Source organism: Legionella gresilensis, from assembly GCF_900639865.1.
Classification (GTDB): domain Bacteria; phylum Pseudomonadota; class Gammaproteobacteria; order Legionellales; family Legionellaceae; genus Legionella_C; species Legionella_C gresilensis.
The window spans coordinates 1-57,671 of record NZ_CAAAHX010000003.1 but is presented as its reverse complement, the minus strand read 5'-3'; the positions used below and the strand labels follow the sequence as shown (position 1 = coordinate 57,671).

Genomic DNA, 57,671 nt, shown 5'->3' with positions numbered 1-57,671 from the left:
CTCAAGCTAAAATTATTTTAACTGTTTCGCCTGTGCCATTGATAGCAACTATGGAAAATAAACATGTCCTTGTAGCAAATACCTATTCTAAGTCTACATTAAGAGTCGCTGCTCATGAAGTTGAAAAGGAAAATAAGCATATAGATTATTTTCCTTCATATGAAATTATTACAGGAAATTTTAATAAAGGTGCTTATTATTATGATGATTTGAGAACTGTCAGGCCACATGGTGTTCAGCATGTAATGAATATATTTACAAAACATTATATTAATATGCAAGACATCCAGGAAAACAATGGATCTCGATTTCAATCTAGTCAATCAGCTAAAGAGGAACAGGATATAGATGTAGTATGTGACGAAGAACTAATGATGAAATAGGTTATTTAATTAATAATTTGTAAAGGGACTGCTCATGTTTTTTTCATCAAAATTAATGTCAAAATTTTATCCCGGGCCCGTAAAAAGATTTTTTTTAATGAAATATTTTGTTAAGAAAAATTTGGCTACAAAAGAATATGATTTTATCCAAGCTATGGATGTATTTTCTTTAGATGCAGCAGTTTCATTTAAAAACCAAATTCAAAAACCATTAATAGTCGATATCAATGAATTACCTGATTTAAATGGACGTCCTGCTACAGCGAAACTCCATTCTTTCTTTAAGAATCTGTTAAATCGAAAAATAAAAAGTCTAGTAGGAAAAGTAGATAGTTACATTACCACTTGTACCTCATTATCAGAATTTACTAAATCATTTTTAGGATGCGATGCAAGTGAAATCAAAAATGCTAATTCGATTTGGCAGAAAAAAAGTAATCGTAATCGAATTCAGGAAGATTTAAAATTTTCCAATGATGCTTTTATCCTCATTTTTCCGGCAACAGCTGCGCCTAATTATGGGGTTGAAGATTCAATACATGCTCTTAAAAAATTACCTGGCTATATTAAGCTAATTTTTATTGGCCGCTTTAACACGCCTGAATATAAGAAAAAAATACAAGCACTTGTTAAGAAAGAAAACTTATCAAGACGGGTCTTCTTTAAGGGACCATATTATGGAAATGAATATTTTGAGTACTTAAGTTCTGGGCATTTAGGTTTGGCTCCACTTTCTTTTCATATAAAAAATCACAACTACATACTTCCCTCCCGTTTATTAGATATGATTACAACTGAAATACCAATGATATCAACAAATATAAAAGAATTTTATAAATTAAATAGCACAGCTGCGATTGGAATTGGACTGGATTATTTAAATTCATTTCAAATTGCAAAAGCAATAAAAAATTATATTGCTTTAACTGAGTATGAAAAAAAGTCAATCAAAACAAATATTTTAAAATTAAAAGAGTTATTAATCAAAGATAAAGAACAAGAAAAATATTTAAAGATTATAAATAAAATGGTTGATCTAAAATATAAAAAGATAGCATTTATTTGTAATATAGGAATTGTTAATAATAAAAGATTAATTACTTTTTGTAAGACATTAGAAGAGCAAGGCGCTAGCATTGATGTCTATTGTATAGAGCCGCCTCGACAGGAATTAAAAGAAGAATTAGCTAACACTAACTTTATTTGTTTGAATAATCAGAACAAGTTTCTTTTCTTATCTTTTTTAAGTTGCCTTACTTTTTTGATAAAAGATTTTTCTTCTTTCTTTGGTAGTTTTCTTTTTAAACATTTCAAAAATATAATTCAATATTATAAAAAATTTATTCCTAAAACTTTTGTCAATGCCAAAAAGCAGCTTTTAATAACAAGAAAATTTGCTAGAAAAATTAAAAAAATAAAGGATTATAATCCTGACATAATTCTCTTACACGATACTTTAGCTTCCAAGGCTGGCATTGAATTATATAAGAAAAACCCAAGTGCTCAACTCGTTATGGATGTAACAGAAATACCTGACCTTAAAGAGAGGGGAAATCTTGCTTTACGAAATCTTCCTCAACCTATTAACAAAAAGTTTATTAATTGGGAAAAAAAATTTATTCAAAAAAGTAAATTAATTTTTACTCTTAACTCGAGCTTTAAAATTTTTATGGAAAATCGATATCAGCGTGATGATATCGAAATAGTTAAAAATGTAAGAATTCATACATCAAATAAAAGAAAATCGCTTAATTTAACGTTAAATTTATCTTCCAGTGATATTGTGGTTGTCTTTGCTGGTTCTTCATCAGTTATAACTTGTGCTTTACCAACTATTTCAGCTTTTAAAAGGTTGCCTAGTAATGTGCACTTGCTGTTTTTAGGTGAGGCAACTAATAAAATTTTTCAGCAAAAAATGTTAGCTCATGTTAAAAAACTAAACTTAGTTAATCGTGTCCATTTTCATGCGCCGATATATGGTAGAGATTATTTAGAAACCCTTGCTGCATGTGATATAGGTTTAGTCCTATTTAAGACAGATACCTTGCAGACAAAATTAGTTTTGCCAAATCGCTACTTAGATTTCGTAGCAGTTGGGTTACCTGTAATAAGCAGTGATATCATAGATGTTAAAGATTATATTATTAAATACAATACGGGAGAGTATCTTAAAACGATTACTCCAGACACTATAGCGACTGGCATAAGAAATATTATTCAACAATTTAAAATTGAGGGTAATGGGGAGAGATGTAGTGAGTTTAAGATTAGAGCTGAAGCTTTGAAAAATCACGTGTCCGAGCAAAATGATTTTGAAGTTTTTGCAACTAAAATTAGACAACTTGTTGAACATATTAATTCTCCTAAGGTTGCCTTTTTAGCAAGGCAAAGGTTATCTAGCAATACTCGTATTGCTAGGCAGTGCTTGGCTTTGAAAGAGGGAGGTTTTGATGTTAAATTGTACGGCATTAATGAAGGTCCATCGATAGAACTCTTAAAACAAATGGGGAATATAAAGGTTGAAGTATTTGATATAGCTTGATTATGACTTTAAAATTTTTCTCTTTAAAATTTTTTATTTTACAAATAAAATTTATTTATTTTCTAATAAAGAATAGAAAATCAGCACATTTCTGGTTATCACATTCAAATTTTTCTCATTTTCCTACTTTGTTAGCATCAGGGTTTCGATTAAATAGGATAATATTAGATACAGTAGAATTGCCCGATCCTAAACACAGAACATGTACAAGGATAAGAAGTTATAATTTTTTAATTCGCTATTTTTATCGTTATACTGATCGATGGATAGGTAAGCGTTGTTATAAAGTAATTACTACAAGTCACTCAATGAAACAGATCCTTGAGAAACATTACGGTAGGACTGTAGATTTTATTACCAATTTTGATAGAGATTATTTAATTCCTAATACTATTAAAGAGCCTTTTTCTATAGCTATTCCAGGATCAATTTCAGCCCCTACAGGTTTAAATTTTATTGCTAGCGTTATCCCTTATGTTCCTGATAAATGGACAATTAAATTTATTGGCCAGAACAAGCATGAAATAAATGCGATTAAGAAGAGGATAGGTCATAAGAATAATGTTAAATTTTATCAGAAAACAACCAGAGAAAAATATTTAAATATTCTTAGTACTTGTACTGTAGGTTGGATATTATTTGATGTTTCTATAAAAAACTGCCTTCATTGTTTACCTAATCGGTATTTAGACATGAAAAAATTTGATTTACATGTGATTCATACTGGTAATTTAGGTATTTTACATTATCAATTAAAAAATGATTTTTTGACTCCCTATAATAATCGAAATAAGTTACTTGAAATAACAAGTAAAATTTTTCATAGTCAAATTAAGGTTAATCCTTTTTACAATGATTCTGAAGACTGGGATATTTATTTTAACAATAATCTGAGCAGAGGCCAAAAAATTAATATAGTAAGTTTTACTAATATTGAAGAAAAGTACAGAATTGAAAAAGTTTTGTTTGGGCTAACTAAGAATGAGAATAAGTATTGTGTTTTTTACAAAAATAACAATAGCTTTCTTATATATCAAACTTAGCATATAAAGAAGAATTTTATAAATTTAAAATTACTAACTTTCTATTTGTTTTTGCAAATGTGTGTTAAATATATCTTTCCGATTTCCCTGCTCCAAGTTATTAACCATTTTTGAAATCATTTTACTTCCAGTCTTTTTAAACGTAAAAGGAAATAAAGCATGGCAAAAACAGGCTATTGAGCCTAATAACATGTTAAAAGAAAATTTAAGAGCAAAAAACATATGCTGAAAATAAGATTCACCAACTTCATTAGGGTGCTTGGTAAAAATATTCAACTTTCCTCCCTAAATTTAACAATCATCCTTGATAAGAACAGTCAATACTATAGCGGACAAAAATTAAATGTAAAGTAATTTTTATAAGTAGTTGAGATAATATATTGTAAGATTAATATGAATATATTTTACTGAAACTTGGCTCCCAAATGTGTTTCAATTCTTGCAGAGGATGCTGAAATCTTTTAGTATGTGCTTTGATAAATAAGAATTAGTTTTACAAGCAATATTTTATTGGAATATTTATTAATTATGGATTAATCTTTGAAAAAATTTCGACGAATTATTAAGCGTGGGACCGACTTAATACCTCTTGAAATAAAGTCCTTACAGCAACATAAAACCTTCTTGGCTTTTAAATCGCACCCTATAAGTGAACAGGTTTCAATATTTGTTAGAAATCGAAAGCTGTTTTCTTTTTTAGTTTTATTTCCTTGGCTGATTGCTGCCTTTTATATTCTTCTTATTCAAACACCAGTTTACGAAAGCAGCGCTAAGATTTTAGTTGAGCGTGATGATCAGCATGATTCTGTTAATAGTGTTATGGGTATGTGGGGCGGAGGGAGTGCAGCTTCTTCTGAAATTTATTTAACACGCGAATATATTATTTCACGTGAAATTTTATCGCATATTGAACAAAGATTTGGAATACGTGATCATTATCAATCTAAAAAAAATGATTTTCTTTCACGATTAGATAAAAAAGCCACGCAAAGTGAATTCTTAAAATATTATCGTAATAAGGTTACTGCAGTAGTTGAACCCGAAACGTATGAAATTATTATTACTGCTGCTGCTTTTACGCCAGAAGCAGCTAAAAAAATTGTGACTGAAATTATTCGCGATACGAAGCAATTTGTTAATAAAGTTTCAAACACATTAGCTAAAAAACAATATGCTTTTGCGAAAATGAAACTAGGGCTTGCTAAGGATAAGTTATTCCAAGCAGGGAAGGATGTCATGGAGTGGCAAAATCAAAATGGTTTGTTTGATCCTAAAGAAACTGCGCAGGTTGTTTCAGCCGTGATGGCAAAACTTAAAGGAACATTGGTTGAAAAACAAACTGAATTGATTACGTATTCTTCTTTCATGCAACCCAATTCAAATAAAGTAGTTACTTTAACTGAAGAAATTAAAGCATTAAAAGAGCAAATTGAGCAACAAACAAACTTACTATTAGGTAATAAAGAGAAAAATGGTAAGTTAAATAAAATCATGACTGATTTTGAGTGGGTTCAACTACAACTTAAATTTGCACAAGCAGAGTATCAAGCAGCACAACAAGCTTTTGATGCAGCTGCCATTAACCTTGCTAAAAATCAAAATTTATTAATTGAAATTGAGAAGCCTAATTTACCGGATGAACCAAGTAAACCATTGCCTTTTTATGATCTAGTCAATTTATTATTTTTTCTTTTAATCATTTTTGTTTTAACAAAGATGGCTGTCATCATTGTTAAGGAGCATAGGGATTGAAGAAGTTAGTATTTGCAATATTGTTTCTACCCTTGTCAGTCTTTGCAGTAGAACAAAATTCTACCAGTCGCTCTCAAGACACAATATCTTCCTCAATGGAACAATTACAAAAAACTTCTATCGATCAAGCTAAAAACACAGCCACCTTATCATCAAATGTTATAAACTCAAATAATATAGGCGATAAAAACAATGATCCTCTCGATGATGAAGAAGCAAATATTCATTTAAAAAGTACTAAGCACATGGGCGCTGTATTAAACCAGAAGCTTCCTGTATTTGGACGTAACCTATTTGGTCAACAATGTGAGCGGCTACATCAAGCGCGATTTTTTAATCCTGAATATCGGATCACTGTTGGTGATGAAGTAAATATCCAATTATGGGGTGCTTATCAATTATCACAGAAATTAACAGTGGATAGTCAGGGTAATATTTTTATTCCTGAAGTGGGTCCAGTGAAAGTCGAAGGGATTGAAAACCAAAAATTAAATGATGTCATTCAAAAAAATATAAAAAAGAGTTTTAAAAAAGGTGTTAACCTTTATGCAGATTTAGTCACGGCTCAACCAGTGCAGGTATATGTCGCAGGTTTTGTTAATTCACCAGGCCTTTATGATGGTCTGTCATCTGATTCAGTTATTTATTTTTTATGCGCCGCTGGTGGAATTAACTTAAGTGAAGGTAGCTTTCGGGATATTGCAGTCATACGTGATGGTCAACCCCTTAGACAAGTTGATTTGTATGATTTTCTTTTAAAAGGCAATGTTAATTCTTTTCAATTACATCAAGGCGATACTATTTTAGTGCGAGCACAAAAATATATAGTCTCAGTAGCAGGCGATGTTAAAAGCCCTTATCAATTTGAACTTGTAAAACAAGAAGCACCGCTTTCTACTTTGATGCGTTTAGCTAATGTTGAACCCACTGCTACGTATGTGCGTATTCAACGTAACCAAGGGATGGAACCAACATTTTTGTATGAACAAATTCATGCTTCTAAACCAGTAATCATTAAAGCAGGTGATAGAATTACCTTTATCGCGGATAAAGAAGTTGAGCAGACCTTAATTACAGTAAAAGGGCAGGTCAAAGGACCACATCAGTATGTGGTCGACCAAGGCACTACTTTAGGCCAATTCTTAAAAACATTGCCTCTTGCTCCTAATGCAAATATCGATAACATTCAATTATTTCGTGAGTCAGTAGCTAAGCAACAAAAGGAAGCTCTAAGTGCGAATCTCACACGCTTACAACGTCAGACAATGACAAGCGAAACTTTAACGGGTGATGACGCAAAACTTCAAGCAGCGCGTTCTGAACTGATTAACAAATTTGTTCAAGAAGCTAAACAAGTAGAAACAAAAGGCCAAGTTGTTCTAGGTTCCAAGGACCAATGGGATAATATCTTGTTACAAAATAATGATGTTATTAATATTCCTATCAACTCTTCTGTTGTTACCATAAGTGGTGATGTAGTCAATTCTATTTCACTCTCAGTCAACCCTAACTATCGACTCATCGACTATATTAAAGCTGCAGGCGGTTTCCAAAAAACTGCTAATCAATCTAAATTTCTTTTAATCAGGCAAAATGGTCAAGTACACCTAATAAAAAATTCTTGGCAATCTGGAAAAGCTGGGCTACAAGGTGGTGATCAACTTATTATTTTACCAAAACAAACAGAAAGCGGCGTTAAGCTAACTGGTATGATGTCATCCATGCTTTATCAATTGGCTGTTGCTGCCAAAGTCGCAGTAAATATTTAAATTTAATAAAACTTGTCGAGTCTAACTCATATTGTTGCGTAGATAAGTTTAAAAAGTTAACTATTACCAAAATGATTTTATGTCAACTCTAGGTATTCTTTGACATCCAACGTATTCTTTGACATCCAACGTATTTTTTGTCATCCCCGCGTAGGCGGGGAGCTATCTATCAATTGGCATTTAGGTTACTTTAATAAAAGTATCCACTTGCACATGAAAGATAGTCACTATCCATAATGTCAGCTTAAAATAGAAACAGTATTTTTATGTGTTTTCTTGTAATTATTAAAAAATATCTATTATGACTTGATGATTCGAGGGTAAACAATCAGAATAAATAAATGGTTTCTCTCTTTAAATATTATGCGGCTAATAAAAATTTATAAAATCTGCATCGGATTACTTTTTTCCAATCTACTATATGCTCAAACCTCCCTGTCTAACGAAATAGATAACTTAATTGATAAAACCCTCCCTCTGGCCACCGTTGGTGCTTATATTAAAGATTTAAAAACGGGTGAAATTGTTTATCAGCGTAATGCCAATAAAATGTTTTATCCAGCTAGTAATATAAAATTATTATCAGCAGCAGCTGCATTATATAAACTAGGCCCAAATTATCGCTATAAAACTCAGTTAGGAAAAGCTAATAAAGATATTTTTATTATTTTTAGTGGCTCCCCCTCATTAACTGCAGAGAAATTACAAGATTTGCTTTTACAATTACCTAAACTTGGTATTAATAAGATAGAGGGTAATTTTATTATTGATGCCTCATCTTTTAAACCGCCGTTTTATGCCCCTGGAACATCTTATGATGACTTAGGTTGGTATTATGCAGCGCCTGGTAGCGCGATTATGATTAATGAAAATGCAGTTGCTTACGATGTAAATTCATCTAAACTTAATCAAGCGCCCGAAATTACTACCAAAGCGATTTTTAATCCTTTAATAATTATTAATGATGTAACAACAGTTAGTAAAGCCGAAGAAAAAGAACATTGCTCACTAAATATTCAACGTTTAAAAGATAACTCAATTCGTCTTTATGGTTGCATTGCCCAAGCAGAGCAACCGAGGCGTATGCTTTTCTCTATTCCTGATCCAGAATTATTTGCTAGCGATATTATTAAGCAAACTCTTACAAAAAATGGAATTGAATTAAAAGGGAAAATTATTTCTGGTAAAGCGCCATCTAGCGTACAAATTATTGCCCAAGTTGAATCTGAAGATTTGGCTAAATTATTAGAACATATGCTAGAAGAATCTGATAATCTTTATGCAGATAGCATTACTAAATTATTAGCTGTTACCTTAACGGGCGAGGGTACTTATAAACAAGGCGCGTATAGTATAAAAACCATTCTTACAGAAAACACGCATTTAGATATGAAACAGGTAGAATTAGCGGATGGAATAGGAACGCGATATAACCTTATCACTCCTGAGCAACTCGTTGTTTTACTTAATGATTTGTATCATGATGAAAAATTTGGGCCACAATTTTTAGCTATTTTACCTAAAATGGGTCGTTCAGGGACATTAAGAGATCGGATGAAAAAAACATCACTTGCTGGAAAAGTTGCTGCAAAAACAGGTTCAATGCATGATGTATCGTCGTTATCAGGTTACTTAGCTGCGCCTAATGGAAAGGAATATATTTTTTCAATTATTAGTAATGGCATTAATACTAATATTTTCAAAGCTAAAGAATTAGAAGAAAAAATTCTATTAGCTGTTGCAAATGAAAATGATATAAAAAAAGAACAACCAAGTAACGATTAAATTTTTATTCCTAAAATAAGGAGATGGGATGAAGCTTTATTATACTCAAGGTGCTTGTTCATTGGTTGAGCGTATTATTATTAATGAGCTTGGCCTTAAAGTACAATATGAATCTGTTGATTTAAAAACAAAAGAAACAGAAGCAGGTAAAAATTATTTAACAATTAATTCTAAAGGCGCAGTCCCTGCGTTAGAACTAGATAATGGTGAAATTCTTACGGAGAATGCTGTACTTCTTCAATATCTCGCCGATGAAGCCAAGGCAATCGCAATACTACCAGGCATAGGTGATATCAAGCGCTATCGAGTTTTAGAGTGGGTTAATTATATCACAACAGAAGTACATAAAAGTTTTGGCGCTTTATTTAATCCTAAATTATCAGAACAAGTAAAAAACGAAATATTTATTCCTATCATAAAATCAAAATTATCATTTATAAATCAGCATATGCAGCAGCCCTATCTGATGGGTAGTCAATTTACTATCGCTGACGCTTACCTTTTTGTTATGTTACTTTGGGCAAAAAAATTTCAATTAAATTTAAGTGAGTGGCCTTACTTAGAGCATTTTGCCAAAGAGCTTAGTCAGCGTGACTCAGTTAAAAAATCATTGCAAGAAGAGGGCATAGCGTTTTTATAAATAGTTTCAATATATATTTAACAATTAAATATTAGTAAATTAAAGGTATAGCATCATCCACTAAGCTTTATATTGTCTTGTCTAAAACTTAGTGGGTGACACCATACCATTATTTCTAAAACTAAGTTAGGGATTTAACCTGATGATATTTGATTATTTATCTGCTCTTAATGAAAGTCATGATTTAATTTATATTTTTCTAAGGACAATCCTGTTGTTCCTTTTTTCTGTTATTTTATTTCGTTTTGGTAACCATCGCTATAATTTAAATACGGCGATGGATACCTTATTAATTATTACTTTAGGAAGTTTGATAGGCCGAGGTGTTAATGGACCTGCTACATTAGTATCTACTTTAGTAGCGACAATTACATTAGTAATATTACACAAATTACTGGCGAAATTGACATTTTGTTTTCCGCAAATAGAAAGTGTGTTTAAAGGGAAGCCACATTTATTAATTAAAAATGGTAAAGTATGTGAGGGTAATTTAGCTCGTTATAATATAACTCATAGTGATTTAGAAGGCGCAATAAGAGAAGATCTTAATACCGACGATATTAAATGTGTAAAGTATGGGTTTTTAGAAAGGAGTGGTAAAATTACTTTCATAAAGTATGAAAATAGAAACTGACTTGATTTATTTGATATACTCTACTGTTCTTGTCTAAAATGTTATCATCACTGATTTTTAAATACAGAGAAACTAATCCATCTTTATAGCGCTGCTAAATTTAATAAAAATCAAGGAACTTAGGAAGTAAGAAGGAGTGACTATAACTTATAATTTAATAATTATTATATTGATAAACTTATGAAAATCGTTATTAAAATTGGAACGCAAAGTATATTAAATAGTGATGGAAGCCCTATAGAGCCCGTGTTACTAAAGGTTGTCAATCAAGTTACGCAATTATTAAAGGCCAAACATCACGTTATTTTAGTTAGCTCAGGAGCCGTTGGATCCGGCCGAAAAATTTCCAATAATTTTTTGCAAAAACAGTATAATAATACCGTAGGTGAAAAACAGCTTCTTGCTTCAATTGGCCAGCCTGAATTAATTAATATTTATTCTTCTTTATTCAAGAACGAAAATATTTTAGTTTCTCAGCTCCTATTAACAAAACAAGATTTTCAAACCCGCCAACATTACTTAAATATTGCCCGCTTATTATTTGAGTTATCTAAACATCAAAATATTATTCCTATTATTAATGAAAATGATTCCGTAGCAATTGAAGAATTAATGTTTACCGATAATGATGAATTGGCTGGTCTTATTGCCGCTCAAGTTAATGCTGATTATTTGATAATTTTAACTAATGTTGATGGCGTCTTTACTGGGGATCCTAAGCATCCTGATTCAAAGTTAATTAACTTTATTGATCCTAATCAAGGATGGCCTGCTGTTTCAACATCTAAATCTTCTTTAGGAAGAGGGGGAATGTTATCAAAATTAAATACTGCTCGTAAAATGGCAAGTTTAGGAATTACAACAACGATTGCTAATATAAATAGTGACTTAGTTATTAACCGGATAATTAATAAAGAATCGCTAGGAACGACTATCTTAGCTAAGAAGAAAACATCTAATATAAAAAGGTGGATTGCATTGCATAATAAGAAGCAACTACCTTCTATTACTATTAATGATAACTTGCTCTCTTTACTTAAAGAGAATAAAAAAATCATCAGTATTCTACCTGTAGGTATCGTAAGCTTTTCAGGTGAGTGGAAAAAAGGTGATTTAGTTGATATCTTAAATTTAAGAAATGAAAGAGTTGGTATGGGCCTTGCCCGCTATGATGATAATCGCTTAAAAGAATATCTAGGTGAGAAAAATAAACCTGCTATTATTCATTACGACTACTTACATATTTTATAGTGAAATAAATTATTATGAATCCTGAAATTACTAGTCAATTAGATGCGGTTAAAACAGCTTTCTACGAGCTTGCAAATTTAGATTCTTCTATAAGGGTAGACGTTCTAAATAGATTAGCGGTACTCGTTAGGGATTCAAGTCAGGAATTGATAAATGAAAATGAGAAAGATCTCTTACGCATGGATAAAACTGATCCTAAATATGATCGGTTATTGTTAAATGAGGAAAGAATTCAATCTATCGCATGTGATATCGAAGCGGTTGCTAAATTAGCAAGTCCATTAGGAAAATTAATTGCAGAAAATAAAAGGCCTAATGGTCTACTTATTAAAAAAATAACCGTACCTATTGGTGTAATTGCTGTAATTTATGAGTCCCGACCTAATGTTACTCTAGATGTTTTTAGCTTATGTTTTAAAACAGGAAATGCTTGTATATTAAAAGGCGGAAAAGAGTCATTTTATTCTAATCAGTATTTAATTACCTTAATTAAAATTGTTTTAAACGAATATAATTTAAATTCTAATATTGTTTATCTTTTCCCGCCTGAGCGTGAATTAACTAGCGATTTGCTAAAAGCGAGTAACTATATAGATTTATGTATTCCAAGAGGCAGCCAAGAATTAATTAATTTTGTAAGACAGCATGCTCAAGTGCCAGTAATCGAAACCGGAGCAGGTATAGTGCATACCTATTTTGATAAAAGCGGTGATTTAAAAAAAGGGCAGGCTATTATTGATAATGCCAAAACGCGCAGAGTAAGTGTTTGTAATGCCTTAGATACCCTCCTTGTTCATCAAGAACGGCTAAATGATTTGCCTTTTTTACTAAAACTATTGGCTGAGAAACAAGTAGAGATTTATGCTGATGATCAGAGTTATCAGACTTTAAATACCGTTTATCCAGAACATCTTTTATTTCAAGCTAAAGAAGAAAACTTTGGCCAGGAATATTTAGATTATAAACTGTCTATTAAAACGGTAAGTTCACTCCAAGATGCTATTACCCATATTCAAAAATACACTTCTCATCACAGCGAAGCAATAATCACTGAGGATCAAAAAGCGCAACAACAATTTTTAACTGATATTGATGCTGCTGTTGTTTATGTAAATACTTCGACAGCTTTCACGGATGGCGGACAGTTTGGTTTGGGAGCAGAAATAGGCATTAGTACTCAGAAAATTCATGCTCGAGGACCAATGGGTTTGGAAGCGCTTACAAGCTATAAATGGCTTGTTTATGGCGATGGCCAAATACGAAAATAGAATTATTAACTCCCAGATAAAATGAAAAATCAATAGTAAATTTAGCACATTACCAATTTTGGTTAAAATATAACTTAAATATAAAATAAATTATTAACAATTAAATTATTTATGACCAACTCATTAAAACTAATTTTGTTCTGGTGCCGTTACTTGCTCATCTTCCTCAGGACTATATTTTCGTTTCACAGATGTTTTAGAGTTAGAAAATAATCCACCTGGATTTATTAAAACTTGGGCCACTCTTTTTAAAGAAGGTTCTACTTTTTCCTGTTTTTCCTCGTTACGTTCATAATCTCCTTCCGGTGCGTCTGCGACTGGAGTCTGAGGAATGGAATCAAGAATGGAAGCATCTGAAAATAAGCGTTTTGAGCCTAAAATTTTCGCAAACAATGTTAAATCAGTATCCTTTTTTGATTCAAGAGCTACTGCACGGCTTTGAGTTTCCGAAGCAGGTATTGTTGCCAGAGTTTGACTAGGTTCTCTATGTTGAGCAGCACGATTATCTTCAGGAAAATTTATATCTGAAAATGATCGCTTTGAGCCAGCCCCTTTTGGAAATGCCCCTAAATCTTCAGTTGTTGCAGAAGCAACAGGCTCTGCTAAAGCAGTATTTTCTATTTCGCCACCTGCAAAAACTTCAGGGGCTTGAGGCACTCCTTCATTTTCATTATCTTGTGATTCAGGAAAGATCATTTTTTTTTCTAAAAATTTATCATATTGTGGATTGAATCTCATACAAGCTCTAGGGATATAGCAATCTACCTGAGGACTTGTTTCACTTCTAAAATCATCAGTTTTAGTACCACGTGTATCGAAAATAAAGTCCTTTAATTTTGTATTGAGTAATGAAGCAAGCGAGCTAATTTCTATGCTTATTTTAAATTCGCCACTAAAATAATAATATGGTTTGCCATCTTTTATATCTATATTTAATTTAATATTATAAAGATTGCATATATCTTCAATCTTAAAAGTGTCTATAGCAACCTCGTAAACTTTAGGGTGCAAACTATCGTCAGTGCCAAAATACCTTCTTTTCATAAATATTAACTGAATTGGAACTAGATCTTCATGAGATGTCATTTTTCCTCGAAAAACTATATAAACATAAAACCTTCCTTTTTCATCGGTATCGGATGATTTGCGTAAAAAATCAACCTTCTGATTAGGGTTGTCAAGTTCGCTTGCGGCTATAACAATGCCTTCTTTATTTAAAATCAAATAAGCGAAGGGATTTTTATTCTGTAGCTTCCAAGCCAAAGTGTTGCTATTTAAACAAGCATTTTTACTACGTGAAGGAGTAGTAACAGAGGGAGAAGATTCTGACTTAGACAACATAATTTAACTATTTAAATGCGTTAAAGTTAATTTATCTTATCAACAATATCTTAACTTAATATTAAGATTTATTAAGTAACTGTTATTTTTATGAAAAAAAAATAAATTATTTAAAAAATTATTTATAAATCAAATAATAACTTTTGCTACCATCAAATAAAAAATGCAAATTAACATGAAAAAAGCCGGAAAGCCCAAGAAAAACCAAATGTCAAAAAGCTTGTAATACTGAGAGGGTAGGTCATTATTTGTTTTTATACAGTAGGCAAGTATGTTACGAAGTTTAATTTGAATCCCAACCACGGGTAACCAAAAAAAACCAATTAAAACATATAAGAGATAGCTCATTAAAAGCCAAGGAGCATTCCAGGGATAGCCTAGTAACCAAATTAGCCAAATACCTGTTAATGGCTGTATAATGACAGCAGGGGTTGTAAAAATAAAATCTGCTAAAACAGTATTGCGTATTGCATAATACTTTTCATATAAATTATTGGTAAATTTTGAGCGAAACATAAAAAATGCGATGCCCATCCCTGTGCCAAATAGCACAGTTGAGCTAATAATATGTAAGGTTTTAACAAAAAGATAAGTATTCATGTAAAAAAATAATTTTATGCCATAAAATCCTAACAGAATTTACACTATTATGCTTTAAATTTATGAGGGTAGGGCATTATGACTATATCTTTTAAGGATTTTGAAAACGTTGATTTACGTGCTGGAACGATTGTTAAAGCAGACTTATTTCCACGAGCTAAAAAGCCTGCCTATAAAGTATGGGTTGATTTTGGACCAACCTTAGGAATTTTACAAACATCTGCACAAATTACTATTCACTATACACCTGAAAGCCTCATAGGTCGAAAAGTAATCGGCTGTGTAAATCTCGGTGAAAAAAATATCGCAGGTTTCACCTCACAATTTTTATTAGTGGGTTTTGCTGATGAACAAGGTGCAATATGTTTAGCCACAACAGAACCTAATGTTCCTAATGGCAAAAAGCTCCATTAATAAGACAGATTAAAAAAGAAGGTTGCCAACACCTGGCGGAAGTTATAAAAATTTATATATTAAATTTAGCACATTACCAATATTTTTATGTTATCTATAACAAATTCAAAAACAAACTATATAAAGACAACGTCTAAAAAAAGTAAATCAGATATAAATAGCTGTAGTAGAATGGCGTAAGACGTGTTCTGTAAAAAAAGAAACCTGTTTATTGTAATTGCTTAACAAGCGCCGCAAAATCATACTGGCGCAACATTTTCAATTAACTGATTTATAATGATATTAATATACCTTTCTTTAAGCTTGGCAGAAGGCATTTTATATTGAGTGCGACTATTATTGGGGCGGAAAGATAATCCAAAGATAATGACAAGTCTAGTGTTATTAAGCTATTTGTCTTTTTCATAGTAAAACTATAAATTTAGCTCTATATAGGGAAATACGAAGAATCTCATATTCCTAAATTAAGGAGCGATTAAAATTGGGCCATAAGCTAAAAAACTTAATGCTTGAAATGAATATGGACAAGTTTTTACTGCAACCTTTAGGTAGCGTATTAGCCTTAGTATTTGGTTTAATTTTTTTAACCTCTATTCTTTACATGGCGGGCTTTATCAACGCGACAGGTATTTCACTTGAAATATTACCTATTTCCTTTGCAGATATAATAGGTGCGGTAATTAAATTTACACCAGATATAGTTGGCGATTTTATGCCCGTTATAATGGGCTATTTCTTTTTTGAAGTCATTTTTGCAAGGCGTCAAGAAAAAAAACTACATTTTAATTTCCGTAAAGAATTTTGGTTTTTTACTCTATCTTTCTTTATAGTAGGTATTGGCTTTGTAGCATATTACTTTACTGCTAGTCGTTCTTTATTATTAATGTTTCTTTACTATGCTTTGTTTGGCCTAATTGTATTTTTATGGGTATATGTTTCACGGAATAAAAATTTGGCAGATAAATTTGGCAGTATCATTATTCATGTGCTTTTCTTAATTACATTTTCTGTAATTTATTATATTCAGGGATTTACAGAAGGACTGGATGCCAATTTTTATGAGAAAAACCCAATATCTATATATACAAATAAAACATGGCAACCGGCATATTTCATTTATCAGTTAAATAGAGGGCTTATTCTAAGGATAGATAATAAAGTAGAGTTTATTAATTATAAATTAATAGAAAAAATTAGATATAATTAACATTTTATCAATAATCCATTAAATTTGTATTTTTATCCTCAGTTTCCGGAAATTGATCGAAGCAATGATAAACTAGTTTTGAAAAGGAAGGTCCTGTAGAAATTAAACAAGTCATAATTTCTTCTCTAGGTATTTCACTGTCGCCATATTTCTTTTCTAATTCTTCAAGTCTATCAATATTTTGTTTCGCTACAACCTGTCGTAATCCAGAGTTATTGTAATTAATTGATTGGGTTAAAAAACGGGTGGCACAGTATTCTTTGATAGCTTGCTTTAGAGCATTTATTAGCGCTCTTGAACTATTTTTTTCATTTTTTTTATTTTCACTTGTTGTTCTTGCATTAAACATCATTAACCTATTTAATTAATATTTAAATTTTATAGTCTATTATGGAAGGCAAAAATAATACTTTAAGGCATAAAATTAATCAATGATTTTGCACTTTCATATTTATGAAATTTGTATGAGAATACCTAATTTATTATTAATGATTTTAATTTAAAATTGGCTTATATTGCTAAAGTTTAAGGAATGAAATCTTGATTATGCCGGCTTTTTATATCTTTTCCACCATACCATGAAGGTGAATCGCTTGCTGGAAAAGTTTCTATTAGAGTTTCGTCTATAATCTCTTCCTCTGATTTTTTGGAGTTTAAATCATTTTTCTTTGATTGCTGATTGTCTTTGTTTTTCAGGTGATTCATAAGTATCCCTCAACTAAAATGTTTTATTTTCCTATGTACTTATTATATCATCCTTTTAAAGAAGCCTTGATTTTGTACTCTTTCAGCAAAGCTTTAATGTCTGATTTATAACAACCTGCAAGCTAGCACCTAACTGTATGAAGGAGCGAATTAATCTAACTATTGTAGGCTTTTTTTTCTATCAAGGCCTAAGGTCTCTCTTTATTGCTTCTAAATGGAATCCAAACTCATCCTCTTATAGAAAGTATATGATATGTTGGGTTGCTACATTCATAAAAGGAGTTTTTTATAATGCAAAGGATTGTTCTATTATTTATTGGTTTAACCATTCCTTTCAGGATCTTTGCTTGGTGGGAAATGGGGCATATGTTAGTAGCAAACATTGCTTATCAACATTTAAGTATAAAAGCAAAAGAAGATATTAAAAAATTGTTACCTATTATGGAACAAGAAAATAATCCTTACTATCAGTATAATTATGATGCTAAATATCCTAATAGAAGCATAATGAAAATAGCTGTTTGGCCAGACCATTTATTTTCTAAGCCAAACTTTCTATTTACCATGTTTAATTGGCATTTTAAAGATGAGCCTATCAGCATAGATGGAACACTGCCTGAAAAAAAATATAAACAAAATGTAGTATGGGCAATTGAACAATTGACTGAGAATTTAAGCCATCCCGATGGTAATCCAAGTATTAAGGCTAGATCGTTAGCAATGCTAATCCATTTTGTCGGCGATATACATCAACCACTTCATAATTCAAGTTTATATTCTAAACAATTTCCTCAGGGTGATGCTGGTGGGAATAAATACCTAATCTCTTTTAAAGAAAAAAATGGAGATATTTTAAATAATCTTCATAAACTTTGGGATAGTGGTATGACTTTATTTGTAGGTTATGGATTCCCCTATAATTCGAAAGATCTGATTGATGCAGAACTAATCACTACCATTATTATGAACAATCAACCACTCAATAATTTTAATCGTAAAGATTTTATGTTTGATCCGGAAAAGTGGCATAAAGAAGGCTATGAAATAGCAAAAAATATATATGATATTGATTTTGCAGGAGAGCCTGATCCAGGTTACTTGGCTAGAAATGCATCGATAATTGAAAAACAATTAGCTTTAGCAGGATATAGGTTAGCTTTTCTATTAAATAAAGCTTTTTCTGATCCTCAAATGCCTTTTGTAGATACGGCAATGGATGTAGCTTTATAGGCCACGGTTATTGTTAGCATAAATAATAAATAGTTTTAATCTTTTGGTTTGTCTTCCATTTGAAAAGTATAATTTGCAAGCAATATTTTCTTTATAAAGTCACCATAATGAACTGGCTCAAAATGTGCAGGATTTTTTGGCGAGACACATTTGGGTAGCGGAGAAACCTGAGTGTCCAAACTGCAATTATAAAACAATGGTACAGAAAAGCGTTGTTTATTGCTTGTGTTAATGACTCTATGTTTTGTTGCTTTCAACTTTCCATTAGACCAAATCGTCATATGGTAGGTATCATTGATTTTATCTCTTTAGCAAATACTATCCATACCATTATTATAGAATTTATATTTCAGATAATAGTTTGGATTTTAAACAAAATAAAATTCATGAATAATCAATAGCTTTTCTACAAAGCCTAGCACTGAAAAATTCAGATTAGCGCTATTTTCAGGCAAAAAAGTTAAATCGGCTTCTTGCTAGGTATGTTTATCTATATTCTACCTTAAAAGACTTTATTTTATGCAATTGCGATGGCTAGTTAATTTTCTCTTAATTTTATTTTTGTATTATATGCCTAAGTCTAAGACAAATTGTTTAATATGCGCAAAATTTTTGAAAGCTCATCTAAGCGACAGATTAATGAGATAAAAAAATATATGAGTGCTTTAGAAGCTCAAGAAAGAAAGCAGCTAATTACTGATACAGGAAATATGATTAGGGGCAGGATCCTTGTCACTAGCGATGATGAGATTGAGAGCGCATTTAAATCGCTATGTGAGCATTATACATCAGACCCACAAGAAGTAGAGCGTATTCTAAAAAACCTTAGCAATTGCCAAGATAAAACAGAAAAAATTAAATGTATTGCTACTTTTTTTGCTGAACAAGTCTCGATTCCTTCAGAAGAGTTTATTGCACATGTAAAAAAATTTCTAGAAATTATAAAAAATGACTTTGAGTTAAATGCCTTCTTGGCAAATCCACAAGAATATATTAACAATCATAGAAATAGTTCAGCTTATGATTTACAAATTCTTCAATTTGTAATTAATGATCCGAAATTTAATAGCTTGCCTACTATAAATCGTAAAATACCTGCTAATAGTTTTATTTCCACCTTTTTAACTAGTTATATGTATCAATTAAATCTGTCAGAGTATGGTTCTACAGATGCGATAAGGTTTCCCGAGTGTATTAATGAGGGTTGGGAGGAACAAGTAATTGCTAAAGCAAAAAGGAACTACACTGGCCCACAAACTATAGGCACAGGCGCTCTTCCTAGTTATACACCTAGGAATATTGAAGAAACTGCAAAACATGTTATGAAAATGAAAATGGGTGATTGTCATAGCTTTGCACAATTAGTTGCTGATCATCTTTTAAAACTCATTGAAGCAAAGCGATTGCCCCCCTTAGATATAAAAATGGTTAGTCATGATAATGGTTTAGGTGCTCATACTTTTCTTTTGGTAGGTCATCATTCGGATAACTTAGAAGACTTAAATAATTGTTTGATCATTGATGCTTGGGCTGTCGTTATGGGGCATCAATCCACTTATGGTATTTATACTAAAGAAAATTATCCCTTTCCAAGCATGTTAACAAAGCTGGTGTGCTGCTATGATAGTAACGCATTAACTATCTCATCTCAGACATCCCAATCAACACGTGCTTCATCAGTCCAACCAGTCCAGCAAGAAATTAAAACTACGGTTATATCTGGGAATTTCTTCACTAAAAGCTTATCGCCGCCCACAAAAAAACAATTAACGCCTAAGCAGCAAGCTGTAATAGATTTTTTAAATACACTTAATAAGCATGCAGTTAATGTCGTTAAAAAAGATCTCATCAAAGATCTTATTAAGGCTGTTGAAGATAAAAAAATTAAGCCTGAAAAAGTACTTAATCTGGCTGTTTCAGCTTTTTATGCAAAGTTAATTGAAAAAATTAGGGATAAGGATAAGTATGTATGGAAGCAAATTAGTTTCATCGATGATGCCTTAGTAGAGGTATTTAATAAACCTTTTATTAAAGAGATGTGGCAAAATTATATGGATGAAAATAATATAAAAGATACAGTAGGCCCAGATATTAGTATAACTGCCATTAACGCGATAGTTCATTGCTTAAATAAAAATGAAGAACATGAGTTTATTAGCCAATCAATATTAAATAGTAATAAGATGTATTTTGTAGGTAACTAATTTATAATTTTGCATTTTTATTTGTCTAAATTATATGCCTGTTTCAGAAAATCAGCTTAGTATTTTTGAAAAGCTACCCATAGAAATTTTATTTCAAATTTTTGCTAATTTACCCTTAACTGAAGTTATTCAATTTAAGCGTTTCAATAAGTATTTAATGCACCTTGTTAATAGTTATTTAGCCGATGAAATGAAAGTAAAGCAAATTGCTTGCGGGTATAATTTTAGTCTTATTTTATTAGAAAGTGGCCGTATGTTTGCTATGGGCGCCAATAATTATGGCCAATTAGGTTTATTAGGTGAAGAAAAAAGGTTAGCGCCCACGGAAATAATAGGAATAGAGCCCATTGCTCATTTAAGTGTAGGATTTACACATGCAATTATGCTTAGTAAAAAGAAAAGAATTTGGATAATGGGCAATAATGCAGAGCAGCAATTATCTTTTAAGAAGGATGCTTTAAAAAAAATCCAATTAGAGTGCGCGTCTACGCCAATTGACGTTAAAGCTATCATAGCCTGTGATTTTACGACAGCGTATACTGATAATAATGGGATTTATCAGTTGGGTAACGCTAATTTAAAGCCTTATACTATTAATGGCAGCTTAAAGCTGTTACCAGAATGGTTACCAATACCAGCAGACCTCAATATTATTGACATAGCAGCTGGTAAAGAGCACGCCTTGCTATTAACTGCAGAAGGTAGTGTTTACGGTATAGGGTCTAATAGACATGGGTTACTGGGTTTAGGCTATACCATTTCTGATAGTAAAAATTGGACTCTATTGCCAATTAAACGGGCTATTAAAATTAAAGCTACTGATTTAGCGAGCTTTATTTTGCTGAGTAACCAAGACTTGATGGTTGCTGGCATTAATTCAGCAAGACAGCTAGAAGATACAGATATCGCTTATTTTAATTTTTTTAAAAAAATAGCTGCAGGAATAATTAATTTTGATGCGCATGAATTCCATACAATTTATGTTGATTCGTCGCAAAAGTTATATGCTCTGGGCCATAACGACCAAGGACAGCTAGGTATAGGGCCTGCTGATTGTTCTAAAGAATTATTGCAAATAGATAAACCTAAATCTTCCCCATCTAAGCTTAAAAGTGAGAACTCACCTCTAAGATTAATCTCATTGTTACAATCGACCTACCCTTTTTTTAAACCCGGAAAGGGCATTGAAATTAAAGACGCTTTAGCTCGGCCAACTAAGTTCGCAAGAGAAGATTCATTAACTGATAATAGTAATGTAGAAAATAGAAGTAATGGGCCATAAATATACCATTATTACCTAAAAGAAAAATATACATTAGCAAAAATCTACTATATATTAGCCGCTTATTTTAAAGCAATGGATTAAATATTGTGGCTTGGAATTTACAACGTAAAGCCTTTTTAGATCAATTAGAAACTCGACTCAATGAGCCCCTGGTAGTTAATAATAAAGCATTAAGGAATAAATTTTTTGATAATTATATGGTTATCAAAGGACGAAAATTTTTACAAGGACTTGAAGGGTTAAGAAATATTTTAGATAAAAAAAGCCATAGCGTATTAACATATCTTTTACTAGCTGCCACTCGATGCATTGAAGATCCCAACGATGACAATATTGCTACTTTAAAAGGTCAATATCATCTTTTACAGCAATTATTAAATGACAATAAAAAATATAACAAGACAATAGTTGCTACAAATTTATTTTTTAATTCTATTTTTACGGTTTCTGGTTTTGTCGCCAGCGTGGCTGGTTTTATATTTATGAATGAGGCGATAGCAAGCCTTGCTGGGATAACAGCGGGTGCTATGTTTTTATCCACAGGACCTTGGGGATTATTCGCTCTAGGTCTTGGTTTAGCAATCTTAGGTACGGCAATGGCTGTGATTGCAGCTACAGAGGTTATTGAAGATGGTCGTTTTCTAAAAGATAAGCAAGCTAAAAATATAGGAGAATTTGTCAGCTTTTTAGATAATCCAAATACCACGCTTGAAGAAGAAATGCCTGAACTTAATCACTTAAGTTTAGGTGGCAGTTAATGAGGTTAAGATACGTCGTGGCCCTTTAAAAGTTGCTCGACCGTGCATTGTTAGAATATTATCCAGTACCATCATATCTCCTTTTTTCCAGGGAATGGCGATAGTACAATTTTTTAAAGTATCCATGATATGGTAAATGTCTTTACGAGGTATTTTTTCTCCATTTGCAAAGGCAACTTCATGTAAGCGCGTTAAGCGACGAAAATAAAAAAGCTTGGTTGCTAAAAATCCCCACAGTCCTAATAATTTTGGATTAAAGTCGTATAAATGCGCTTGATTAAACCAAACTGTTTCTTGGGTAATTGGGTGTTGCATAAGAGGAGGCATTGATTGCTTCATTTCTAGCCAGTTATTTTTTAGCCAACGTATTTGGATATTGTGCTTTTGACAAAATTTTTCTACGTCAATAAAACTGGTTGTTTCAAACACCTCAGACCACGATTTGTGCGAACGCGCTATTTGATTAATAAAATCCATTATTTTACTTTGATAATAATAGTGAGCTACATAGGTAATCTTCTTTTCATTGAAGCGCGCAACGAGTTCAGGATTAAGTTGTCTATAAATTTCTCTCGCATCACCAATAATGGTCTCACCACCATTAACGGGCTCAGTTTCACAAAAAAAGTAAATATGTTTAGGATAGGTTGGCAGATAGGAAAGCTCCTGATGGAGTGGAATAAAAATATTAGCAGGTGCCTCAGTAGAGGTATAAATACCATCCATAATTTTACTTCTTGGACTATCACCACCTATATAATTAGCAAACTTACCTAAATTCATTTCTTTAATTAATTTTACAAATTTTTTAGGCTCGATTAATGGAAAGCCTCGAAAAAGGATAGCGCCCCGTTTTAATAGTAATTCTTCCAAGGTCGGCATAAATGAGGGTAAAGCCGTTAATAACTCATTAAATGTTAAGTTTTTTCTTAACGTGACTAACGTAGGAAATGTGTCACTTATATTAAAAACTTGCATATGATCCTCGTCCCTGAAGAAAAATACATACACCTCTACTATAGATAAATAATTAAAAATTTCCAATAAAACAAACTGGTATACGTTTTTTAGGACTTGCATTACAAATTGAATTAGTTTTAAAGTAATTGCGGTTACCTATTTACTAACAAGGAAGAGATCATGACGTTACGAGCAAGCAGAATTTATGGTTTAATTTTTGTATCAACCCTGTCTATTGCGCATGCGGCAACTAGCCCTCCTACGACTCCCCAGACCGCAAATGCACAAATTATGCAATTAAATACTCAAATTCAGAATCAAATAAAGCAGTTACAAAATCAAAATCAGCAGCAAATTACGACTTTAAATAACCAAATACAACAGCAATTTAAAGATATTCATGCTGCATTTCAAACGCAAATACAACAATTAAATACCCAAACCCAAAATCAAATTAAACAAATTCAAAGTAATTTTCAGCAGCAAATGCAACAATTGCAGAAACAAATTAACCAAATAGGTAAAACGGGCGCCTAAATTCTAATACCGTAGAATACTACGGTATTAAATAAATTCATTTTGCTCTGTTTGTTCTTAAATGGACATAGTTGGCCAATTTATTTATTTCTAATTTTTCCTAAAAAATTCTTAATTATCAATTGGCTTGCTAGTTTTAAATCGATAGGTTTTTAATTTACCCAACTGCGAAGTGATGTAGTATATGAAGAAGATTGTTCTTATTGCGATTAATTTAACTCATAATACAGAATTTGAAAAAAAAAGTTTTCATGATCAATTGCTGGCGTTAGGATTATCTACTATACGTGCTTATAATAAAGCGAAACAATTACATCCTGACGCTTATATCATCGTTGCTTGGCGGGAGTATGGGGTAAGCAATCAGCTTGCAGTCAGTCAAGATAATATCCATGATTTCAAAGAATTATTGTCTATAGTGACCGATAATAGAGATCTTTTAATTATTGCAGGCAGCCTTATTTCGCAAAAACTAGTCATGGTTAACGCGAACCAAGAAAAAATAAGAGCGATTAAAGCGGCTTATGATAAGTATCAATTTATTAAAGAGATAGAATATAAAAATATCAATAGTAATCTGTTTGTAAATTATAAAGCACAATTTAATCAAGCAAGTTTACAAGCTAAATTTTATAATATTAAAAATACATGCTATTTTTTTAAACAAGGTGCAAAGGTTTACCGTCGCTCTAAAATTGCACCTTGTGAAGAAGTCCCTAAAAATAAAATAAGCCCATGGGCCTATACTTTTAAGGAGCAAGAATTTCTTTTCACATTAGATGCACAAAGCGAGATAACCATCGGTATTGAAATATGCTTGGAACATTCAATAGGGGTATTAAAACATTTAATAAAAGATCAAGGCTTAAAAGCCCCCACTATACATATTATTATTGCTGATTCGAATACGATGGTACCTGAGAACACCTGTGGTGATTATACAGTTCGAATTGATTCCGATCCGGATGATGCAATTAATTTTGGTAAAAATTTAGCAGCAAAGAATAATTTCTTTTATGTCTATCAATTTGATCCCTATCAAAGTAACAATCAACTGCTTAAAGTAATTCACCCTGATAATTATGATGCTCCTGCGCCATTAACGGCTACCTTATTAACAAGTGCGTGTAATTAGCTCTACTTTTTAGATATAAATTTATTGTCTTGAATATAGAAGCGAAAAGGTTTGTCTGCCCATTCTTTAGCATAAGCAACGCCAATACGAGGCCTACTAATGATGGTAAATGATGATTCGTCATCGCTTGCCAAGTAAAAATTATCACTTAACAAGTCATGCCCATTTAATAATTTATTAATCTGCATGGCTTGGCAAAGTAAGCCTGGGCCTTGCGTGCGTTCATTAATATTTATAATGGGTTCAAGTGCACGAATTAATACAGCAGATCCATAACCATCCGGGCCAGTTACCACATTCATACAATGATACATGCCATAAATTAAATAAACATAAGCATAACCTGGCGGCCCGTACATAATTTTAGTACGCGTTGTAATGCCTTTAGAGGCGTGTGATGCTAAGTCATGCGGCCCGATATACGCTTCAACTTCAACGATTTTTCCTATTTTTTGCTGCCCATTGATAACATGCACTAAATATTTGCCTAGAAGTTGTTGTGCTACTGTTAATGCGTCATTGGCATAGAAATCCCGATTAAGCTTTTTCATTTTTAATACTAAATATTTGTTGTTCTTCAATGTAGGTTAAGCTCAGTATAACGTTAATTATAAAATTCTTTAAATTTTAAGATAATTTCGAAGTAAAAGAGTCACCTGATATTTAGTATCAATAAGGAAACTCTTTTAAGTGGCTAGTAAGAAAAAGCAGAAGCTACATAATCTTTAGTATCATTATCCAAAACAATCTTAGATTCGTTTAATTTACTATTATTTTTGTTTGAAGCAACAAAAAATGATACTTGTTGCAGTAGAGAGGGGGGCGATGTAGTTAAACCTAAGGTGCGTGCTAAACTAGCTTCAAGACTAGGAGCTATGCGTCTGTTATAGTTATCTAGGAAAATTATCTTTTTAAGATTAGGGAAAGAGGAAGCTAATGCTATACGTTGTTTAGTTGTCATTCTCTCTATTTCTCCCTGACTTAGTATGACTGTTTGTATATAGGGTAAAGAGTTTTTCATCTGGTTTAAGTTTTTTATAGACAAGCAATTTAAATGACTTTTACATAAATTAAGTTCAATTACGCTTTCAGGAAGTGCTTTAAAAGCAATACTTAAATCTAACGTTTTTTTATCCCTGAATTGGTTTTCTCCTAATATTAATTTTTTAACATTAGGAGAAAACGCAGCAAAAACACTTGCTAAGTCATCGACACTTTTATGCCAAAGATTATTTTTTCGCAAATTTATTGTTGTAATGCTTTGGGGAATAGCTGTAATTAACCTTAGTAATTTATCAGTGTGCATTTTGCGAAGCATATTTTCGCTCAAATCTAGACTAGCAACTGAAGAAGGGATTAACTTAAAAGCTGCAATTAAATCATCAATCTTTTTATTATAAAGTTTACTGCCGTTTAATTTTAATTCAGTAGTATCATTAGGAATACTATTAAAAAATTTACTTAAACTGGTTGAATCTGCATCTTTTAACCCCTTTAACTTAAATTTCATTTAAACCTCTTATTTAACTAACTAAACTCAAAAATTGCCGACAAATTTTACATCAAGATTTATAATTATCAATCTATATATTTAATGAGCATTAAATTTGATAAGTAATGCTATAATCGCTAAGTGGTTAGAGATTTTTGCTTTCTTTGAGGGGAAAATGTTATTCTTGTAAGCCAAAATTCTTAGGGAACAATATGAAGAAAAAATATCTGACGTCACATTTTATTAAAGAAAGTGTCCATTTTTTACTACTCGCTTTTTTTCTTTTTGCTGGTCGTTCCGCTATTGCTGATTGGAACCGAATCCCTTCAGGTTCTATGGAACCTACTGTGTATATTGGTGATTTAATCTTGGTAAATAAATTAGCCTATGATTTAAAAATTCCCTTTACAACAACCCATCTTGCGACTTGGTCTGAACCTAAGCGCGGTGATATCGTTGTTTTTTATAAACCACAAGATGGTCAGCGGTTAATAAAACGGGTTATAGGAACGCCCGGGGACACCATTGCAATGAAAAACAACTATCTCATTATTAATGGTAAACTCACGCACTATCAATTGCATAACCAATCCTTGCCATACACTTTGCCAGCCGATGAACAACAACAAGCTATTATTGCTACGGAATATTTGGCTAAAAAAGAACATACTGTTATGGCATTGCCTTCTAAGCATGCTTTACGAACATTTGGTCCTATAAAAGTACCAGAAGGTCAATTTTTGATGTTAGGTGATAATCGGGATTACAGTGCTGATTCACGTTATTTTGGTTTTGTACCGCGTAAGCAAATCGTAGGCAGAGCCGAGCGTGTGCTTTTATCGTGGGATAAAGAAAATTATTATAAACCAAGATTTAAACGTTTTTTTCAGCAATTAATTTAGTGAAAAGTATATTTAAATAAATGATGCCAATTAAATGCTCTGTCTTTATCGCTATTAGTGTAGATGGGTTTATTGCTCGACAAGATGGCGCTATTGATTGGCTCATGAAGGCTAATACGCAAGCTTCAAGCAATGAAGATGGCGGATACCACTCTTTTATTCAGACAGTTGACGCTTTAGTGATGGGTAGGAAGTCCTTTGCAAAAGTATTGACCTTTGATGAATGGCCTTATGGCAATTTGCCTGTCATTGTTTTAAGTAGTAAACCAATTATCATCCCTAATAATCTACAGCATACAGTTTCTAACTCTTCTGAGCGTCCAACTGCTTTAGTGAAACGTTTAGCAAGCCGAGGATTTAAACATTTGTATATTGATGGTGGTAATACTATTCAACGTTTTTTAACTGAAAGTTTAATTAATGAACTTACAATAACCCTAACGCCTGTTCTAATTGGTTCAGGACGCACCTTGTTTGGTTATTTACCAAAAGATGTGCCATTAAAACATATAGAAACAAAGAACTTAAGTGGTGGTTTTGTACAACTAAAATATTGTATTTAATTCCATATGGCGCAATTATGTGGGTGTTTAGCAAGGGAGGCAGATGTTAGTATGTCTATCATTAACAGACTTATTAAAAATTACCGTAAGTCTTCAGAAAATAGGATTCAGTTTATTATTTTTTTAGGATTTGTTATTGTTCCTATCATCGGGATGGCGTTACTTTATATTATAGTAAATATATTTTGGCTGTAATTCTGGTTGAAGGGCTGCATTAAGCGCAAATCTATTTACCTGAGCGAATAGGCTCTAGTTGCCTTCCAAAAAAAGAAAGATAGCGTTATAGGATCAATCAAATTTATTACTTATGTTCACCGCTTCCTATTCTTCCTGTTCTGCTGATAACACTACAACCTGCTTGTGCTGTCGGTAAAATAGTCATTTCAGTAATATCTACATGTAAGGGGCGGGTAAGTGCATAAAGCACGGCATCAGCAATATCATCTGCAATTAAAGGATTAAAATCTTGATAAAATTCTTTTGCGCGTTTTTCATCATTCCAACGAACGATACTAAATTCAGTTTCTACGGCTCCTGGCGCAATTTCAGTTACACGCACGCTCGTTCCTGCTAAATCAAGACGCATTGATTTGGTAATAGCCCTAACAGCATGCTTTGTAGCTGCATAAACATTGCCATTTGTATAAACATCTTGACCGGCAATAGAGCCAATATTGACAATATGGCCTTGATTTCTTTTGACCATATCGGGTAACACATGGCGGCTAATATAAAGTAAACCTTTAAGATTGGTGTCAATCATGGTATCCCATTGACTAGAATCGCCTTTGTAAATGGGATCAGTTGCTAATGCTAAACCAGCATTATTAATCAGAATGTCAATGGGGTGCGATTGTGTAGATAATGATTGATAAAAATTTTCAACTTTATCTTTATTACGAATGTCTAATTCAATAGGTAGGACATGAATAGAATAATCCTTTTGCAATGACGTGGCTAACGATTCTAAGCGGTCTAACCGTCGTGCCGTTAAAATTAAATTAGCCTTTTGTGCAGCTAATATTTTGGCGCAAGCTTCGCCAATTCCACTGGAGGCGCCTGTAATTAAGGCAGTTTTATTTGCTAAAGAAATGGCCATGGTCACTTTAAATTTAAACATCCCACTTAAACAGGGATGATGAAAATTGGAAAAGAATTATAGCTTATCTTTCTTAGCGTGCAAAGAAGGCTAAGTGGTTGCCAGATAACAATTAAATTCATACTATCTTATTTTAATTTTTTTATAGAGCATACTTATGCAATTCAAAAAATCATTATTTTTAAATCTCGCATTATTCTTTCATTTCACTGTGGTGGCTGCCTCTTCATCTGGAATTTTAGTGTTAGAAACTGATTTTGGGTTAAAAGATAGCGCAGTCAGCGCCATAAAGGGGGTTGCCTATTCAGTAGATCAACATTTAATTATTTCAGATATGACCCATGAAATTCCACCTTATAATATTTGGGAAGGTGCTTATCGTTTATATCAAGCAGCACCTTACTGGCCAAGTAAAACTGTTTTTGTCGTCGTTGTTGATCCTGGCGTGGGTAGTAAACGACATTCGATTGTTGCTAAGTTAAATAATGGCCAATATTTTGTGGGCCCTGACAACGGCTTGCTTACTTTAGTCGCGCATAAAATTGGTATTCAATCTGTGCGATTAATTGATGAGTCGGTTAATCGTTTACAAGGCTCTGAAACCTCGCATACTTTCCATGGGCGTGATGTTTATGGTTATACGGGCGCCCGCTTGGCTTCTGGCAAGATTACCTTTGCTGAAGTTGGGCCGCTTTTTACACAACCTTTAGTGACTTTACCTAATCAAGAAGCAACGCTTATTAACGATAAATTGAAAGGTAAAATCATGGTATTTGACCCACAATATGGCAATGTGTGGACTGATATAAATCAACAATTAGCAAAGCAATTTGGTTTAGCCCCGGGCCAAACATATAAAGTAACCATCTGGCATCAACAGCAGAAAAAGTATGAAAGTGAACTTGCTTTTGAAAATACCTTTAGCGCCATGAAAGATAAACAAGAATTACTGTATTTAAATAGCTTAATGGATATTGCCATAGGTATTAATCAAGGTAATTTTGCGAAAAAATATCAGTTAGGAACTGGCCCTGATTGGCAGGTAATCATTGAAAAAGTAAATAGATACGCTTAAAAATTGAGAAAACTTATTCGGAAATTAAACGAGTGAGTTTTAAGCGAGTATAAGCAATTAAAAAACCCATCTTTTGGCTATTTAAATCAGAAATAGAGCCAGGCTCGGTGGTAACAGAGGCGATTTTAGCACCCATATTTTGGGCGAAGGCAAGTCGATAAGCTAAAAGGGCCTTTTGTAACCCTTGGCCCCGATGCGCCGGTAGTGTACTTGTCAGGCCTAAATCACAAATGGATTGATGAATGGCAATTATACCGCCTGCCACTAATTGGTCTTGAAAATAGGCCCCAAAAACAGCCACATTGGCAGTACGAGCATAATGATAAAACTGCTGCCAAGCCTCTTTACAGCCAAATCCTAAAGCAACACAGTGAGCCCAGGTGTGTAATTCGCATTCGCTTACTTGTCTAATTTGATAATCCGAACTAAGGGAAAACGAGGTAATTTTTTCGCTGGCAAGGTTAAGTAGGGAAATGTTATTGACTTCAGTGACAAAATAACCGCATTCGCTTAGTTTTTGTATAATATCATTGCCTACTAAGGGGCTTAATTCAATATCAATGGATAAATGCCCAAGTGTGTGATAAAAATTTTCTATGGCTTCAATCTGCGTTAAAAACTGCTGGTCTTTACATTGAAAGCCCCAACCAACGACCTGCGAAAAGAAAGAAGTTTTACCCGTAAAACAAGCAGCACCAGAGCCTACCTCTAAAAGAGCGCTTCCAGGCACGTGATAAGTGAGATTAATGTGGCTTTGCTTGATGCAATTTTCAATACTATGAGCCAGTTCTTTTGTTATTAACATCTATTTAAATTAAATCAAATATCTATCTTGAAAAAATTTTAACACATTTATTTATAATTCTAGATTTGTTATGGTTAAAAAAAAGTAATGGACCCATTGCAATAATGTTAAAGCAAGTAAGTACTCTCTGTTTAGGTATAACTTTCTTCAGTATTTATAATATAGGTTATGCTGATTCAAATCCTTGTATAGGCAAAAATGCTTTTATTAATATAATCGATAGACCTAACAATGCAGATAGTGCGTGTGTAGTACCCTTTAAACATTTTGATTTGGAATCAGGTTATGATTATCAAAAAATAGCTCCAGGCACAGGCTATTCACATGATTTTCCGCAATCTGAATTACGTATTGGCCTACCTTTGCAAAGTGAAGTTTTTTTTGTTTTGCCTATTTATAATTATCAATTTTCACCCAAAAATTCCGGCTTTTCGAACTCAACACTAGGTCTTAAACATCAAGTGGGTTATAACGATAAATGGATGCTAACTGCTGAAGGGGCCTTTGAATTTCCAGGTGGAAGTAAAGATTTTGGCACTCAAGCACTGGGTGGCTTTGTAAGTGCCATTATTAATTACGCCATTAATGATAAATTCACTTTTACTTTTGTAGTAGGAGGAAGTATTGAAGCTGATCCTATAAATGCGGGCGGGCACCATTATAATAGTTTTAATCCCGATGCTGTTTTATCCTATTCAGTCACTGAGAAATGGTCACTTTATGGTGAAATTTATGGCCAAACTAAAACAGGCGCTAATGAAAATAGTGGATTTAATGCTGATGTTGGGCTGCTTTATTTAGTGCATCCCAATGTTGTGATTGACATAAGTGCGGGCCAAAGATTGAGAGGCTATTTATATAATATTGAACATTATTTTGGCGCTGGTATTTCTTTTTTAGTGTAACTGCTTTATTACTCAACTTTATTTAACAAAGAGGATTACTAATGAGATTACATAATAAGGTAGCCGTTGTCACGGGCGGTAATAAAGGCATTGGCCGCGGGATTGTTGAACATTTTTTAGCAGAAGGTGCAAACGTGGTAGCTTTTGCCCGTGATAAACAAAGTTTATCTGATTTAAAACAAACGCATCCACAAATCCTTACTGTAAGTGGCGATGTAACAAAAGGGCAAGATTTAAAGCGTTTATTCCAAGAAACTGAACAACATTTTGGTAAAATTGATATTTTGGTTGCAAATTCAGGCGTAGGGGAGCGTGTTTCTGTCGCTGACATGAAGGAAGCAGATTTTGATTATATAGTGAATATTAATTATAAAGGTGTTTATTTCACTGTTAATTATGCCCTCCCATATTTAAATGATGGTGCAGCAATCATATTAATTGCTTCTGTTGCTGCTTATATAACGTTACATAATCACAGCATTTATTCCTCTACGAAGGCAGCCATTATTAAATTAGCTAAGAATTTCGCTCGTGACTTAGCAGTGCGCCGTATTCGAGTTAATAGCATTTCACCTGGTATTATTGAGACCCCGATCTTTAGTAAATCCTTAAAAGAAGATCCAGACTATTTAAAAAAGTGGCAATCATTAGTGCCCATCGGGCGTATTGGTAAGCCACTGGATATTGCTTATGCTGCGTGTTTTTTAGCTAGTGATGAAGCTACGTATATTACCGGGACCGACTTGGTTATCGATGGCGGTCTTTTAGCTAATTATCAAGATCCTCTGGTAAACATGATTACCTAGCTCACTGGCATAAGCCTGAGATTAAATATTTAACTTAATGAAAAACTAAGTCCTAAGCCTTGTTTTAATGCATTTTGGTAAACGACTTCGGCAACGCTTAAATCTTGGATAGCAAGACCAACAGATTTAAACACAGTTAGTGAGTCTTGATAATTTTTATTTTTATTTATTAACCATTGACCTATTTCAATGAGGTCTTCTTGTTTTAATTGATGTTGGTTAACAGCTGCAATGATTTCACCTGCTTCCTTTAAAGCTGCTTCCACCTGATCAACAATGACAGTCGCTTCTTGTAAGACATCTGTATTGATTTCTTGCATCAAAGGTGTATGCGAACCAATTGCATTAATATGGACATTGGGTTTTAACATTGATAAATCAATGAGTGGCTCTGTACTGCTGGTAACAGTACAAATTACATCAGCGTCACTAACAGTATCTGCTACGTTAGAATGTACTTGTACTTTATAATCACTAGCAATTTGCTCGGCAAAATGTTCAGCATTACTTATAGAACGTGACCAAACAGATACCTGTTTAATCGGGCATACAGCAGCGATTGCTTCTAATTGCGTATAAGCTTGGGCACCTGAGCCGATAATAGCTAAGTGTGAGGCATCAGGTTTAGCAAAATACTTAGTTGCTAAACCAGAGACTGCGCCTGTACGTAAGGCCGTTAAATAACTGCCATCCATTAAGACCTTGGGCTCACCTGTTATAGCATCAAGCAACATAATAAAGCCGGTAATTGAGGGTTTATGCTTAGTTAAATTTTTGGGAAAAATAGAAACAACTTTAAGTCCTAATGCTTTGTTGTGCGCTAAATAAGCTGGCATTGCTAGAGTTAATGCATCCTCTTCTTCAATATTAATACCCATTCTTAAAGGCAATTTAACTTGTTGACGAGCGAGTTGCATAAAGGCATCTTCAAGAGCATGAATGGCCTCTGGCATCGAAATACATTGTTTAACTTCATTTAAAGACAGTAATTTTAAGCTCATGGATTAAGATTCAGTTGCTATTATCTTAGCTTTCTATTGTGGGTTTTCTTGTAAAAAAATGCAATGCAAATCTCATAAATGCTCAATGTAACTATACTAATAATAAAATAAGCGATTTGTGTAGCTTAAGTTAGGCAACTTACTTAAAGGATTATTTTATGGAAAAATGCATTCAAATTGGTTGCATTATTGGCACGCGTCCTGAAATTATCAAAATGTTTCCTATTATTAAGCGATTACAAGCTTGCTCATGGGCAAAAGTTACTATTATTAATACAGCACAACATCGTTGTCTTTTAGATAATATTTTAACCTCTTTTCAAATTAGACCTGACATTGATTTAGATATCATGACTGCTAATCAATCGTTAGGCACTTTAACAAGTAAGCTTTGTAGTAAGCTTGAGTCACTTATTTTAAAACAAAAATTTGATGTCTTGTTAGCTGCGGGTGATACAACGACTGTTTTTGTTTCAGCACTGACTGCTTTTTATCATAATATTTTTTTTGGTCATATTGAAGCCGGGTTAAGAACGTATAATTCTCGCGAACCTTATCCGGAAGAGATTAATCGTGTTTTAACAGCCCCGCTGGCCACTTGGCATTTTGCACCCACCCAAGAGGAGAAAGATAATTTGATTCGCGAGAATATTTCGCCGGCAAACGTTATCGTGACGGGTAACCCTGTTATTGATACCCTGCATTGGACATTAAAAAATACGGCCCATAATGGTCGTTTTAAACACCTTAACAATATTGTTATAGTGACTGCGCATCGACGTGAGAACTTTGGCCAGCATTTAGAAAATATTTGTGCAGCAATTATTACTTTAGCTAAAAAGTATGATTTGAACTTTATTTTTCCTGTGCATCCAAATCCACAAGTACAAGCCGTAATTAATAATATGTTAGCTAATAATCCCAAAGTGCATTTAATTTCTCCTCTATGTTATGTAGACTTTGTACATTTAATGCAACAATGCATTTTAATCCTGACAGATTCTGGCGGTATTCAAGAAGAAGCGCCTGCCTTAAGCAAGCCTATTTTAGTATTAAGACATCCCACCGAAAGACCTGCCATTATTACGGAAGGCGTTGGATTATTGGTTGGTACTGAAAAAGAGAACATTATAAACACAGTTGAGAATCTCCTTGAAGATAAAAAACTATATGCTTCTCTCGCTAAAGGGATTTCACCCTATGGGGATGGGCATGCAGGTGAGAAGATAGTGAATTATTTACAGGGGGTATTATTGTAAACTAGTCACTTAAATCAATTAATACAAATTGAGTTTTTAAAGGGTTAAATTTTTCTATTATGCTCTCAATAAGCAACTCATTTGTAGGATCAGTAATGCCAATGGTTACTTGCTCTGCTGTTTCATTATAATCAACTAAGTAACTCCCTTTACCTTCTAGCCATTTGCTTAATTTGCTTGAGAATGTTTTAGGTGCAGTAATAATTTTTTCTTTAGACACGAGTTCTAAATTATATTGATTAGCAATAATTTTAAGAAGTTTTTTTTCATCAACAAAATTCAGCCTAGCCAGCACTTTGCCTAATCTTTCGCCAGATTTTTGTTGCTCAAGTATAGCTTGTTTGAGTTGCGCAAAGGAAATAATTTTTTCCTCTACTAGAATGTCTCCCAGCCGACGGCGATACGGAGTAAGAATGTGGCTACCTGGAAAAACATGGTCTGTCTTATCCCAAACCGGCTGTCTGGCAGTAGATTTAGCTGATTTTTTAGGTGCTGTAGCGAGAAAGTACAGTTTATAAGCACGCAGTATAGCATGCAAATTTAAAATATTACCATAAAAAGCCCGGGGAATGGATAACCAAGCAGGTATAAGACTATAGACACGATAAAGGCCGATAAAACGCTGTAGCATTCGCTCGAGCATAAGTAAGGTACTAATAATAACTAAGACCCAAACCCAAGGATAAAGGTTTAATTGCTCTTGCAAAGAAGGATATACCGGATTATTAAATGTTAAGAGGCTATAAACTATCCAAAACAGAAACACCACATATCCAAGTCCGTTAATAAAATGGGTAATAAATGCTTTGCGATCATGGGCAAGCGTAAAACGAACACGCCAAACCTTAGGCCATTTCGTATGAACCCATTCCTGAAACACAATACCTATTATCCAGCGTGCTTTTTGCCGAACCGCTTTTTGATATTCGGTTGGAAATAAGGCACGTGTTGCAATATATTCTTTTTTCCGCTTTAAAACATAATACTTATTAAAGAAACCCTTTTGCTCCCATTTAAGACGCTCGATGGACTGGACAAGAAAAATTTGCTTAAGTCCCTTAATGCGCAGGGTTAATGAAGTGCGATAATCCTCGGTAAGTGAATCAATAGAAAAGGGTCCTTTAGTTATAGGATCTTCAATTGCCAAAAGTGCTTGTTTTGAAAAGGCAGTGCCTACGCCCGCCGAAGGAACATGACCATGTATTGCTTCACGTACGATTAAGTCTTTAGTATGAATTTCTGCAAACTCATCGGCATAGACCCAATGAGTAAAATTCCAATAATTAACTTCCAGCGGAAACATAGGAATCTGGATCATATCTTTGCGAGGAATTAAATAATTATAAAGCTTAAAAGATAAAGGATGTATAACATCTTCTGAATCGTGAAAAACAAAAATATCAAATTCAATGCCTAAGGTTTTTTCAAATTCTTTTATATGATTATAAATGCCATTTAAGTTGGCAGCTTTAGTTGTAGGCCCAGGCTCTGGACCAATAACACATTGTACATTTTTAATATAGCTTTGGACTCGTTGCACTTCAGCAACAGTTTCTGGATCATTCGGGTAGACCCCGACAAATAAATAATAATTGGTATAATCAATGGCATAGCAGTTATTCATTAACATGGTTGCAATAACATTAGCTTCATGCCAGCAGGCTACTAAAACTGCGACATATTTTTCTGGTTGATTAACTAAATCTTCATAAGTTAACGGCTTGTATTTTCTCGTTTTCCATTTACGAATGAAATAGCGTGACCAATAATAAATATCAAAAAATAAGTCATCAATGCCAGAAATTAGAAACAGACAGGCAAAGAAAATAAGAAAATACCACATGACTAAAAAAAGAATGATTAAATAGGTGTCTTCCATTACACTCGCACGTAGTATAAAAGTTGCAACATTTTATTAGTATAGTGCTTTCCGTACGGATTTACAGAGCCACCCGCAGGTAAATAAGTACCATTAATATAATCAAAGCGTATTTCGATGCGAAATCGATTAGATGGAATCAAGCCTATGCCAGGTCCATATTCCACGATATTATTAAAAAATTCACGCCTGGTATCTTGAAAAACGCGTCCTAGCATATATACATTAATAATGCTTGCATGATATTGCAGAATACGAATGCCTTGGCGGGTAATAAATGTACCAATGACGTTATTATCATATCTTGAAAAGTAGGTAATATCACCATAAAGCGTACTATAATAATCAGGACTAATACGAAAGGTATCATAGTAAGCGGGCTTAGTACCAAATTCATTATAATACATCAATCCGCCTCTTAAATCGCCACGCCATCTATTCCGGTCGCGATAAACCAAATCATATGCTTGTCCTGCTTCTACCCAAGCCACCAAAGGGAAATTCTTTAAAGGGTTGATGGAACCACCTATGCCGGTAATACGCACATTATCCTCATAAATTTGTGGCAAATCACCAGCGGTGTTGGATTTATTATCATCCGTTCGCCTAAAGTTAAAGTATACCCTTGAATGCAAATCATTATTAAACTCTAACCCATAGCGAGCGATAATAGGGCGAACGGTTAAGCCAAAGCGGCTTTGGGTAAAGGGAGTGAAAAACAGCTCGCCAAAATAAGGCGGTGGTAGAACTTTAGTTTGTAAACCTGCTAAATTAGTCAATGCATTTTGCGCTTTAAGTTCTAATTCTTTATTGCTACTTAAGGTAGCCAATTTGAAATAGTGATAAGCTTGATATTTATTAGGTGTTTGATCATATAAATAGCCTAATTGCATCGCAATTTCTGGCTCATGCGTTAAGTTATAAACACGGGTGAAATATAAAATAGCATAATTAGATTGTTTAAGTTCAATCGCTAAAAATCCAGCTTCTTTTAATGCTAGCGTATTATTAGGATATTTCTGGGCAATCTTTTGAATGGCAAGCCATGCAAGATTTTTATCACGCTTTTTTAAACTATAAAATTCATCTAATAGTAAAAGGGCCTGGTTTGGGGTCCCTGGTGGTGGAGTAAATTTATTTTGTGGCTGATATGCAGGGTTCTTAGCTTCTGCCATCTTAAATGGATTGTTATTTTCCATCTTTGCTGGGCTTTGCAAAAAGCTTAATGCTTTTAAAGCCGTAGTGCGAATTTTTGTATCTCTAGCTTGCGCGGCGATTAAAAAGTAATATCTAGCTTGATCTTTATTGCCTAAGCGATAATAAAGATATGCAATTTGAAGAGCAATTTGCTCAGAAGATAACTCTTGGTAAGTTACTAAAAAGAAGGAAATTGCCCCTTTAGTATCATTTAATTGCAATTTTAAATACCCCATTTCTTGATTTAAAAGGGGATTGCGAGGCTCTAAAAGGAGTAATACTGTAAGAATTTCTTCGGCAGCCCGGATGTTTTCCCGTTTTAATTTATAAAACCAGTTTAAAAAAATGGTATTGATAAGTGGTTTGCCGGTATTATTAATTTGACTGCCAGGCTTGGCTGTTGTAATAGCATACGTATTATAATTCGGAATAAAAGAAGTCATTTTTTCTAGCACTCGCGATGCTTGAAATTTTATCAGGTGATCTTGATTTTGCTTTACTAACGGCTCTAGATATTGAAAAGCATGTTGCCATTCACCAAGTTCGTAATAAATTTTCCCTAATTGCAAGGGGTATTGCAGATTATGCGGCTCTAATTCATTTAAGTGTTTCATTAATGGTAAGCTAGCTTGTAGTTTTTGCTCTTCTAAATAGAGCTGACTGAGTTCTTTTAAAGCGCGTCTATTTTCTGGGTCTTGCTTTAAAATAATTTTTAATGCCTCCTTGGCAGCTTCTTTGTTAGTTTTACGCAAAGCATAATATTGATTAAATAAAATTTGCGGATCACGCTTTAAATGTTTAATTTGTTTATTTGCTAAGTAAATAAAACTAAATAAAATAAGAAGAAAAATAAAAAGAACAAATAAAATTTTATTTTTAAGCATTCAACTGGCATTACTATTGCTGTTTGGGAAATCGCTTTTGTTCCCGTGTTCTATATTAATGATTTAAAATATAAATTTATACTTTTTTAATAATTAATTTCAGTTCCTTAGTCAGGAGATATATTGAATTTTTTGTGCCTTTGTTAAAGCCTGAGTAACCGCCTGTTGGCAAGCTTTGAAACTTGCGCGTTGAAAATGATGTTTAAGATAGGCGCTTAAATGCGGCCAAGTTGTTTGATTGAGAGGAAAACCAACAGTATCCATATTTAGAAACATACTTACCACACTTACATCGGCAATGGTAAAACTATTATTTACCAAATAAATTTTATTTACCAATTGATTATTTAGAAAAGTTGCCACAGGTGGCAATTGCTTGTTTAGAGCTGTTTCAATGGCATTTAAATCAGTTTGCTTACCATATAAAGGAGCAAAGCACCCTTTGATAATAAATAGGAGCTAAAGCGGTAAATAAAACGGTATCAGCATATTCTTCAAGCCATAATGCTTGTGCATAGGCTTGCGAATCTTTAGGATAAAAGCCTGGTAAGGGGTGTTTTCGTTCTAAATAAGCACAAATAGCTGAGGAATCGGCAAGCATAAACTCACCATCTTGAAGCGCTGGTATTTTCTTTAATGGACTGGCTGTTAAAAAAGCTACATTTACATAATCATATAAAGTGATGGGATCATTAATAAACTGAATTTGCTTTTCCACTAATAAGGCAAAAGGCTTATGTACAAAAACTGAAGCCGGATCACCATATAAAATCATAGGTTAAAGCTTTATAAAAGAAATTAAATCCTATTAAAACATTAACTGAGTTAATAAAAAAGGATAGTTGATTAGAATCTTATAGGTTACCTCCTAAATACAGGTAAGTATGTTAAAGTTGCTGCTTTTCTACCAGTACTTAAGTTAATTAGGCTAGGGAGTTTATGTTTAAAAAAGTTATTTTTTTTCTTCTTAATCTTTCGACTGTCTCTTATGCTATGTCGTTATCTGTACCTATTGAGCACACGTCCGATTATCAGGTAATTTCTTTTTTTAATACTCATAAGACGGTGCAAAAACTTAATCAAGAGAGCCTCCCTCAGCCATACCGCTATTTATTAAGCCAACCTTTGTTAACACCTGCTCTTAAAAAATATTATCAACAAAAACCTATTATTCAAACGTTAATGGCTAATAAAAATATATATGAGCAAACTTACTCGCGCACTATAGTGATGCTTATTAATAAAAATAAGAAATCAAATATTTTAAATAGCAAGGTAACAAAAGTAATTGAATTAGCGTTTATTACTATGAATTTTGCAGCCTTACCTGAACAAATAAAAAACCAGGTTTTGCATACTAACATCCCTTTTGGTCAATTGTTATTAAACTATGACATTAAGATAACTACACAAGGGCGTACTTATTTTGCCATGCAATGTGATGAAGCCTTGTTAGCCTTAACAAATTGTGAAAAAGATAAGAAATTATACGGTCGAACCAATACCATTATCAATATTGCTAATAATCGCTGGCTAGCTCATGTTGTGGAAATTTTAATTTAAATTCTAATATTATTTTTGCGTGGAATTAATTGGTTTAAGGAAGGCGAATGGTGAAAGCTTAAGTGATTGGTAATCAGCTTAAGCTTTCTAGATTAAAAGATGAAATGTTTAGATTAATGTTTTTTAGTATTAATAACTTTTTTAGTTAAAACTTTTTGCTCTATATCGCTTACACAATTAAGTAAAACATTAAGTTCCGCTTGTGAGAATATAACTGGTTTTTTGTTTTGGACTGGCTCAGTTCTTAACATAGGTATATCCAAATAATCTATTAATTCATACTCATTGGGGTTAGTGGGTTTCTTGCTTGTCATGATAATCTCCGATTGGCTTTGTTCCATTATAAACACATATCCTTAAGGCCGTATTAAGTAAATTCTAAATGTATAATATTTGATCACCAATGGTATAATTGCTAATTTAATACTTTCTTTTTCGATTAAAATTAAGGTCTAAATTAAACAAATAAGCAAGTTTTTTATGCTCTAAAAAAATTAAATTAATTTCATAAATTGTTGAATAAATTGGTAAAAATCAATTATAAATTCTAGATAAATAATTAAAAATAAATGCACTATTAAAAAATATTTTAAACAATAAAAAATGTTAACTTTGCCTTAATATTTATATGCTACATTAACCTTAATAAAGTTTAAAATTAATTGGTATTTATTATCATGCAAGAACCAATAGAAAGAGAAAATTTATCATCAACAACCAATACATCTAAAGTAGAGAATTCTATAGCTGCAGCTATGCTCGCTGATTCTACAAGTGAAAAAAGCTTTTCAGAAAATAGTGAAAATTCAGGATCGACAAATTCACAAGCCTCTCCTAGAAATAGTAAAAAAAGAGCAAAAAATGATCCGGAAAAAGAGGGTGGTTTATTAGAGGATAATAACAATAACAACAATAATATCGATATCAATAAAAGACAAAAAAGTCATAAAAATCCGCGTTTTTTAGATAAGGAAGGCATAAATAGGATTAGTTTCATAGTATTAAATAAGAATGGTATTATGGAATACGCAGGGATCTTTAAGTCATCGCGCGACGGTAATTCTTTTTTATTAAAACAAAAAACACCTTATTCCGGTCCTAATGAATTTGCTTATGCTTATGTCGTACTTACAGGAGAGGATGAGAATAAAAAACCTGTGCAAATTATATTCATATTGGGTATTATGGATTATGGAGATAGTAATCACCCAGGCGTTAGAATGTTTGCTCAAAAGGTAGCGAAATATTTGGAAAATGAGCTAAAAATTATTGTTCATAAAAAGGACTATGTTTATACTGGTGAATGTAAGCTAGATCTACCTACTGGAAAAACAGATTTAACTATAGATGATATGAAAACTATGGTAGGAGAAAAATTAACATATCTTCAGTTTAATTTAAAAGGCACTAAATCAAGTTATGGTTATGCAGGCGAAAGTAAGCCTACATTAGTAACGTATATACCCCGAGCATGTATACTTGTAAGCACTGAACATACTACAGCAAAAGGATTAAGGCTTGATACGCCTGAATCATATATAGATATAAACGGTGAAGTTTCTAAACAAGGTGGCAATGGTAAAGAAGAAGAGAAAGAGGAGAATAAACTAACCAGAGAAGAGCTAAGCCTAGAGTCTTCTAAATTAGAAGATTTAGATGGAGAAATTCTACAAGTACGATCACAATCGTTATCTACTGATAGTAAAATTATAGGTGGCATGGAGAAATTAAATCAGGAAAAAATTAGCGGTAATCAATCCTCTTCTGCTGCCTTTGCTAGCCGAGAATGTGCAAGAGAATTATCGTCTATAGGCTCCTCAGCAACACCTGCCTCTCTTAACCAAGCACACGCAAGAGAATTATCGTCTATAAACTCTTCAGCAACACCAGGGTTTGGATTTTTTGGTAAGAGCAAACAAGAAGAAGTTAGTACGATTCCTACTAGCTCTAATACAGAAGGTGAAGTTATTGACCTTCAATAATACTCATGGTTTCCCTTTAAACGGTTTAATACCTCTTTGCTAGAGTGGCATCAAATTAATAAAAGCTTTTTTATTTCCTTGTAGGAATTATTAATTGCTTTTATTGATTTAGGCGCAATAAAAATAGAATCATCACCAGCAATGGTGCCCAAAATTTGAATTTTATCACGATGATAATCTAAAATCCGAGCGACTAACTGCGCAGCACCAGGACTGGTGTTAACAATTATAATCGTTTCATTAGCAACAACATCGATAATTAAATTTGATAATTGACTAGAGGTAGTAGGGGGCGCAGGTTCTCTTGCCAGTCGATAAACGATTTGGCCTAATTCATTTTTTGATTTAATCGCATTAAGTTTGTGAATCAACCGCGAGACTTTCGACTGATTCACATAATGACCCTTTGCTTGCAATGCCGCACAAATATCTTCTTGAGTAGTCACATTGCCTTCCAAAAGCAATTGCCGCAGATCATCAACTAAATTTTGCTCTTGATCCTCTTTACGAGAAACTAAATTTGCCATGGTATTAATCCTTTTTTTAATTCACAAATAATGAATCTTTATTCATTATTATGCCATAAAAATGCATAAATTGTTAAATTATGCTTGTAAAAAATTTTTTAGTCAGTTAATATTCAATAATACTGAATATTTAATCAATATTTTTGTTATTTTTTGGATTTTTATTCATGAGTTCTATAATTAATGTTGCTATTGCTGGTATACAAGGGTATAGCGGTCAAGTTTTAATGCAGTTAGTGAAAATTCATCCCTATTTAAACTTAGTTGCTGCGTTTAGTCGGCAAACACAAGTTGAGCTATATCAGCAATTACCAGTGTTAAAGCGACAAAATATTCCAGTTTATAGTTATGAATTCATCAAGCAGCATCCTGGGAAAATTGATGTCTTATTTTTAGCCACACCTGCTGCAGTGTCTATTGAAATTGCAGACCTATTAATTAACAGCTTAATTAACAGCGAGATTTGTATTATTGATTTAAGTGGCGGCTTTCGCTTATCAGAACAACAGTTTTCAACCTGGTATGGGTTAAAACATAGGGCACCTTCTTTAATTGAAAAAGCCTGTTATGGTTTAACGCCCTGGGTAACATCACAGGCAAGCCATCGATTAATTGCTAATCCAGGTTGTTATGCCACTTGTGCTTTAATAAGCTTACTCCCTTTACTGAAAGCAAATATTCTTAATCAAAGCACACTCATTATTGATGCTAAATCAGGCGTGTCAGGTAGTGGAAAACAAACCAACCCTCATTTAATGTTTTGTGAAATGGCAAATAATTTTCTGCCTTATAAAATAGGAAACCATCAACACATACCTGAAATTAAAAATGCGCTTAAGGCTATCGGTGGAAAAGACGTCACTATTCGATTAACGACATCACTTCTACCTATAGCTAGAGGTATTACAATGAATATCTACGGTCAAGCCCCAGTGGGCTTAACCGATACCGATATAATTCGGTTAATTAGTCAAGCTTATCAAGATGCATACCACGATTATCCTTTCGTTCATTATCAGGCGGTAGGGCAAGAAACAATAGATAACCTGTTTATTTTATCTCTCAATCAGGTTATTGGTACGCCAAACTGTCATATTGGTTTTTTCGTGCAGGATGGCCAAATTACCTTATTTGCATCACTTGATAACTTATTAAAAGGTGCAGCCAGTCAAGCAATAGAAAATTTAAACGCTTTATTTAATTTACCCCTTCATACAGGGCTTTTATCATTACAGGGGGGCCTATGATCCTTGGTTCTGGCATTTTTAGAACTAAATTACCAACCGGTTTTAAAGCAGGAGGAATAAATTGTGGTGTTCGCCTGTATCGACCTGACTTAGGCGTAATCATTTCTAACACGCCTGCTGTGGCAGTCGGTGTTTTTACCCAAAATCATTGTAAAGCAGCCCCTGTAAAGTATTGTGAGCAACATTTACCTGCTAATAATATTAAAGCCATTATTACCAATAGTGGTGAGGCGAATGCTGCTACGGGTGATGATGGTGTTGTTCATAATCTTAGCATGGCGCAAACCCTGGCTAATAATTTAAGTTGTAGTCCCAAACAAATACTGACAGCATCTACAGGGGTCATTGGTAAACCTTTATCTATTGAAAAAATTACCCAAGCTATACCAGCTTTAGTTCAAAAAACCACCGATATTGCTGAGAATTTTGCCACTGCAATTTTAACCACTGATTTAGTGCCTAAAACAGTTTATAAAGACGTGGCACTTTCGCAAGGTACGATACGCATTACTGGCATTTGCAAGGGCTCTGGCATGATTCATCCTAATATGGCTACCATGTTAGGCTATTTATTAACGGATGCTAAACTTGATGTTTCCGAAGCACAATGTTGGTTAAAGCAAGTCTGTGATCAAAGTTTTAATATGATTAGTGTTGATGGTGAAACATCGACCAATGATTGTGTATTTTTAATGGCGAATGGTAATAGCCATGTTTCCCCTGATACTACTCAAGATAAAACGATTTTTTATCAAGCACTATTAGAAGTAGCCATTATTCTGGCAAAAAGTATTGCCCGTGATGGCGAAGGAGCCTCAAAATTAATTGAAGCGAAAGTCAGTGGTGCTGCTACAGAAAGTCAGGCCAAAGCTGTCGCTAAAGCAATTATCACTAGCCCCTTAATTAAAACTGCAATGTATGGTCAATCGCCTAACTGGGGGCGAATTATTGCTCGCATTGGTAATGAAGCGATTACGGAAAACATGCTTAATCAATGTGAAATTGCCATACAAGGGATCACTTTATTTGCACAGGATAAAATAAATACGAATGTTAACTTAATTGCGTTTAAAGAATTACTAGCGAAAGATCAAGTTGTTATTGAGATTAAATTCTTTCAGGGTCAGAACAAAGCAACCGCTTGGGGATGTGATTTAACAGATAAATACGTCAAAATTAATGCGGAGTACGTTTCATGAATTCGTTAAAACATTCCTATATTCGTACTGTAGCCAGCAAACTTATTTTAGTTAAAATAGGTGGCTCTATTCTCCATAATCTTGAGTCAGCTCTTGCCCTAGTTAGCGATATTAAAACAATCCTTGCAAATGGTTATCAAATTGTTTTAGTGCATGGTGGTAGTAAAGCGATTAATGAAGCACTGAAAGTTTATGGTATTGAGTCTAAATTTATTGAAGGACTAAGGGTGACATCAAGCTCGGCCATGAAAATTATAGAGATGGTTTTATGTGGGCAAGTCAATCAGATGTTAGTCAGGATACTCAATAAATTTGGCATAAAAGCAGCTGGCTTATCAGGCGCTGAAAATCACATGCTGCAATGCGATTATTTAGATAATAAATATGGTTTTGTTGGTGAGGTAAAGCAAGTTAATCCCCACGATATTTATCACTTACTGACAAACCAAATTACCCCTGTGATTGCCACTATCGGCATTGATGCTACAGGTAATGCTGTCAATATAAATGGTGATATGGCAGCCTGTCATCTAGCTAGCACCTTAGCTGTTGATCAGTTAATTTACTTAACCGATCAAGACGGTATTTATAATAATGATGGCCAGTTATTAGCAACCCTTTCAGAAAATAATTTGCAAGAATTGGTAAACAACGGCATTGTTAGCAATGGTATGCTCGTAAAAGTCAATGCTATTTTAAAGGCGCTGCAGCATAACTTAGATCAAGTCATGATTGCCAATGGCATGCAGCAACATATTTTAACTAACGCAATTTTACATCAACAAAACCCTGGCACATTATGTTTAAAAAAACAAAAATAAAATGAATTAATTGTCCAGTTTAAGCAGGTAACTGAGGAGAAAATGATGAATGCAACGATTAACAAAATTGTTTTGGCTTATTCTGGTGGCTTAGACACTTCTGTTATGATCCCATGGTTAAAAAATAATTATAAAAATGCCGAAATTATTGCCGTAATTTGCGATTTGGGACAACAAGAAGATTTAGCAGCTATTCAAAAAAAGGCTCTAAAAAGTGGCGCGGCTAAAGCATTAGTTTTAGATGTACAAGAAACGTTTGTTACAGATTACTTATGGCCTTTAATGAAAGCAGGGGCTTTATACGAAGATCAATATATTTTAGGAACCATTTCAAGGCCCTTAATTGCTCAAAAGCTTGTGGAAGTTGCCCTAAAAGAAAACGCCCAAGCAATTGCCCATGGTGCAACAGGAAAAGGCAATGATCAAGTACGCTTTGAATATACGATTAACGCCTTAGCACCACAATTAAAAGTAATTGCACCTTGGCGAACATGGGAAATAAAGTCAAGGCAGCAAGCCATTGAATATGCACAAGCACATGGCATTGAATTAAGTCTGACCCCCAAAGCACCTTATTCGCGTGATCATAACATTTGGTATATTTCTCATGAAGGCGGCGTATTAGAAGATCCAGCGCAAAGTTGCCCTGATGATGTATTATTGATGACAAAGCCTCTTGAGCAAACGCCTGATCAGCCAGAGCAACTTAGTATTGAGTTTAATAACGGTGTGCCCGTGGCTATTAATAATCAACAATTATCGCCTGTTCAACTTTTAAAGTTACTTAATGAAATAGGTGGCAACCATGGTATTGGCGTTGCCGACATTATAGAAAACCGGCTCGTTGGGATGAAAATTCGTGGTGTATATGAAGCACCCGCGGCGGCAGTGCTTTATAAAGCCCATAAAATGCTAGAAAGCTTATGCCTTGATAAAGCAACTTTACATCTTAAGCAATCATTACAAGGCACCTATGCTAATTTAGTTTATGAAGGGCGTTGGTTTTCACAGACGCGCGAAGCACTGGATGCGTTTGTTACGGTGACTCAACAATATATGACCGGCACCGTTACCCTTAAACTGTTTAAAGGCAACATTATACCTTGTGGTATGACCTCCCCCTACAGTCTCCATCATGCTGCCTTTGCCACATTCGAAGAAGACGAAGTTTATAATCAACAAGACGCAGCAGGTTTTATTAACTTATTTTCTTTATCTGCAAAAGTCTTTGGTATGGTACATGGAGGAAAAAATGAGTAATAAAACTTGGGGCGGTCGATTTAAAAAAACCCTACATCCGCTAACCGTTCAATTTAATGCATCCTTAGCGTTTGATCATGTGCTTTATACTTATGATATTTTAGGCAGCCAAGCACATGCGAAAATGCTAGGCAAACAAAAGATTATCCCGCAAAGTGACGCTGATACGATTTGCTATGCGCTTGATGAGATCTTACAAGAGCTTAGTGCAGGTCAACATGAATTAGATGTTCAATTTGAAGATATACATATGTTTATCGAGCATCTATTAATTAAAAAAATTGGAGATATTGGTAAAAAATTACATACCGGTCGCAGCCGCAATGATCAAGTAGCTCTCGACTTACGCCTCTATACTCGCGAAGCTGCCGAAAAAGTTATTAATTTGCTGCAACAAGTTACTACCGTTTTAAGCGAGTTACGTGATAAACACGCTAAGGATAAAATGCCTGGCTATACCCATCTTCAGCAAGCGCAACCGGTTTTTTTAGGCTGGTATATGGCTGCTTATAAAAACATGTTTGAACGTGATATTGGCCGCTTCATTGATTTAAAAGAACGCATGAACTTTTCTCCCTTAGGTGCGGGTGCTTTAGCAGGCAGTAGTTTGCCCTTAGATAGGCAGTGGGTTGCGCAAGAATTAGGTTTTAAAGGCGTGATTGAAAATACGTTGGATGCAGTGAGTGATAGAGATTTTATCATGGAGTTTTGTAGCGCTGCTGCCATTACTATGGTGCATTTATCGAGGATGTGTGAAGATTTTATTCTTTGGGCAACCACTGAGTTTAATTTTATTATCTTAGATGATGCGTTTGCTACTGGCTCTTCGCTGATGCCTAATAAGAAAAATCCAGATATTTTAGAATTAATACGTGGTAAAACTGGCCGTGTTTTCGGGCATTTAATGGGTATTTTAACAGTGATGAAAGCACAACCTTTAGCTTACAATAAAGATATGCAAGAAGATAAAGAAGGCTTATTTGATACTGTTATAACTTTAACATCTTGTTTGAATATTCTGGCCCCTTTTTTAGAAAGCTTAACCTTTAATACTTCTAAGATGAAAAACCAAACGGAGCATGGTTATTTAGATGCAACTGCACTTCTAGAGACATTAGTGAAAAAAGGTATACCTTTTAGAGATGCGCATCATCAAGTAGGCGCTTTGGTTGCTAAAGCTATTGAAAAAAATTGCTCGTTACAAGAGATTCTAGAGGAGAGCAGCAATGGCATTTCTTAATTTAGCTAATAATATTTATTCTAAAAGGTCTGCAACACACGCTGCTAATGTGAAGCACCTTTTAACGGGTAAAGAGTTATCCGCGGCTGATATAGAAAATATATTGTGCTTAGCAGAGAACATTAAAAGAAACCCAAGCAATTATCAAAATGCACTAGAAAAGAAAGCATTAGCCATGATTTTTGAAAAACCTTCTTTTAGGACGCGCTTAAGTTTTAATTTAGCCATAGAAACATTAGGAGGAATAGCTGTTGAAAGTATTAGTAACACGCGAAAAACAGAAGAACCTAAAGATTTTATACGTGTATTAAATGGTTACTGCGATTTTGTCATGGTAAGAACGCATGCAGACGAGCAACTGCAAGAGATGGCGCAATATGCAACTATCCCTATCATTAATGGATTAACGGCTTTATATCATCCTTGTCAAATACTGGCTGACTTACTAACTTTAAAAGAACATTTTGGTAAGCTTAATGAATTAACATTAACTTACATTGGAGATGGCAATAACATTTTGCATAGCTTACTTATTATGGCTCCACGTGTTGGAATAACTCTTCATTATTGTTGCCCTAAAGGACATGACCCTGATGCAACAATTTTGTCGGAAAGTAAAAAATTATTCCCTGGCCAAATTCATTGTTTTACAACACCTACCTTGGCTGTGCAAAATGTACATGCTATTTACACTGATGTGTGGGTCAGCATGGGCTTTGAAGGGCAAAAATCTCAAAGTGCTTTTGATAATTTTCAAGTTAATGAAGCATTAATGAGTCAGGCTAAACCTGGAGCTGTCTTTATGCACTGTATGCCTATGGAGCGGGGCAAGGAAGTGTCTACAACGCTACCGGATAGCCCGCAATCTATAATTTTTAGACAAAGTGAAAATCGTCTCCATATCCAAAAAGCTATTTTATTGTTTTTAGACTCCCTTTGCTGATTAATAGTTTTTTAAATGTTATGAAGTTTAAAGTTTTAAGTATACATGTGATGGGTTAAGCAGTATTATTTTAAGTAAATAGTCTCCAAAACTTCTCTTTCCATGCAAGCTACTATTCTTTATGATATTTAACTTTATTAATTGGTAAAGGTAATATGAATCTGGCAGTTCTTATATTTAAAAATCGCAGGATGTTAATCAATCTGATTAAATCAGATTTTAAAGATCGCTATTTAGGACATCATTTAGGTATAATTTGGGCTTTTATTCAGCCCTTAGTTATGGTAGCTGTTTATTGGTTTGTGTTTACACATGGTTTTCGAATTAGCGCTGTATCTAATGCTCCTTTTTTATTGTGGTTATTAGCAGGATTGGTACCTTGGTTTTTACTTAATGAAGCTATTATCAGTTCAAGCAATGCAATCGTATCGCAATCTTTTTTTGTAAAAAAAATATTGTTTGAAGTTAAATTACTGCCTATTGTAAAGGTCGGTTCTGCATTGTTAGTAAATCTAATTTTTTTATCTTTTCTAATCTGTGTATGTATTGCTTATGGCTTTTATCCCAATTTTTGGTGGTTACAACTGATTTATTACATGGCATGCATTATAGCTATAAGCTTAAGCCTTGGACTTCTTATTTCAGCAATTATGCCGTTTTGGTCTGATGTTGGTCAAATTCTGACAGTTGTTATGCAGGTTTTATTTTGGGCAACGCCTATTATGTGGAATAAAGAGATGCTAGGTGATAATTATTGGTATTTTATTAAACTCAACCCATTTGCCTATATCATAGAAGGCTATCGTACAACGATAATTAATCACTTACCATTTTGGCATAACTATGATCAAATGATTTATTTTTGGCTCTTCGTTTTAGTAAGCGCTTATTTAGGAAATATAGCCTTTAATAAATTACGACCACATTTTGCTGATGTTTTATAAGAGATAGAGATGGTTAATGATATAGCGATTAAAGTTGAAAATTTATCTAAGGCTTATAAATTATATAATGCTCCCTTAGATCGCATGAAAGAAGCGTTACACCCTCTTAAAAAGAGATATCATCGCGAATTTTATGCCTTAAATAATATAAATTTTGAAATTAAGAAGGGCGAGTGTGTTGGTATCTTGGGTAAAAATGGCGCTGGCAAGTCGACGTTACTTAAGATTATAACAGGTGTCTTAACGCCTACATCTGGACATGTAAAGGTTAATGGTCGTATCGCTGCGCTTCTTGAACTTGGTGCGGGGTTTAATCCTAACTACACAGGCATAGAAAATATTTATTTTCAAGGCAACTTAATGGGTTTTAACCGACAACAGATTGACTCAATGGTAGAAAAAATCCTTAACTTTGCCGAAATAGGTGATTTTGCTCATCAACCAGTAAAAAACTATTCATCTGGTATGTTCGCCCGTTTAGCTTTTGCTGTATCTATTCACGTTGAACCTGATATTTTAATTGTTGACGAGGCTCTTAGCGTGGGCGATGCTGCTTTTCAAAATAAATGTATTCGACAAATGATATCCATTTTAGAAAAGGGCGTCACTGTTTTATTTGTTAGTCATGACATTCAGGCTATCAACAAGTTTTGTACGAAGGCCATCTGGTTAAAAGACGGTGAAAAATATATGGAGGGTAACACTGAAACAGTAACAAACTCCTACATGTCTTATTCCGTATATGGATTATTACCTGAAGCACCTTGTCAGATAGATAATTTAATTGAGCAACCGCATTTATTGGGGAAAAAACAACTTTTAGAACAACTTATTCCCACCGAAGGTTTAGAAAGTTTTGGGGAAGATAAAGCTCGAATTTTAAAAATAGGATTTCTCGATAATACTGGTAATTTAACCAATGTCTTACGGCAAGGTGAAAAAGCAAAGTTTGTTTGCGAAATGATTGCCTTTGAAGACTTGTATGATGTTGGTATTGGTGTGTTATTAAAAGACCGTTTAAATACAGAAATTTTAACTTTTAATTCCTATATGTATAAAAATCCTCTAGATTTTATGGCAAAACAAACGAAATATCTGACAATTATTAACTTTGAAGTACCTAAAATCTTTCCTGGTGAATACACTGTAACGGTTGCTTTATCAACTGGTACTCAATTAAATCATAATCAACAACATTGGATACATGTGGCTACGACGATTAAAATAATTTCTAAAGACTTAATTGATGCTTGCATCGTTTCGTTGTATCAAGATGAGGTAGAGTATAATTATGAGCAAATATAATATTCCTTTAGATCTTGTTCACATCAAGATTTTGAAGAAAATTAAACCAGAAAGCATGGTGCTAGAGTTTGGCCCAGCGCATGGCATTATGACTCAATATATGAAAGAACAATTAAATTGCAGAGTCTTTGCAGTCGAATTAAATACACAAGCAGCTGCTGATGCTAAACAATTTTGTGAAAAAATTTTCGTTGGGAATATTGAAGAATATCAATGGCGCGTTGAATTTAATGAGTTAAAATTTGATTATATTATTTTTGCTGACGTTTTAGAGCATCTTTATAATCCTTGGCAAGTGCTTTCAGAAGTAAAACCTTTTCTAAAAAATGATGGGCGGATTTTAGTCTCAATTCCCAATATTGCTAATAATGCAATCATCATGAATTTAATAAATGACAAGTTTGAATACCGTCCCACAGGGTTGTTAGATGACACTCATATTAGATTTTTTACAAAATCGAGTATCGATAATATGATTAAGACAAGCGGTTATAAAGCTATTGATATAGATGCCATATTTAAAAGACCGTCATACACTGAATTTCAACGCTCTTACCTAGAATTCAATCAAGGTGTTGTTAATAGCTTAAGCAGAAAGCCAAATGGTCATGTTTATCAGTATATCTATGAAATAGTTGATGAAAATTCCTCTTTAAATGAATATCAAATAGATGATTTGAAAGAACCATTAACAATTGAGGTGTTTTATGATACTGGCAAAAATTTCAACCAAGAGGAACGCTTATCTATTTCAGGTCATGGGAAGCACACCATAAAATTACCCAATGTTAAAATGAACCAGCTACGTATTGATCCGTCTTCAAGGCCGGGGATCTTACAAAATTCGATAGTAAAAGTTGTTGATTCACATGGTGTTATTTACGATTGTAAAATTACTAATCTAATAGGATTTAATTATTTATCTGAGCAACAATCAATCTGCTTTGGCAATGATCCTCAAATTATTATTGATTTACCAATTAATAATCCTGCTGAATTAATTTTAGATATTACTTACCAAGAAATATATCTTTCGCAAGAAATTTTTACCGACCATGAACCCCATTATTTTTATAATGAAACACGAAAACAATTTTTAACAGATATGAATAATATTCAATCTGACTTGGCAAATAAAAAACAGGAATTAGAATGTATTAAAAAAGAATTGCAGCATGCAAAACAAGAGCTTCAATTAGTACAAATAGAACTGCAAAAATAATGTTATCTCTCTAACTTGTAATTAACTTTTATTTTATTATTCCTGGTATCTTAGGGCTACCTTTAAATGAGCTATTGCTTTTTAAAAGAAGTAAGTGAGGCATGAAAGCTACAATAAATTTCAACGCGCGCGCTAAATTGCAGTACCTTGATAAGGAAGGGAGGTGACTAATAGTTCACCTCCCTGATTATTATTATACTCAATTATCAGATCCAATTTTGATTGAAGAGAAGGGTTCTTCATGAGATAAATGTTGATTATCTATTGTTTCTTTATATTGACTAAAAAATGAGAAGCCTATAGTATTTTTAAGCTTTATCAATTTTTCATCATGTTTTGTACCGATACATTTTATATGTTCAGCATACATGCTGGCAGAAGTTATAAGATTTTCTATTTCTTTTTCTGCTTTATCAATTTTTTTCTCTAAATACTCTAATTTATCTTCAGATTTAATCAGCAGAGATCTAACTCTACCGGCTTTATCCAATGCTCTTAAGGTCAGCTTCGCGGTATCATCATTTTGTTGGGTTAAATAATTAAGAACTTGTTTGTCTTGTCGATCATCGGGAGTTGTCATCCAGGCATTTACGTTTTCTTTGACATAAGCTAAACTTGATTGGTCTTTTTGTGGTACCGTTTGCGCTTCTTTAACTTTTGCAAGTATAGTTTCATATTTTTTTGCTTCTTGCTGATAATTTAAGAGTTTTTCACTCTTTTTTATAATTTTTTCGCGAATACCTTGATGTGCTAGTACATCTTCACCATATCGTTCTTTTAATTCTTCAATTTCGTTTTCAAGATTTTTGATTTTAACTTTTTGATCGCGCTCTTTTTCCCATAGGTAGATTAGAGACAATAAACAAAATAATTGCAGTGCGTAATACGAAAAATTGTTAACTATATGCTCATTAACACGACCATTTTCGGCAAGAAAGGTAAAAATTTGCTCTAATCGAGCACGCACATAAATTTTAATAGGGTATTCAACGAATTTAGCACAATTACCTAAATACTTTCTTGTTTGAGACAAAGACAAATCTAAAATTTTATTTGCCGCTTCATTAGGCGTCATACCATGATTTTTTCTATCAGTTTTTTTTACACCCGAAATTTTCTTGCTTTGTCTTTTAAACAAGCCAGGAGTAGGGAGCACTTTACGCTCTTGCGGAATTTTATGTGATTTTTCTTGTTTTGCTTGCCTTAATTCTAATTTAAAAAATGCAGAAAATTCTTGTTGATACTTTTGTTTTACCTTTTGCCATTGCTTTATGTTAGGAAGAAGTGAGTTGTCATCATTCTGCCCATTATGGGTTGTAAAGCTTTGCATAGGTACGAAATTAAAGCCATTAGAGGCAGTTTTGGTTGATTTAATATAAAGACTTGACCTTGGTGCCGAGAAAACACCGCCTACAGACATTATTGGTGTTACTTTAGTTATATTTTTTATTACAGATAACATAATAAAACTCCACTACCTTATTGTATGTTTGATGTAAGGCTATTAAAAATACCTAGCTTAATTGAAGAATATTAAGAAAAAATTAAGCTAATTGGCGTATTTAAGATTAATCGGATTAAAAAATTTATAAATATATTAAATTTTTTACAATAATTTGGTGTTGAAAAATACTTCAGGCGACTTTTTTTTAAAGTGGCATTAATATATATTAACTAAATTGGCCATTTTTATACTGGAGTATCTGGCATGACACAATCAACAAAATCTGAAAAAACACTAGATAAATCACCAGTATCACCACAAAAAAGAAAGTTTGAACGAAACGAAGATATGGAAAATAGGTTATCTTTTTTTAGTTCCTTAGCCAAAATAATGTTAGAAAATCCAACAAAAGATAATTTAGAAGCGCTACAAAGAGAAGACAAAGCCCTAAGCAGTAGTTACTTAGAATTGTCTTCTAAATCTACACTTTAATATGTATTAGTAGTATTGAGACTAAATACTAAAAGTTCTAGGAATTATTTTGCTTATTTTCTTAAATAAGCAAGAGAAATATTCCTTAGAAAATTAACCCCAGATTGCACAACTGTCGTGTGAATTAACGGAATAGCTAATTTCAATAAAACGCTAATATCATTCTGTATAGGTAAAGATTTAAGAATTTTTATACTATTCGTTATCTTAATACAAAACTTACGTGTTACATGTTGATATAAAAGTAAGCCTGTATGTACGAAGTAGATAAGCTTTTGGATCGAGTATTAAAAGGCGTTTTTATTGATGGTTTTAATCCATTACTTGTTCTCAATTATTGTTGTTTTTAATGAGTATTTAATACTTTGATTTATTATACGGTTTTTGAGAAAAATAGCGATGCTTAGAAGTGGTTCTGGATAAGGTTTTTCGAGAGAGAGGAGGGGAAGGGATAAAGAGTCTCAAAAAAGGTCGTTTTTTGAGGTTCAAGAATTTCAGTATTTTATTAGAGGAGATTAAATTGATTTCTCATTTACGTTAGCCTCTACTTTAGGGTCTTCAGGACTTGGTTTATGTGAAAAAAATCTGTTGAGTGCTATATTGTTGCTGCTTGGATGCTCTAATAAGCTATTTACGGCTGGTATGACCGAATCTCGCTGTTGTAAGTCAATGTTGTTTATAATAGCAGGTTGAATCCACTTCTCTGAATGAGTGATAGGAAACGCATTTAACTCATGCCTATAATTTATCAAGACAGGGCCTGGGCTAGGAATCATATTGTAAAAAGCTATATCTCTATAGCTATGTAAGTCATAATAATTAGGAGTTAATGATTCTAATATTGGCATAGCAGCATTATACGTTAATACATTATTATTTTGCGCTATATTTGTCGGAATAGAAAAATTTACTCCATGTGAATTATTCAAATAAGGTGCAGTTTTAAAAAAAACTTGAGTTTTTTCTTCAATTGAAGGGCTTTCTGCTAAACTAACTTGATTTGTCAAATCCTTGTGTTTTTCTATTTCCTCTAAGATATCCATAAGTTCATCAAGATAATCAGCTACGTTTAAATTTTCAAATGCATGAGTAGAATTAGAATCACTAAGTAAAGTTGTTTCAGTAGTTAATTCGCCAAACGATAATGGGGTGTCAGTTTGTTGTTCTAATTCTGATTCTGAGCTTTTTGCAATAACATGGCTATTGTCAGCTCTCTTATTGGGAGGAGGGTTTGTTTTAATAAATTCATCAATTTCTTCTTGTATATAATGTATATCATCCGGGTTATCAAATTTTTTTTGTACATAATTTATATCAGCTGAATTATTAGATTTTGTTGAAGCCCATGCCCTAACATAAGGTGCTGAGCGTTTTGTTAGTGATACAAGTCTAATAGTACCTTGTTTTTTAAGTTGATTAGCTGTAAATACTTGTTTTTTTTCCTCGTTTATTATTACATAGTGCTTACGATCTTCTATTGTATGAGTATCTGTAATATCTCGTCTTTCAATAGGTACGCCTTGAAGTTCGCCGTGAATTCTTCTTACGTCATATAATCGATTATTATTGTATTCTAATTTCCTATAAACACGAATCTCTCTGCCGCTAACTTTAATAAAGCGCATTGAACTAGCTTCGTTTTGTGGATCTTTAATTTCATAGTAGGTATTTAATAATGATTCACTAACTGGATCACCATTTAAATAAAATAATTTTCCAATTGATGGTGTGAGACTATTTTTCATCATTTTAAACTTTTAATTATACTAAAATATTACTAATTGTATAATAATTACACATAATTGGTCAAGTGAAATTTAAAAGCCATATCTGTTAAGCTCTTAAGTGTAAGTTTAAAATAAATAATTAATAAAAGTCTTTTTATTTTGGTTTCTATAGTACTGTCTAGGGCACTGTTGCAAAAACAAGTCTATAAGGATAATCGCTGATTTTGCGTAGTCCCTATGAGTTTTAAAAATCCATCAGACCTTGCCTTAATTAAGGATTAGTCTAGCATATCAAGTTGATTAAAATATTGCCATAAGTCTATTTTAATGACAAAATGCGCCGATTTAGATCCATTTATTGTAATTATGATAAAAAAAATAGGCCCTGTTGCAAAAACCAGAATGTAGTATCCTGTCTGGATTTAGTGTTAGCCATGAACTATAA

General features: G+C 33.2%; 56 protein-coding genes (1 of these 56 running past the window's edge). 36 read left to right on the top strand and 20 right to left on the bottom strand.

Annotated elements, in window-relative coordinates; translation table 11 throughout:
- The 3 genes in view from E1P04_RS03890 to E1P04_RS03880 are tightly spaced (at most 34 nt apart) and all read left to right on the top strand, a layout consistent with a single transcriptional unit that may run on beyond the window.
- Positions 1-383, top strand: partial view of a GSCFA domain-containing protein gene (locus tag E1P04_RS03890; protein ID WP_131781619.1) — the final stretch only. Its footprint begins 688 nt before the window's first position; 383 of the gene's 1,071 nt are visible here — the last part of the coding sequence; its start codon lies off the left edge, out of view; it ends in the stop codon at positions 381-383.
- A gap of 34 nt (positions 384-417) precedes the next feature.
- Positions 418-2,925, top strand: coding sequence for a glycosyltransferase (locus tag E1P04_RS03885; RefSeq protein WP_131781618.1), 2,508 nt, complete (start codon positions 418-420; stop codon positions 2,923-2,925).
- A gap of 2 nt (positions 2,926-2,927) precedes the next feature.
- A complete protein-coding gene (locus tag E1P04_RS03880; protein ID WP_131781617.1) occupies positions 2,928-3,968 on the top strand; it encodes a glycosyltransferase family protein in 1,041 nt (346 codons plus the stop codon).
- A 33-nt stretch (positions 3,969-4,001) separates the two neighbouring features.
- On the opposite strand, the gene E1P04_RS03875 is transcribed toward E1P04_RS03880, so the two are convergent.
- Positions 4,002-4,244, bottom strand: a complete 243-nt coding sequence (locus E1P04_RS03875) for a DUF6356 family protein (protein WP_207385980.1) — start codon at positions 4,242-4,244, stop codon at positions 4,002-4,004.
- A 264-nt stretch (positions 4,245-4,508) separates the two neighbouring features.
- On the opposite strand from E1P04_RS03875, the gene E1P04_RS03870 reads away from it, so the two are divergent.
- From E1P04_RS03870 to E1P04_RS03840, 7 genes are all read left to right on the top strand, one after another.
- Entirely contained in the window at positions 4,509-5,720 is a 1,212-nt protein-coding gene (locus E1P04_RS03870) for a KpsE/RkpR family capsule polysaccharide export protein (protein WP_131781616.1), read from the top strand.
- A complete protein-coding gene (locus E1P04_RS03865; protein ID WP_131781615.1) occupies positions 5,717-7,489 on the top strand; it encodes a polysaccharide biosynthesis/export family protein in 1,773 nt (590 codons plus the stop codon). The genes E1P04_RS03870 and E1P04_RS03865 overlap by 4 nt, the downstream gene beginning before the upstream one ends.
- 363 nt (positions 7,490-7,852) lie before the next feature.
- The gene (gene dacB / locus E1P04_RS03860; protein ID WP_131781614.1) at positions 7,853-9,274 is read left to right on the top strand and encodes a D-alanyl-D-alanine carboxypeptidase/D-alanyl-D-alanine endopeptidase; all 1,422 of its coding nucleotides are present in this window, start codon (positions 7,853-7,855) and stop codon (positions 9,272-9,274) included.
- Positions 9,275-9,302: 28 nt separating this feature from the next.
- On the top strand, positions 9,303-9,914 hold the full coding sequence (gstA, locus tag E1P04_RS03855) for a glutathione transferase GstA (RefSeq protein ID WP_131781613.1): 612 nt from the start codon (positions 9,303-9,305) through the stop codon (positions 9,912-9,914).
- Positions 9,915-10,056: 142 nt separating this feature from the next.
- Complete coding sequence (locus E1P04_RS03850; protein ID WP_131781612.1) at positions 10,057-10,548, top strand: DUF421 domain-containing protein; 492 nt, start codon at positions 10,057-10,059, stop codon at positions 10,546-10,548.
- Positions 10,549-10,728: 180 nt separating this feature from the next.
- Positions 10,729-11,799, top strand: coding sequence for a glutamate 5-kinase (proB, locus tag E1P04_RS03845; RefSeq protein ID WP_131781611.1), 1,071 nt, complete (start codon positions 10,729-10,731; stop codon positions 11,797-11,799).
- Positions 11,800-11,813: 14 nt separating this feature from the next.
- Positions 11,814-13,067 (top strand): glutamate-5-semialdehyde dehydrogenase, encoded by a 1,254-nt coding sequence (locus E1P04_RS03840; RefSeq protein ID WP_131781610.1) that lies wholly within the window; start codon positions 11,814-11,816, stop codon positions 13,065-13,067.
- Between the two features lie 129 nt (positions 13,068-13,196).
- Here E1P04_RS03840 and E1P04_RS03835 read toward each other — a convergent pair whose 3' ends face one another.
- Both E1P04_RS03835 and E1P04_RS03830 read right to left on the bottom strand, forming a co-directional pair.
- The gene (locus E1P04_RS03835; RefSeq protein ID WP_131781609.1) at positions 13,197-14,408 is read right to left on the bottom strand and encodes a hypothetical protein; all 1,212 of its coding nucleotides are present in this window, start codon (positions 14,406-14,408) and stop codon (positions 13,197-13,199) included.
- Between the two features lie 129 nt (positions 14,409-14,537).
- Positions 14,538-15,008 (bottom strand): DUF2269 family protein, encoded by a 471-nt coding sequence (locus E1P04_RS03830; RefSeq protein ID WP_131781608.1) that lies wholly within the window; start codon positions 15,006-15,008, stop codon positions 14,538-14,540.
- Positions 15,009-15,086: 78 nt separating this feature from the next.
- Between E1P04_RS03830 and E1P04_RS03825 the strand changes: the two genes are divergently transcribed.
- A complete protein-coding gene (locus E1P04_RS03825; RefSeq protein WP_131781607.1) occupies positions 15,087-15,422 on the top strand; it encodes a tRNA-binding protein in 336 nt (111 codons plus the stop codon).
- Between the two features lie 520 nt (positions 15,423-15,942).
- On the top strand, positions 15,943-16,629 hold the full coding sequence (locus E1P04_RS03820; RefSeq protein WP_131781606.1) for a hypothetical protein: 687 nt from the start codon (positions 15,943-15,945) through the stop codon (positions 16,627-16,629).
- 7 nt (positions 16,630-16,636) lie between these two features.
- Here the strand turns inward: E1P04_RS03820 and E1P04_RS03815 are convergent, their stop codons facing one another.
- On the bottom strand, positions 16,637-16,981 hold the full coding sequence (locus E1P04_RS03815; protein ID WP_131781605.1) for a hypothetical protein: 345 nt from the start codon (positions 16,979-16,981) through the stop codon (positions 16,637-16,639).
- A gap of 173 nt (positions 16,982-17,154) precedes the next feature.
- The gene (locus tag E1P04_RS03810) at positions 17,155-17,334 is read right to left on the bottom strand and encodes a hypothetical protein (RefSeq protein WP_131781604.1); all 180 of its coding nucleotides are present in this window, start codon (positions 17,332-17,334) and stop codon (positions 17,155-17,157) included.
- A gap of 291 nt (positions 17,335-17,625) precedes the next feature.
- On the opposite strand from E1P04_RS03810, the gene E1P04_RS03805 reads away from it, so the two are divergent.
- Positions 17,626-18,564, top strand: coding sequence for a S1/P1 nuclease (locus tag E1P04_RS03805; protein ID WP_131781603.1), 939 nt, complete (start codon positions 17,626-17,628; stop codon positions 18,562-18,564).
- Between the two features lie 35 nt (positions 18,565-18,599).
- Here E1P04_RS03805 and E1P04_RS03800 read toward each other — a convergent pair whose 3' ends face one another.
- Positions 18,600-18,845 carry a 2OG-Fe(II) oxygenase family protein gene (locus E1P04_RS03800; RefSeq protein WP_131781602.1) on the bottom strand — a complete coding sequence of 82 codons (246 nt, stop codon included), beginning with the start codon at positions 18,843-18,845 and terminating at the stop codon, positions 18,600-18,602.
- Positions 18,846-19,163: 318 nt separating this feature from the next.
- On the opposite strand from E1P04_RS03800, the gene E1P04_RS03795 reads away from it, so the two are divergent.
- From E1P04_RS03795 to E1P04_RS03785, 3 genes are all read left to right on the top strand, one after another.
- A complete protein-coding gene (locus E1P04_RS03795) occupies positions 19,164-20,768 on the top strand; it encodes a hypothetical protein (RefSeq protein ID WP_131781601.1) in 1,605 nt (534 codons plus the stop codon).
- Positions 20,769-20,802: 34 nt separating this feature from the next.
- Complete coding sequence (locus E1P04_RS03790; protein WP_131781600.1) at positions 20,803-22,050, top strand: hypothetical protein; 1,248 nt, start codon at positions 20,803-20,805, stop codon at positions 22,048-22,050.
- An 89-nt stretch (positions 22,051-22,139) separates the two neighbouring features.
- The gene (locus E1P04_RS03785) at positions 22,140-22,811 is read left to right on the top strand and encodes a hypothetical protein (protein ID WP_131781599.1); all 672 of its coding nucleotides are present in this window, start codon (positions 22,140-22,142) and stop codon (positions 22,809-22,811) included.
- On the opposite strand, the gene E1P04_RS03780 is transcribed toward E1P04_RS03785, so the two are convergent.
- Positions 22,797-23,789, bottom strand: coding sequence for a TauD/TfdA family dioxygenase (locus E1P04_RS03780; RefSeq protein ID WP_165482667.1), 993 nt, complete (start codon positions 23,787-23,789; stop codon positions 22,797-22,799). The genes E1P04_RS03785 and E1P04_RS03780 overlap by 15 nt on opposite strands.
- Positions 23,790-23,951: 162 nt before the next feature.
- Here E1P04_RS03780 and E1P04_RS03775 point away from each other — a divergent pair, with 162 nt between their 5' ends.
- Entirely contained in the window at positions 23,952-24,308 is a 357-nt protein-coding gene (locus tag E1P04_RS03775) for a hypothetical protein (RefSeq protein ID WP_131781597.1), read from the top strand.
- Positions 24,309-24,492: 184 nt separating this feature from the next.
- The gene (locus E1P04_RS03770; protein WP_131781596.1) at positions 24,493-25,443 is read left to right on the top strand and encodes a hypothetical protein; all 951 of its coding nucleotides are present in this window, start codon (positions 24,493-24,495) and stop codon (positions 25,441-25,443) included.
- A gap of 2 nt (positions 25,444-25,445) precedes the next feature.
- Here E1P04_RS03770 and E1P04_RS03765 read toward each other — a convergent pair whose 3' ends face one another.
- On the bottom strand, positions 25,446-25,994 hold the full coding sequence (locus tag E1P04_RS03765; protein ID WP_131781595.1) for a DNA-3-methyladenine glycosylase: 549 nt from the start codon (positions 25,992-25,994) through the stop codon (positions 25,446-25,448).
- 143 nt (positions 25,995-26,137) lie between these two features.
- Positions 26,138-26,953 (bottom strand): leucine-rich repeat domain-containing protein, encoded by an 816-nt coding sequence (locus E1P04_RS03760; protein ID WP_131781594.1) that lies wholly within the window; start codon positions 26,951-26,953, stop codon positions 26,138-26,140.
- Positions 26,954-27,147: 194 nt separating this feature from the next.
- On the opposite strand from E1P04_RS03760, the gene lepB reads away from it, so the two are divergent.
- Together lepB and E1P04_RS03750 are read left to right on the top strand one after the other, a co-directional pair.
- A complete protein-coding gene (gene lepB, locus E1P04_RS03755; protein WP_131781593.1) occupies positions 27,148-27,837 on the top strand; it encodes a signal peptidase I in 690 nt (229 codons plus the stop codon).
- Positions 27,838-27,860: 23 nt separating this feature from the next.
- Positions 27,861-28,400, top strand: a complete 540-nt coding sequence (locus E1P04_RS03750) for a dihydrofolate reductase family protein (RefSeq protein WP_131781877.1) — start codon at positions 27,861-27,863, stop codon at positions 28,398-28,400.
- A gap of 301 nt (positions 28,401-28,701) precedes the next feature.
- Here the strand turns inward: E1P04_RS03750 and E1P04_RS03740 are convergent, their stop codons facing one another.
- Entirely contained in the window at positions 28,702-29,520 is an 819-nt protein-coding gene (locus E1P04_RS03740) for an SDR family NAD(P)-dependent oxidoreductase (RefSeq protein WP_242604377.1), read from the bottom strand.
- A 136-nt stretch (positions 29,521-29,656) separates the two neighbouring features.
- On the opposite strand from E1P04_RS03740, the gene E1P04_RS03735 reads away from it, so the two are divergent.
- On the top strand, positions 29,657-30,574 hold the full coding sequence (locus E1P04_RS03735; protein WP_131781591.1) for an SAM hydrolase/SAM-dependent halogenase family protein: 918 nt from the start codon (positions 29,657-29,659) through the stop codon (positions 30,572-30,574).
- Positions 30,575-30,587: 13 nt separating this feature from the next.
- Here E1P04_RS03735 and E1P04_RS03730 read toward each other — a convergent pair whose 3' ends face one another.
- Positions 30,588-31,379 (bottom strand): GNAT family N-acetyltransferase, encoded by a 792-nt coding sequence (locus E1P04_RS03730; RefSeq protein ID WP_131781590.1) that lies wholly within the window; start codon positions 31,377-31,379, stop codon positions 30,588-30,590.
- 104 nt (positions 31,380-31,483) lie between these two features.
- Between E1P04_RS03730 and E1P04_RS03725 the strand changes: the two genes are divergently transcribed.
- The gene (locus tag E1P04_RS03725; protein ID WP_131781589.1) at positions 31,484-32,284 is read left to right on the top strand and encodes a transporter; all 801 of its coding nucleotides are present in this window, start codon (positions 31,484-31,486) and stop codon (positions 32,282-32,284) included.
- Positions 32,285-32,325: 41 nt separating this feature from the next.
- Entirely contained in the window at positions 32,326-33,090 is a 765-nt protein-coding gene (locus E1P04_RS03720; protein ID WP_131781588.1) for an SDR family NAD(P)-dependent oxidoreductase, read from the top strand.
- Between the two features lie 29 nt (positions 33,091-33,119).
- Here the strand turns inward: E1P04_RS03720 and E1P04_RS03715 are convergent, their stop codons facing one another.
- Entirely contained in the window at positions 33,120-34,091 is a 972-nt protein-coding gene (locus E1P04_RS03715; RefSeq protein WP_131781587.1) for an ornithine cyclodeaminase family protein, read from the bottom strand.
- 158 nt (positions 34,092-34,249) lie between these two features.
- Between E1P04_RS03715 and wecB the strand changes: the two genes are divergently transcribed.
- Entirely contained in the window at positions 34,250-35,350 is a 1,101-nt protein-coding gene (gene wecB / locus E1P04_RS03710; protein ID WP_131781586.1) for a non-hydrolyzing UDP-N-acetylglucosamine 2-epimerase, read from the top strand.
- Between the two features lies 1 nt (position 35,351).
- On the opposite strand, the gene E1P04_RS03705 is transcribed toward wecB, so the two are convergent.
- The 4 genes from E1P04_RS03705 to E1P04_RS03690 form a co-directional block, all read right to left on the bottom strand.
- Positions 35,352-37,229, bottom strand: a complete 1,878-nt coding sequence (locus E1P04_RS03705) for a glycosyltransferase (protein WP_131781585.1) — start codon at positions 37,227-37,229, stop codon at positions 35,352-35,354.
- Positions 37,229-39,310: a tetratricopeptide repeat protein gene (locus E1P04_RS03700; protein WP_131781584.1), complete on the bottom strand. Its 2,082-nt coding sequence runs from the start codon at positions 39,308-39,310 to the stop codon at positions 37,229-37,231. Before E1P04_RS03700 ends, E1P04_RS03705 begins: the two co-directional genes overlap by 1 nt.
- A 111-nt stretch (positions 39,311-39,421) precedes the next feature.
- On the bottom strand, positions 39,422-39,757 hold the full coding sequence (locus E1P04_RS03695; RefSeq protein WP_345788917.1) for a glutathione binding-like protein: 336 nt from the start codon (positions 39,755-39,757) through the stop codon (positions 39,422-39,424).
- On the bottom strand, positions 39,726-40,085 hold the full coding sequence (locus E1P04_RS03690) for a glutathione S-transferase family protein (protein ID WP_131781582.1): 360 nt from the start codon (positions 40,083-40,085) through the stop codon (positions 39,726-39,728). Before E1P04_RS03690 ends, E1P04_RS03695 begins: the two co-directional genes overlap by 32 nt.
- A 164-nt stretch (positions 40,086-40,249) precedes the next feature.
- On the opposite strand from E1P04_RS03690, the gene E1P04_RS03685 reads away from it, so the two are divergent.
- The gene (locus E1P04_RS03685; RefSeq protein WP_131781581.1) at positions 40,250-40,873 is read left to right on the top strand and encodes a hypothetical protein; all 624 of its coding nucleotides are present in this window, start codon (positions 40,250-40,252) and stop codon (positions 40,871-40,873) included.
- A 113-nt stretch (positions 40,874-40,986) separates the two neighbouring features.
- Here E1P04_RS03685 and E1P04_RS03680 read toward each other — a convergent pair whose 3' ends face one another.
- Entirely contained in the window at positions 40,987-41,187 is a 201-nt protein-coding gene (locus E1P04_RS03680; protein ID WP_131781580.1) for a hypothetical protein, read from the bottom strand.
- 363 nt (positions 41,188-41,550) lie between these two features.
- Between E1P04_RS03680 and E1P04_RS03675 the strand changes: the two genes are divergently transcribed.
- On the top strand, positions 41,551-42,855 hold the full coding sequence (locus E1P04_RS03675) for a hypothetical protein (protein WP_131781579.1): 1,305 nt from the start codon (positions 41,551-41,553) through the stop codon (positions 42,853-42,855).
- Between the two features lie 50 nt (positions 42,856-42,905).
- Here E1P04_RS03675 and E1P04_RS03670 read toward each other — a convergent pair whose 3' ends face one another.
- Positions 42,906-43,382 (bottom strand): arginine repressor, encoded by a 477-nt coding sequence (locus E1P04_RS03670; protein WP_131781578.1) that lies wholly within the window; start codon positions 43,380-43,382, stop codon positions 42,906-42,908.
- Between the two features lie 167 nt (positions 43,383-43,549).
- Between E1P04_RS03670 and argC the strand changes: the two genes are divergently transcribed.
- From argC to E1P04_RS03625, 9 genes are all read left to right on the top strand, one after another.
- The gene (gene argC, locus E1P04_RS03665; protein ID WP_131781577.1) at positions 43,550-44,629 is read left to right on the top strand and encodes an N-acetyl-gamma-glutamyl-phosphate reductase; all 1,080 of its coding nucleotides are present in this window, start codon (positions 43,550-43,552) and stop codon (positions 44,627-44,629) included.
- Entirely contained in the window at positions 44,626-45,828 is a 1,203-nt protein-coding gene (gene argJ, locus E1P04_RS03660; RefSeq protein WP_131781576.1) for a bifunctional glutamate N-acetyltransferase/amino-acid acetyltransferase ArgJ, read from the top strand. The genes argC and argJ overlap by 4 nt, the downstream gene beginning before the upstream one ends.
- Positions 45,825-46,649: an acetylglutamate kinase gene (argB, locus tag E1P04_RS03655; RefSeq protein WP_131781575.1), complete on the top strand. Its 825-nt coding sequence runs from the start codon at positions 45,825-45,827 to the stop codon at positions 46,647-46,649. The genes argJ and argB overlap by 4 nt, the downstream gene beginning before the upstream one ends.
- A gap of 45 nt (positions 46,650-46,694) precedes the next feature.
- Complete coding sequence (locus tag E1P04_RS03650; RefSeq protein WP_165482685.1) at positions 46,695-47,909, top strand: argininosuccinate synthase; 1,215 nt, start codon at positions 46,695-46,697, stop codon at positions 47,907-47,909.
- Positions 47,902-49,149: an argininosuccinate lyase gene (gene argH, locus E1P04_RS03645; RefSeq protein ID WP_131781574.1), complete on the top strand. Its 1,248-nt coding sequence runs from the start codon at positions 47,902-47,904 to the stop codon at positions 49,147-49,149. The genes E1P04_RS03650 and argH overlap by 8 nt, the downstream gene beginning before the upstream one ends.
- Positions 49,136-50,092 carry an ornithine carbamoyltransferase gene (gene argF, locus E1P04_RS03640; RefSeq protein ID WP_131781573.1) on the top strand — a complete coding sequence of 319 codons (957 nt, stop codon included), beginning with the start codon at positions 49,136-49,138 and terminating at the stop codon, positions 50,090-50,092. Before argH ends, argF begins: the two co-directional genes overlap by 14 nt.
- A gap of 155 nt (positions 50,093-50,247) precedes the next feature.
- A complete protein-coding gene (locus E1P04_RS03635; protein ID WP_131781572.1) occupies positions 50,248-51,036 on the top strand; it encodes an ABC transporter permease in 789 nt (262 codons plus the stop codon).
- A 9-nt stretch (positions 51,037-51,045) separates the two neighbouring features.
- Positions 51,046-52,341: an ABC transporter ATP-binding protein gene (locus tag E1P04_RS03630; RefSeq protein WP_131781571.1), complete on the top strand. Its 1,296-nt coding sequence runs from the start codon at positions 51,046-51,048 to the stop codon at positions 52,339-52,341.
- Positions 52,328-53,563, top strand: coding sequence for a class I SAM-dependent methyltransferase (locus E1P04_RS03625; RefSeq protein ID WP_131781570.1), 1,236 nt, complete (start codon positions 52,328-52,330; stop codon positions 53,561-53,563). The genes E1P04_RS03630 and E1P04_RS03625 overlap by 14 nt, the downstream gene beginning before the upstream one ends.
- A 199-nt stretch (positions 53,564-53,762) precedes the next feature.
- On the opposite strand, the gene E1P04_RS03620 is transcribed toward E1P04_RS03625, so the two are convergent.
- Positions 53,763-55,025 carry a hypothetical protein gene (locus E1P04_RS03620; RefSeq protein WP_131781569.1) on the bottom strand — a complete coding sequence of 421 codons (1,263 nt, stop codon included), beginning with the start codon at positions 55,023-55,025 and terminating at the stop codon, positions 53,763-53,765.
- Positions 55,026-55,271: 246 nt separating this feature from the next.
- On the opposite strand from E1P04_RS03620, the gene E1P04_RS03615 reads away from it, so the two are divergent.
- Positions 55,272-55,499 (top strand): hypothetical protein, encoded by a 228-nt coding sequence (locus tag E1P04_RS03615; protein ID WP_131781568.1) that lies wholly within the window; start codon positions 55,272-55,274, stop codon positions 55,497-55,499.
- 515 nt (positions 55,500-56,014) lie between these two features.
- Here E1P04_RS03615 and E1P04_RS03610 read toward each other — a convergent pair.
- Positions 56,015-57,247 (bottom strand): hypothetical protein, encoded by a 1,233-nt coding sequence (locus tag E1P04_RS03610; RefSeq protein WP_131781567.1) that lies wholly within the window; start codon positions 57,245-57,247, stop codon positions 56,015-56,017.
- Positions 57,248-57,671 lie beyond the last annotated feature (424 nt).

Bases quoted from the DNA above. Each gene is read 5' to 3' on its own strand.
- E1P04_RS03795 (WP_131781601.1), top strand. From the start codon at position 19,164: ATGCGCAAAATTTTTGAAAGCTCATCTAAGCGACAGATTAATGAGATA.
- E1P04_RS03720 (WP_131781588.1), top strand. From the start codon at position 32,326: ATGAGATTACATAATAAGGTAGCCGTTGTCACGGGCGGTAATAAAGGC.
- E1P04_RS03685 (WP_131781581.1), top strand. From the start codon at position 40,250: ATGTTTAAAAAAGTTATTTTTTTTCTTCTTAATCTTTCGACTGTCTCT.
- E1P04_RS03680 (WP_131781580.1), bottom strand. From the start codon at position 41,187: ATGACAAGCAAGAAACCCACTAACCCCAATGAGTATGAATTAATAGAT.
- E1P04_RS03885 (WP_131781618.1), top strand. From the start codon at position 418: ATGTTTTTTTCATCAAAATTAATGTCAAAATTTTATCCCGGGCCCGTA.
- E1P04_RS03835 (WP_131781609.1), bottom strand. From the start codon at position 14,408: ATGTTGTCTAAGTCAGAATCTTCTCCCTCTGTTACTACTCCTTCACGT.
- E1P04_RS03825 (WP_131781607.1), top strand. From the start codon at position 15,087: ATGACTATATCTTTTAAGGATTTTGAAAACGTTGATTTACGTGCTGGA.
- E1P04_RS03880 (WP_131781617.1), top strand. From the start codon at position 2,928: ATGACTTTAAAATTTTTCTCTTTAAAATTTTTTATTTTACAAATAAAA.
- E1P04_RS03700 (WP_131781584.1), bottom strand. From the start codon at position 39,310: ATGCTTAAAAATAAAATTTTATTTGTTCTTTTTATTTTTCTTCTTATT.
- argB (WP_131781575.1), top strand. From the start codon at position 45,825: ATGAATTCGTTAAAACATTCCTATATTCGTACTGTAGCCAGCAAACTT.
- gstA (WP_131781613.1), top strand. From the start codon at position 9,303: ATGAAGCTTTATTATACTCAAGGTGCTTGTTCATTGGTTGAGCGTATT.
- dacB (WP_131781614.1), top strand. From the start codon at position 7,853: ATGCGGCTAATAAAAATTTATAAAATCTGCATCGGATTACTTTTTTCC.
- E1P04_RS03705 (WP_131781585.1), bottom strand. From the start codon at position 37,229: ATGGAAGACACCTATTTAATCATTCTTTTTTTAGTCATGTGGTATTTT.
- E1P04_RS03770 (WP_131781596.1), top strand. From the start codon at position 24,493: ATGAAGAAGATTGTTCTTATTGCGATTAATTTAACTCATAATACAGAA.
- E1P04_RS03750 (WP_131781877.1), top strand. From the start codon at position 27,861: ATGCCAATTAAATGCTCTGTCTTTATCGCTATTAGTGTAGATGGGTTT.
- E1P04_RS03765 (WP_131781595.1), bottom strand. From the start codon at position 25,994: ATGAAAAAGCTTAATCGGGATTTCTATGCCAATGACGCATTAACAGTA.
- E1P04_RS03780 (WP_165482667.1), bottom strand. From the start codon at position 23,789: ATGCAAGTTTTTAATATAAGTGACACATTTCCTACGTTAGTCACGTTA.
- E1P04_RS03810 (WP_131781604.1), bottom strand. From the start codon at position 17,334: ATGAATCACCTGAAAAACAAAGACAATCAGCAATCAAAGAAAAATGAT.
- E1P04_RS03675 (WP_131781579.1), top strand. From the start codon at position 41,551: ATGCAAGAACCAATAGAAAGAGAAAATTTATCATCAACAACCAATACA.
- E1P04_RS03790 (WP_131781600.1), top strand. From the start codon at position 20,803: ATGCCTGTTTCAGAAAATCAGCTTAGTATTTTTGAAAAGCTACCCATA.
- wecB (WP_131781586.1), top strand. From the start codon at position 34,250: ATGGAAAAATGCATTCAAATTGGTTGCATTATTGGCACGCGTCCTGAA.
- argH (WP_131781574.1), top strand. From the start codon at position 47,902: ATGAGTAATAAAACTTGGGGCGGTCGATTTAAAAAAACCCTACATCCG.
- E1P04_RS03815 (WP_131781605.1), bottom strand. From the start codon at position 16,981: ATGATGTTTAATGCAAGAACAACAAGTGAAAATAAAAAAAATGAAAAA.
- E1P04_RS03690 (WP_131781582.1), bottom strand. From the start codon at position 40,085: ATGATTTTATATGGTGATCCGGCTTCAGTTTTTGTACATAAGCCTTTT.
- E1P04_RS03725 (WP_131781589.1), top strand. From the start codon at position 31,484: ATGTTAAAGCAAGTAAGTACTCTCTGTTTAGGTATAACTTTCTTCAGT.
- E1P04_RS03630 (WP_131781571.1), top strand. From the start codon at position 51,046: ATGGTTAATGATATAGCGATTAAAGTTGAAAATTTATCTAAGGCTTAT.
- argC (WP_131781577.1), top strand. From the start codon at position 43,550: ATGAGTTCTATAATTAATGTTGCTATTGCTGGTATACAAGGGTATAGC.
- E1P04_RS03805 (WP_131781603.1), top strand. From the start codon at position 17,626: ATGCAAAGGATTGTTCTATTATTTATTGGTTTAACCATTCCTTTCAGG.
- E1P04_RS03820 (WP_131781606.1), top strand. From the start codon at position 15,943: ATGGACAAGTTTTTACTGCAACCTTTAGGTAGCGTATTAGCCTTAGTA.
- E1P04_RS03760 (WP_131781594.1), bottom strand. From the start codon at position 26,953: ATGAAATTTAAGTTAAAGGGGTTAAAAGATGCAGATTCAACCAGTTTA.
- E1P04_RS03635 (WP_131781572.1), top strand. From the start codon at position 50,248: ATGAATCTGGCAGTTCTTATATTTAAAAATCGCAGGATGTTAATCAAT.
- proB (WP_131781611.1), top strand. From the start codon at position 10,729: ATGAAAATCGTTATTAAAATTGGAACGCAAAGTATATTAAATAGTGAT.
- argJ (WP_131781576.1), top strand. From the start codon at position 44,626: ATGATCCTTGGTTCTGGCATTTTTAGAACTAAATTACCAACCGGTTTT.
- E1P04_RS03735 (WP_131781591.1), top strand. From the start codon at position 29,657: ATGCAATTCAAAAAATCATTATTTTTAAATCTCGCATTATTCTTTCAT.
- E1P04_RS03840 (WP_131781610.1), top strand. From the start codon at position 11,814: ATGAATCCTGAAATTACTAGTCAATTAGATGCGGTTAAAACAGCTTTC.
- E1P04_RS03610 (WP_131781567.1), bottom strand. From the start codon at position 57,247: ATGATGAAAAATAGTCTCACACCATCAATTGGAAAATTATTTTATTTA.
- E1P04_RS03740 (WP_242604377.1), bottom strand. From the start codon at position 29,520: ATGTTTAAATTTAAAGTGACCATGGCCATTTCTTTAGCAAATAAAACT.
- E1P04_RS03850 (WP_131781612.1), top strand. From the start codon at position 10,057: ATGATATTTGATTATTTATCTGCTCTTAATGAAAGTCATGATTTAATT.
- E1P04_RS03800 (WP_131781602.1), bottom strand. From the start codon at position 18,845: ATGACGATTTGGTCTAATGGAAAGTTGAAAGCAACAAAACATAGAGTC.
- E1P04_RS03615 (WP_131781568.1), top strand. From the start codon at position 55,272: ATGACACAATCAACAAAATCTGAAAAAACACTAGATAAATCACCAGTA.
- E1P04_RS03715 (WP_131781587.1), bottom strand. From the start codon at position 34,091: ATGAGCTTAAAATTACTGTCTTTAAATGAAGTTAAACAATGTATTTCG.
- E1P04_RS03775 (WP_131781597.1), top strand. From the start codon at position 23,952: ATGACGTTACGAGCAAGCAGAATTTATGGTTTAATTTTTGTATCAACC.
- E1P04_RS03670 (WP_131781578.1), bottom strand. From the start codon at position 43,382: ATGGCAAATTTAGTTTCTCGTAAAGAGGATCAAGAGCAAAATTTAGTT.
- E1P04_RS03830 (WP_131781608.1), bottom strand. From the start codon at position 15,008: ATGAATACTTATCTTTTTGTTAAAACCTTACATATTATTAGCTCAACT.
- argF (WP_131781573.1), top strand. From the start codon at position 49,136: ATGGCATTTCTTAATTTAGCTAATAATATTTATTCTAAAAGGTCTGCA.
- E1P04_RS03625 (WP_131781570.1), top strand. From the start codon at position 52,328: ATGAGCAAATATAATATTCCTTTAGATCTTGTTCACATCAAGATTTTG.
- lepB (WP_131781593.1), top strand. From the start codon at position 27,148: ATGAAGAAAAAATATCTGACGTCACATTTTATTAAAGAAAGTGTCCAT.
- E1P04_RS03730 (WP_131781590.1), bottom strand. From the start codon at position 31,379: ATGTTAATAACAAAAGAACTGGCTCATAGTATTGAAAATTGCATCAAG.
- E1P04_RS03650 (WP_165482685.1), top strand. From the start codon at position 46,695: ATGAATGCAACGATTAACAAAATTGTTTTGGCTTATTCTGGTGGCTTA.
- E1P04_RS03620 (WP_131781569.1), bottom strand. From the start codon at position 55,025: ATGTTATCTGTAATAAAAAATATAACTAAAGTAACACCAATAATGTCT.